The sequence below is a fragment of the Streptomyces sp. NPDC085932 genome (assembly GCF_044540525.1).
Lineage (GTDB): Bacteria > Actinomycetota > Actinomycetes > Streptomycetales > Streptomycetaceae > Streptomyces > Streptomyces levis.
This window is the reverse complement of the sequence record NZ_JBITSJ010000009.1, coordinates 115,106-171,710: the sequence shown is the minus strand read 5'-3', so window position 1 is coordinate 171,710 and position 56,605 is coordinate 115,106. Positions and strand designations below refer to the sequence as shown.

50 protein-coding genes, 5 tRNA genes and 1 pseudogene (2 of these 56 cut by a window edge) are annotated in these 56,605 nt (G+C 71.8%); 20 read left to right on the top strand and 36 right to left on the bottom strand.

Translation table 11 applies throughout. The annotated features are described in order from the left end of the window. Both ACIGAQ_RS35605 and ACIGAQ_RS35600 read left to right on the top strand, forming a co-directional pair. Nucleotides 1-267, top strand: partial view of an LLM class flavin-dependent oxidoreductase gene (locus ACIGAQ_RS35605; protein WP_399790377.1) — the 3' end only. 705 nt of this gene lie to the left of the window's left edge; 267 of the gene's 972 nt are visible here — the last part of the coding sequence; the start codon falls outside the window, past its left edge; its stop codon occupies nucleotides 265-267. A gap of 54 nt (nucleotides 268-321) precedes the next feature. Continuing rightward, nucleotides 322-699, top strand: a complete 378-nt coding sequence (locus ACIGAQ_RS35600) for a hypothetical protein (protein ID WP_362281832.1) — start codon at nucleotides 322-324, stop codon at nucleotides 697-699. A 111-nt stretch (nucleotides 700-810) separates the two neighbouring features. Here the strand turns inward: ACIGAQ_RS35600 and ACIGAQ_RS35595 are convergent, their stop codons facing one another. The 4 genes from ACIGAQ_RS35595 to ACIGAQ_RS35580 all read right to left on the bottom strand — a co-directional run bounded on the left by ACIGAQ_RS35595 (nucleotide 811) and on the right by ACIGAQ_RS35580 (nucleotide 7,106). Next, on the bottom strand, nucleotides 811-2,229 hold the full coding sequence (locus ACIGAQ_RS35595; RefSeq protein ID WP_311685397.1) for a sugar porter family MFS transporter: 1,419 nt from the start codon (nucleotides 2,227-2,229) through the stop codon (nucleotides 811-813). 222 nt (nucleotides 2,230-2,451) lie between these two features. Continuing rightward, on the bottom strand, nucleotides 2,452-6,030 hold the full coding sequence (smc, locus tag ACIGAQ_RS35590; RefSeq protein ID WP_399790373.1) for a chromosome segregation protein SMC: 3,579 nt from the start codon (nucleotides 6,028-6,030) through the stop codon (nucleotides 2,452-2,454). A gap of 212 nt (nucleotides 6,031-6,242) precedes the next feature. Beyond that, entirely contained in the window at nucleotides 6,243-6,446 is a 204-nt protein-coding gene (locus ACIGAQ_RS35585) for a hypothetical protein (RefSeq protein ID WP_003993245.1), read from the bottom strand. Nucleotides 6,447-6,824: 378 nt separating this feature from the next. Further along, a complete protein-coding gene (locus ACIGAQ_RS35580; RefSeq protein ID WP_311685402.1) occupies nucleotides 6,825-7,106 on the bottom strand; it encodes an acylphosphatase in 282 nt (93 codons plus the stop codon). A gap of 161 nt (nucleotides 7,107-7,267) precedes the next feature. Between ACIGAQ_RS35580 and ACIGAQ_RS35575 the strand changes: the two genes are divergently transcribed. Beyond that, entirely contained in the window at nucleotides 7,268-8,407 is a 1,140-nt protein-coding gene (locus ACIGAQ_RS35575; RefSeq protein WP_399790368.1) for a CAP domain-containing protein, read from the top strand. A gap of 354 nt (nucleotides 8,408-8,761) precedes the next feature. Here the strand turns inward: ACIGAQ_RS35575 and ACIGAQ_RS35570 are convergent, their stop codons facing one another. Continuing rightward, complete coding sequence (locus tag ACIGAQ_RS35570) at nucleotides 8,762-9,346, bottom strand: flavodoxin family protein (protein WP_311685411.1); 585 nt, start codon at nucleotides 9,344-9,346, stop codon at nucleotides 8,762-8,764. 107 nt (nucleotides 9,347-9,453) lie between these two features. Here ACIGAQ_RS35570 and ACIGAQ_RS35565 point away from each other — a divergent pair, with 107 nt between their 5' ends. Then, complete coding sequence (locus tag ACIGAQ_RS35565; protein WP_362281842.1) at nucleotides 9,454-9,858, top strand: helix-turn-helix domain-containing protein; 405 nt, start codon at nucleotides 9,454-9,456, stop codon at nucleotides 9,856-9,858. Here the strand turns inward: ACIGAQ_RS35565 and mutM are convergent. The 8 genes from mutM to recG form a co-directional block, all read right to left on the bottom strand. Further along, nucleotides 9,831-10,691, bottom strand: coding sequence for a bifunctional DNA-formamidopyrimidine glycosylase/DNA-(apurinic or apyrimidinic site) lyase (mutM, locus tag ACIGAQ_RS35560; protein WP_399790364.1), 861 nt, complete (start codon nucleotides 10,689-10,691; stop codon nucleotides 9,831-9,833). The two genes, ACIGAQ_RS35565 and mutM, sit on opposite strands and share 28 nt — an antisense overlap. Nucleotides 10,692-10,802: 111 nt before the next feature. Next, nucleotides 10,803-11,642, bottom strand: coding sequence for a ribonuclease III (rnc, locus tag ACIGAQ_RS35555; protein ID WP_373453382.1), 840 nt, complete (start codon nucleotides 11,640-11,642; stop codon nucleotides 10,803-10,805). A gap of 19 nt (nucleotides 11,643-11,661) precedes the next feature. Beyond that, nucleotides 11,662-11,835 carry a 50S ribosomal protein L32 gene (gene rpmF, locus ACIGAQ_RS35550; protein ID WP_006139588.1) on the bottom strand — a complete coding sequence of 58 codons (174 nt, stop codon included), beginning with the start codon at nucleotides 11,833-11,835 and terminating at the stop codon, nucleotides 11,662-11,664. A 2-nt stretch (nucleotides 11,836-11,837) separates the two neighbouring features. Further along, a complete protein-coding gene (locus ACIGAQ_RS35545; protein WP_399790359.1) occupies nucleotides 11,838-12,491 on the bottom strand; it encodes a YceD family protein in 654 nt (217 codons plus the stop codon). Nucleotides 12,492-12,619: 128 nt separating this feature from the next. Then, nucleotides 12,620-13,687, bottom strand: a complete 1,068-nt coding sequence (locus tag ACIGAQ_RS35540) for a cell division initiation protein (RefSeq protein WP_362281848.1) — start codon at nucleotides 13,685-13,687, stop codon at nucleotides 12,620-12,622. A 122-nt stretch (nucleotides 13,688-13,809) separates the two neighbouring features. Continuing rightward, nucleotides 13,810-14,289: a pantetheine-phosphate adenylyltransferase gene (gene coaD / locus ACIGAQ_RS35535; RefSeq protein WP_094055748.1), complete on the bottom strand. Its 480-nt coding sequence runs from the start codon at nucleotides 14,287-14,289 to the stop codon at nucleotides 13,810-13,812. 26 nt (nucleotides 14,290-14,315) lie between these two features. Then, nucleotides 14,316-14,903: a 16S rRNA (guanine(966)-N(2))-methyltransferase RsmD gene (rsmD, locus tag ACIGAQ_RS35530; protein ID WP_311685425.1), complete on the bottom strand. Its 588-nt coding sequence runs from the start codon at nucleotides 14,901-14,903 to the stop codon at nucleotides 14,316-14,318. Between the two features lie 86 nt (nucleotides 14,904-14,989). Next, complete coding sequence (recG, locus tag ACIGAQ_RS35525) at nucleotides 14,990-17,218, bottom strand: ATP-dependent DNA helicase RecG (RefSeq protein ID WP_399790355.1); 2,229 nt, start codon at nucleotides 17,216-17,218, stop codon at nucleotides 14,990-14,992. 187 nt (nucleotides 17,219-17,405) lie between these two features. Here recG and ACIGAQ_RS35520 point away from each other — a divergent pair, with 187 nt between their 5' ends. Further along, nucleotides 17,406-19,244, top strand: a complete 1,839-nt coding sequence (locus tag ACIGAQ_RS35520) for an HSP90 family protein (RefSeq protein ID WP_399790352.1) — start codon at nucleotides 17,406-17,408, stop codon at nucleotides 19,242-19,244. Then, nucleotides 19,241-22,201 (top strand): tetratricopeptide repeat protein, encoded by a 2,961-nt coding sequence (locus ACIGAQ_RS35515; protein ID WP_399790349.1) that lies wholly within the window; start codon nucleotides 19,241-19,243, stop codon nucleotides 22,199-22,201. The genes ACIGAQ_RS35520 and ACIGAQ_RS35515 overlap by 4 nt, the downstream gene beginning before the upstream one ends. Nucleotides 22,202-22,256: 55 nt before the next feature. Here ACIGAQ_RS35515 and ACIGAQ_RS35510 read toward each other — a convergent pair whose 3' ends face one another. Next, a complete protein-coding gene (locus ACIGAQ_RS35510; RefSeq protein WP_399790347.1) occupies nucleotides 22,257-24,125 on the bottom strand; it encodes a DAK2 domain-containing protein in 1,869 nt (622 codons plus the stop codon). Nucleotides 24,126-24,394: 269 nt separating this feature from the next. Between ACIGAQ_RS35510 and rpmB the strand changes: the two genes are divergently transcribed. Next, nucleotides 24,395-24,580 carry a 50S ribosomal protein L28 gene (gene rpmB / locus ACIGAQ_RS35505; RefSeq protein ID WP_003993230.1) on the top strand — a complete coding sequence of 62 codons (186 nt, stop codon included), beginning with the start codon at nucleotides 24,395-24,397 and terminating at the stop codon, nucleotides 24,578-24,580. 120 nt (nucleotides 24,581-24,700) lie between these two features. Here the strand turns inward: rpmB and thiD are convergent, their stop codons facing one another. After that, complete coding sequence (gene thiD, locus ACIGAQ_RS35500; protein WP_399790344.1) at nucleotides 24,701-25,492, bottom strand: bifunctional hydroxymethylpyrimidine kinase/phosphomethylpyrimidine kinase; 792 nt, start codon at nucleotides 25,490-25,492, stop codon at nucleotides 24,701-24,703. Further along, a complete protein-coding gene (locus ACIGAQ_RS35495) occupies nucleotides 25,489-26,454 on the bottom strand; it encodes a thiamine-phosphate kinase (protein WP_309095148.1) in 966 nt (321 codons plus the stop codon). The genes thiD and ACIGAQ_RS35495 overlap by 4 nt, the downstream gene beginning before the upstream one ends. Before the next feature lie 206 nt (nucleotides 26,455-26,660). Between ACIGAQ_RS35495 and ACIGAQ_RS35490 the strand changes: the two genes are divergently transcribed. Next, nucleotides 26,661-26,894 carry an Lrp/AsnC family transcriptional regulator gene (locus ACIGAQ_RS35490; RefSeq protein ID WP_003997603.1) on the top strand — a complete coding sequence of 78 codons (234 nt, stop codon included), beginning with the start codon at nucleotides 26,661-26,663 and terminating at the stop codon, nucleotides 26,892-26,894. 19 nt (nucleotides 26,895-26,913) lie between these two features. Then, nucleotides 26,914-27,345 (top strand): annotated as a pseudogene (locus ACIGAQ_RS35485) (DUF3515 family protein). Between the two features lie 28 nt (nucleotides 27,346-27,373). Here the strand turns inward: ACIGAQ_RS35485 and ACIGAQ_RS35480 are convergent. From ACIGAQ_RS35480 to ACIGAQ_RS35470, 3 genes are read right to left on the bottom strand one after another with little or no spacing between them, the layout of a single operon-like run. After that, complete coding sequence (locus ACIGAQ_RS35480; RefSeq protein WP_399790340.1) at nucleotides 27,374-28,531, bottom strand: D-alanine--D-alanine ligase family protein; 1,158 nt, start codon at nucleotides 28,529-28,531, stop codon at nucleotides 27,374-27,376. Between the two features lie 59 nt (nucleotides 28,532-28,590). After that, nucleotides 28,591-29,601 (bottom strand): NAD(P)H-dependent glycerol-3-phosphate dehydrogenase, encoded by a 1,011-nt coding sequence (locus ACIGAQ_RS35475; RefSeq protein WP_399790337.1) that lies wholly within the window; start codon nucleotides 29,599-29,601, stop codon nucleotides 28,591-28,593. After that, nucleotides 29,598-30,419: a lysophospholipid acyltransferase family protein gene (locus ACIGAQ_RS35470; protein ID WP_362281865.1), complete on the bottom strand. Its 822-nt coding sequence runs from the start codon at nucleotides 30,417-30,419 to the stop codon at nucleotides 29,598-29,600. The genes ACIGAQ_RS35475 and ACIGAQ_RS35470 overlap by 4 nt, the downstream gene beginning before the upstream one ends. Before the next feature lie 158 nt (nucleotides 30,420-30,577). Here ACIGAQ_RS35470 and cofC point away from each other — a divergent pair, with 158 nt between their 5' ends. Then, complete coding sequence (gene cofC / locus ACIGAQ_RS35465) at nucleotides 30,578-31,216, top strand: 2-phospho-L-lactate guanylyltransferase (RefSeq protein WP_399790334.1); 639 nt, start codon at nucleotides 30,578-30,580, stop codon at nucleotides 31,214-31,216. A gap of 9 nt (nucleotides 31,217-31,225) precedes the next feature. Beyond that, nucleotides 31,226-31,429, top strand: coding sequence for a hypothetical protein (locus tag ACIGAQ_RS35460; protein ID WP_094055736.1), 204 nt, complete (start codon nucleotides 31,226-31,228; stop codon nucleotides 31,427-31,429). Nucleotides 31,430-31,511: 82 nt separating this feature from the next. Here the strand turns inward: ACIGAQ_RS35460 and ACIGAQ_RS35455 are convergent, their stop codons facing one another. The 4 genes from ACIGAQ_RS35455 to leuC form a co-directional block, all read right to left on the bottom strand. Continuing rightward, nucleotides 31,512-32,159 carry an HU family DNA-binding protein gene (locus tag ACIGAQ_RS35455; protein WP_311685448.1) on the bottom strand — a complete coding sequence of 216 codons (648 nt, stop codon included), beginning with the start codon at nucleotides 32,157-32,159 and terminating at the stop codon, nucleotides 31,512-31,514. A gap of 136 nt (nucleotides 32,160-32,295) precedes the next feature. Further along, a complete protein-coding gene (locus ACIGAQ_RS35450) occupies nucleotides 32,296-32,526 on the bottom strand; it encodes a hypothetical protein (protein ID WP_311685450.1) in 231 nt (76 codons plus the stop codon). Between the two features lie 277 nt (nucleotides 32,527-32,803). Further along, nucleotides 32,804-33,397 carry a 3-isopropylmalate dehydratase small subunit gene (gene leuD, locus ACIGAQ_RS35445; protein ID WP_309095157.1) on the bottom strand — a complete coding sequence of 198 codons (594 nt, stop codon included), beginning with the start codon at nucleotides 33,395-33,397 and terminating at the stop codon, nucleotides 32,804-32,806. A gap of 6 nt (nucleotides 33,398-33,403) precedes the next feature. Next, nucleotides 33,404-34,834, bottom strand: coding sequence for a 3-isopropylmalate dehydratase large subunit (gene leuC / locus ACIGAQ_RS35440; protein WP_311685452.1), 1,431 nt, complete (start codon nucleotides 34,832-34,834; stop codon nucleotides 33,404-33,406). A gap of 194 nt (nucleotides 34,835-35,028) precedes the next feature. On the opposite strand from leuC, the gene ndgR reads away from it, so the two are divergent. Then, nucleotides 35,029-35,742, top strand: coding sequence for an IclR family transcriptional regulator NdgR (gene ndgR / locus ACIGAQ_RS35435; protein WP_094055732.1), 714 nt, complete (start codon nucleotides 35,029-35,031; stop codon nucleotides 35,740-35,742). A gap of 177 nt (nucleotides 35,743-35,919) precedes the next feature. Here ndgR and ACIGAQ_RS35430 read toward each other — a convergent pair. From ACIGAQ_RS35430 to ACIGAQ_RS35385, 10 genes are all read right to left on the bottom strand, one after another. Continuing rightward, nucleotides 35,920-35,992: transfer RNA gene (locus ACIGAQ_RS35430), tRNA-Glu, on the bottom strand. Nucleotides 35,993-36,020: 28 nt separating this feature from the next. Continuing rightward, a tRNA-Gln gene (locus tag ACIGAQ_RS35425) sits at nucleotides 36,021-36,092 on the bottom strand. Nucleotides 36,093-36,112: 20 nt separating this feature from the next. After that, nucleotides 36,113-36,185 (bottom strand) — tRNA-Glu (locus ACIGAQ_RS35420). A gap of 39 nt (nucleotides 36,186-36,224) precedes the next feature. Further along, a tRNA-Glu gene (locus ACIGAQ_RS35415) sits at nucleotides 36,225-36,297 on the bottom strand. Between the two features lie 40 nt (nucleotides 36,298-36,337). Then, nucleotides 36,338-36,409 (bottom strand) — tRNA-Gln (locus ACIGAQ_RS35410). A gap of 90 nt (nucleotides 36,410-36,499) precedes the next feature. Next, on the bottom strand, nucleotides 36,500-37,231 hold the full coding sequence (locus ACIGAQ_RS35405; RefSeq protein ID WP_311685453.1) for an HAD family hydrolase: 732 nt from the start codon (nucleotides 37,229-37,231) through the stop codon (nucleotides 36,500-36,502). Nucleotides 37,232-37,260: 29 nt separating this feature from the next. Next, the gene (locus tag ACIGAQ_RS35400; protein WP_399790326.1) at nucleotides 37,261-39,474 is read right to left on the bottom strand and encodes a hypothetical protein; all 2,214 of its coding nucleotides are present in this window, start codon (nucleotides 39,472-39,474) and stop codon (nucleotides 37,261-37,263) included. Between the two features lie 170 nt (nucleotides 39,475-39,644). Beyond that, entirely contained in the window at nucleotides 39,645-41,168 is a 1,524-nt protein-coding gene (gene gltX, locus ACIGAQ_RS35395; protein ID WP_399790324.1) for a glutamate--tRNA ligase, read from the bottom strand. Next, the gene (locus ACIGAQ_RS35390; protein WP_362281880.1) at nucleotides 41,161-41,937 is read right to left on the bottom strand and encodes a fumarylacetoacetate hydrolase family protein; all 777 of its coding nucleotides are present in this window, start codon (nucleotides 41,935-41,937) and stop codon (nucleotides 41,161-41,163) included. Before ACIGAQ_RS35390 ends, gltX begins: the two co-directional genes overlap by 8 nt. 173 nt (nucleotides 41,938-42,110) lie before the next feature. Then, nucleotides 42,111-42,302, bottom strand: coding sequence for a hypothetical protein (locus ACIGAQ_RS35385; protein ID WP_311685668.1), 192 nt, complete (start codon nucleotides 42,300-42,302; stop codon nucleotides 42,111-42,113). Nucleotides 42,303-42,902: 600 nt separating this feature from the next. On the opposite strand from ACIGAQ_RS35385, the gene ACIGAQ_RS35380 reads away from it, so the two are divergent. From ACIGAQ_RS35380 to ACIGAQ_RS35345, 8 genes are all read left to right on the top strand, one after another. Beyond that, nucleotides 42,903-46,682: a nitrate- and nitrite sensing domain-containing protein gene (locus ACIGAQ_RS35380; protein WP_399790320.1), complete on the top strand. Its 3,780-nt coding sequence runs from the start codon at nucleotides 42,903-42,905 to the stop codon at nucleotides 46,680-46,682. Between the two features lie 9 nt (nucleotides 46,683-46,691). Further along, nucleotides 46,692-47,105, top strand: coding sequence for a roadblock/LC7 domain-containing protein (locus ACIGAQ_RS35375; protein ID WP_005479910.1), 414 nt, complete (start codon nucleotides 46,692-46,694; stop codon nucleotides 47,103-47,105). A 112-nt stretch (nucleotides 47,106-47,217) separates the two neighbouring features. After that, a complete protein-coding gene (locus tag ACIGAQ_RS35370) occupies nucleotides 47,218-47,613 on the top strand; it encodes a DUF742 domain-containing protein (RefSeq protein ID WP_031121441.1) in 396 nt (131 codons plus the stop codon). Then, nucleotides 47,594-48,169, top strand: coding sequence for an ATP/GTP-binding protein (locus ACIGAQ_RS35365; protein WP_020271455.1), 576 nt, complete (start codon nucleotides 47,594-47,596; stop codon nucleotides 48,167-48,169). The genes ACIGAQ_RS35370 and ACIGAQ_RS35365 overlap by 20 nt, the downstream gene beginning before the upstream one ends. Nucleotides 48,170-48,547: 378 nt before the next feature. After that, entirely contained in the window at nucleotides 48,548-51,853 is a 3,306-nt protein-coding gene (locus tag ACIGAQ_RS35360) for a nitrate- and nitrite sensing domain-containing protein (RefSeq protein WP_399790316.1), read from the top strand. A 10-nt stretch (nucleotides 51,854-51,863) separates the two neighbouring features. Continuing rightward, on the top strand, nucleotides 51,864-52,277 hold the full coding sequence (locus ACIGAQ_RS35355; protein ID WP_004983065.1) for a roadblock/LC7 domain-containing protein: 414 nt from the start codon (nucleotides 51,864-51,866) through the stop codon (nucleotides 52,275-52,277). A gap of 94 nt (nucleotides 52,278-52,371) precedes the next feature. Continuing rightward, entirely contained in the window at nucleotides 52,372-52,953 is a 582-nt protein-coding gene (locus tag ACIGAQ_RS35350) for a DUF742 domain-containing protein (RefSeq protein WP_311685468.1), read from the top strand. Next, on the top strand, nucleotides 52,934-53,515 hold the full coding sequence (locus ACIGAQ_RS35345; RefSeq protein ID WP_014675207.1) for an ATP/GTP-binding protein: 582 nt from the start codon (nucleotides 52,934-52,936) through the stop codon (nucleotides 53,513-53,515). The genes ACIGAQ_RS35350 and ACIGAQ_RS35345 overlap by 20 nt, the downstream gene beginning before the upstream one ends. Nucleotides 53,516-53,666: 151 nt before the next feature. On the opposite strand, the gene ACIGAQ_RS35340 is transcribed toward ACIGAQ_RS35345, so the two are convergent. The 3 genes from ACIGAQ_RS35340 to ACIGAQ_RS35330 all read right to left on the bottom strand — a co-directional run. After that, a complete protein-coding gene (locus tag ACIGAQ_RS35340) occupies nucleotides 53,667-53,861 on the bottom strand; it encodes an acyl-CoA carboxylase epsilon subunit (protein ID WP_311685471.1) in 195 nt (64 codons plus the stop codon). Nucleotides 53,862-53,896: 35 nt separating this feature from the next. After that, complete coding sequence (locus ACIGAQ_RS35335) at nucleotides 53,897-55,480, bottom strand: acyl-CoA carboxylase subunit beta (protein WP_311685474.1); 1,584 nt, start codon at nucleotides 55,478-55,480, stop codon at nucleotides 53,897-53,899. Nucleotides 55,481-55,634: 154 nt separating this feature from the next. Next, nucleotides 55,635-56,605, bottom strand: partial view of a polysaccharide lyase 8 family protein gene (locus ACIGAQ_RS35330; RefSeq protein ID WP_399790310.1) — the end only. Its footprint extends 1,393 nt past the window's final position; the window shows 971 of its 2,364 coding nt (coding positions 1,394-2,364); its start codon lies beyond the right edge, outside the window; it ends in the stop codon at nucleotides 55,635-55,637.

Below are 56,605 nucleotides of genomic sequence, written 5' to 3'. Positions count from 1 at the left end.
CGGTACGGCCGGCACTTCCTGCACGAGGCGCGGACGTACGCCTCCTGGCAGTCGGGCGCGGTGCGCTCGGCGGTGGGGTCGGCGGCGACGAGCGTGGCGGAGCTGCGTGCGGAGGGCGTGTACCGGATCCTCACGCCGGAGCAGTGCGCGGGGCTGGGCCTCGGCTCGTACGTCCTGCATCCGCTGGCGGGCGGGATGCCGGTGGAGGAGGGGTGGCGCAGCCTGCAGCTGTTCTGCGAGCGCGTGCTGCCGGAGCTGCAGGGCTGAGACCGGGCTCATAAAGGGTGGCCCGTCCTGCACGCCCGGTGATCCACTGGGGGCATGAGTTTGTCGGTGGACGTGTTCGTGCGCGAGCCGGACGGACGGCTGCGGATCCTCGACGTGCCCGACGGGCGCGACGACTCGGCCGGGTTCGAGTCCTGGCGGACCGTGGTGTGGGGGTCGGAGGCGGTGCGTGCGGCGGGCGCCCGCTTCCTGCCGGTGCTGGCCGGCGACGACCTGGAGATCGAGGTCGAGGACGTCGCGGACTTCCTGCGCGAGGTGGCCCTGCTGCGCGACCGGCTCGACGCGATCGCCGAGAGCACGCGCGGGCCGCGGGAGTTCGGGGAACACCGGCGGGGGCTGGTGAGACGGCTGCGGAACCTGGAGGTGGCCGCGCTGCACGCCCGGCTGGTCGACGGCGGCGTCATCGTCTGGTGAGACGACGGACCACCGCCCCGGCTCGGGCAGTGGCCGAACCGGGGCGGCGGCGGGTGACGGGGAGAGGGGCAGCGGGGACTTGGCCCTCCTCCCCGAGTGGGCGGGACGGGCTCAGCCCATCTCCTCCAGGGACTTGCCCTTCGTCTCGGTGACGAACTTCAGGACGAACGGGATGGAGAGCGCGGCGAACGCCGTGTAGATCACGTACGTCACGGACAGGTTCCAGTCGGCCAGCGACGGGAAGCTCGCGGTGATGGCCCAGTTGGCGATCCACTGCGCGGCGGCGGCCACACCGAGGGCGGCGGCGCGGATCCGGTTGGGGAACATCTCGCCGAGCATGACCCAGACGACCACACCCCAGGACAGGGCGAAGAAGAGGACGAAGACGTGCGCGGCGATCAGGGCGATCCAGCCCTGCGCGGCGGGCAGCTTGCCGTCGACCAGGTGGTACGAGAAGGCCCAGGCCTCCAGCGCCAGGCCGACGACCATGCCGACCGAGCCGATGATCGCGAGCGGCTTGCGGCCGACGCGGTCCACGAAGATCATCGCGATGACGGTGCCGACGATGTTGATGATCGACGTGGTGAAGGAGTAGAAGAACGAGTCCGTCGGGTCGACGCCGACCGACTGCCACAGCGTCGAGGAGTAGTAGAACGCGACGTTGATGCCGACGAACTGCTGGAAGACCGACAGGCCGATGCCGACCCAGACGATCGGCTTGAAGAAGAAGCTGCCGCCGAGCAGGTCCTTGAAGCTCGACCTGTGCTCGCTCTTCATGGCGCCCTCGATCTCCGCGACACGGGCGTCGAGGTCGACGTCCTTGCCCTCGACCTCGGTGAGGATCTGCCGGGCGCGCTCGTGCTTGCCGACGGAGATGAGGAAGCGCGGGGACTCGGGGATCGCGAAGGAGAGCAGGCCGTACAGCACGGCCGGGACGACCATGACGCCGAGCATGACCTGCCAGGCCTCCAGGCCCATCAGCTTGCCGCGCTGGTCACCGTCGGCGGCGTTGAGCAGACCCCAGTTGACCAGCTGCGACACGGCGATGCCGATGACGATCGCGGCCTGCTGGAAGGAGCCGAGCCGGCCGCGGTAGGCGGGCGGGGCGACCTCGGCGATGTAGGCCGGGCCGATCACGGAGGCCATGCCGATGGCGAAGCCGCCGACGACCCGCCAGAAGGCGAGGTCCCACAGCGCGAAGGGGAGCGCGGAGCCGACGGCGCTGATGGTGAACAGCACCGCGGCGATCTGCATGCATCGGATGCGGCCGATGCGGTCGGCTATCCGGCCGGCGGTCGCGGCGCCGATGGCGCAGCCGATCAGGGCGATGGCGATGACCTGGGCGAGGGCCGCGGAGCCGACGTCGTAGCGGTCACGGATGGCCTCGACCGCGCCGTTGATCACGGAGCTGTCGTAGCCGAAGAGGAAACCGCCCATCGCGGCCGCCGCCGCGATGAAGATGACGTGCCCGAGATGATCGGGGTGAGCCGTCCCGGCTCCTGACTTGGGTGCCTGCGCTGTGCTGGTCACGTGTACTCCTCGGGCCACCGGCAACGCTGCCGGAGGGGGTCAGCCCTTCGAGGTCCACCTGAAGGTACCTGAAGGTAAAAGGAACGTTGCCGAGACTATGCCTTCAAGTTTCGAAGTCAATAGGCGAGCTGCTGTGAATCCGAGGCGGAAGTGTGGCAACGATGTGTTCAAGTGTTGAATTCATGAAGGAGCGCAGGTGGGAACGGTGTACTACACACCCATCTAGCGGAGGCGCTGCGAGATGACCTTCGACACACCGTCGCCCTGCATGGAGACGCCGTACAGCGCGTCGGCGACCTCCATCGTCCGCTTCTGGTGCGTGATCACGATCAGCTGCGAGGCCTCCTGCAGCTCCTGCATGATCCGGATGAGCCGCTGGAGGTTGGTGTCGTCGAGGGCGGCCTCGACCTCGTCCATGACGTAGAACGGGCTGGGGCGCGCCTTGAAGATCGACACGAGCAGCGCGACCGCCGTCAGCGACCGCTCCCCGCCGGAGAGCAGCGACAGCCGCTTGACCTTCTTGCCCGGCGGGCGGGCCTCGACGTCCACGCCCGTGGTGAGCATGTTGTCGGGGTCGGTCAGCACCAGTCGTCCCTCGCCCCCGGGGAAGAGCCGGCTGAAGACGCCCTCGAACTCCCGGGCGGTGTCCCGGTAGGCCTCGGTGAAGACCTGCTCGACGCGCTCGTCGACCTCCTTGACGACCTGGAGCAGGTCGGCACGGGTCTTCTTCAGGTCCTCCAGCTGCTCGCTGAGGAACTGGTGGCGTTCCTCCAGCGCCGCGAACTCCTCCAGCGCGAGCGGGTTCACCTTGCCGAGCTGCTGGTAGGCACGCTCGGCCGCCTTGAGACGCTTCTCCTGCTCGGACCGGAGATACGGCTTCGGCCGGTTGCGCGGGTGCTCGGGGTCCTCCGGCAGCTCCTCGCCCTCGGCGGGGGGCGAGGGCGGCACGAGCTGGTGCGGACCGTACTCCGCGACGAGCCCGGCCGGTTCGACACCCAGCTCCTCCAGTGCCTTGGTCTCCAGCTGCTCGATCCGCAGCCGCTTCTCCGCGCCGAGTACCTCGCCGCGGTGGACCGAATCCGTCAACTTGTCGAGTTCCGCCTTGAGATCGCGTCCCTGGGTGCGGGCGCGGGCGAGTTCCTGCTCGCGGCGGGCCTTGGCGGCCTCGGCGGCGGTGCGCTCGGCCTCGGCCCGGGCGACGGACACCTCGACGTGGGCGAGCAGCTGCCGGGCGCCGGCGGCGACGGCTTCCGCGACGGCCGCCTCGTGCCGCAGCCGGGCCCGCCGCTGCTCCGCACGCGCGCGTGCCTCGCGTTCCGCGCGGGCGGCCCGGTCGAGGGAGTCGGCCCGGCCGGCGAGGCCCTTGACCCGTTCCTCGTGCGTACGGACCTGGAGACGGGCCTCCATCTCGGTCTGGCGGGCGTTGGCACCGTCGGCGGCCAGCCGGTCCCGCACGGCGGTGTCGGGCTCCTCCTCGATCGGCATCTCCTCGGCGACGGCCAGCCGCTCGGCGAGCTCCTCGACCTCCTGGAGCGCCTTGTCCAGGGCCTCCTGGGCACGGGCCGCGGCGGCGGTGGCGCGTTCGGCCTCCCCGGTGGCGCCGCGCGCCTGGCCCGCGAGCCGCCCGAGCTGCTGGGCCACGGCCGACTTCTCCCGGTCGGCGGCCCGGCGCCGCTCCCCCAGCTCCTCGACCAGCGCTGCGCACTCCGTGCGGCGCTCCGCGGCCGCGTGCTGGGCCTCGGTCAGCTCCTCGCAGCGGACAGCCAGCTCCTCCAGTTCGGCGGCGGCCTCGTCGACGGAGGCCTGCACTTCGAGGAGGCTGGGGACGCCGGCGGAGCCACCGTGGGCGAAGTGGGTGCCGAGGAGGTCGCCCTCGGCCGTCACGGCGGTGAGGTGGGGGTGGGCGTAGACCAGGTCTTCGGCGTCTTCCAGGGTGCCGACCACGACGATGCCGTGGAGCAGCCGTCGGACGGCCGGCATCAGGTCGGCGGGGCCGCGGACCAGGTCGGCGGCGAAGGTGTGTCGTGCGACTGCGGGGCCGTCGTGGCCGGTCGCGCAGTTCCCCGCGTTCCCAGGGGGTGCATCTCCTGCCAGGAGCAGAGTGGCACGGCCTCCGTCCTGTTTGCGGAGGAGTCTGATCGCATCTGCGGCCGAGGACGGGCTCGTCACCGCGATCGCGTCCGCCGCCGCTCCGAAGGCAGCCGCCAGGGCGACCTCGTGGCCCGGCGTCACCGTCAGCAGCTCCGCCGCCGGGCCGAGCAGGCCGGAGAGGCGGTCCTTGGCCGCGACCAGTATGCCGGTGCCGTCCTTGCGGCGCAGGCCGAGCGCCAGGGCCTCGTGGCGGGCCTGGGTGGCGGCGCGCCGGCGTTCCGCCGCCGTGGTGGCCTCGCGGGCCGCGGTGAGAGCGGACTCGGCCTCCGCGAGCCGCCGCTTGGCCTCCTCGTGCCGCTCGGCGAGTTCGGCGTCTCCGGCGTCGAGGCCGTCGACCTCGGCCTTGAGGGCCTCGTACTCCTCCTGCGCGGCGACGGCACGTTCCTGCGCCTCGTCACGGGCGGCGGCCAGGCGTTCGATCTCGGCCTGGGCGGAGGCCGCGCGGGAGCGGGCCGCGTTGACCTGCCCGCTGAGCCGGGCCAGACCTTCGCGCCGGTCGGCGATGGCCCGGGCGGCGTCCTTCAGGCGCCGTTCCTCCTGCGCCAGCTCGCGCTCCAGCTCGGCCCGGTGGGCGACCGTGTCCTCCAGGGCACGTTCGGCGGCTTCCAGGGCCGCCTCCAGTTCGGCCTCCTGCTCGCGGATGCGGGCGGCCTCGCGCTCCATGTCCTCGGGGTCGCGGCCGCGCCGCTCCTCGGGGGGCGCGGAGGTGGCGCTCTTCACGCGGGCGTCGGCGAGGGAGATCGTGCCGCGCACCCGCTCGGCGAGCTGGGAGAGCTCGTACCAGGTCTGCTGGGCGCGCTGGAGGCGCGGCGTCAGCTGCCGCACCTCGTCCTCCAGCAGTGCCTCGCGCTGGAGCGCCCTGCGCAGCTCCTGCTCGGCGGCCTCCTTGCGCTCCTTGAGCGCGGCCTCGTCGGCGACCTCGGCCTGGAGGGCCTCGCGGAGCCGGACGAGGTCGTCGGCGAGCAGCCGCAGCCGGGCGTCGCGCAGGTCGGCCTGGATGACGGCGGCCCGGCGCGCGACGGCGGCCTGGCGGCCGAGCGGCTTGAGCTGCCGGCGGAGCTCGTCCGTGAGGTCCTGCACGCGCGCGAGGTTGGCCTGCATCGCGTCCAGCTTGCGCAGCGCCTTCTCCTTGCGCTTGCGGTGCTTGAGGACGCCGGCGGCCTCCTCGATGAAGGCGCGGCGGCCCATGGGGTCGGCGTGCAGCACGGAGTCGAGCTGGCCCTGCCCGACGATGACGTGCATCTCGCGGCCGATGCCGGAGTCGGAGAGCAGCTCCTGAATGTCGAGGAGACGGCAGGTGTCGCCGTTGATCTGGTACTCGCTGCCGCCGTTGCGGAACATGATCCGCGTGATGGTGACCTCGGCGTACTCGATGGGCAGCGCCCCGTCGGAGTTGTCGATGGTCAGGGACACCTCGGCGCGGCCCAGGGGAGGGCGGCCGGTGGTGCCGGCGAAGATGACGTCCTCCATCTTGCCGCCGCGCAGCGACTTGGCGCCCTGCTCGCCCATGACCCAGCTGAGCGCGTCGACGACGTTGGACTTGCCCGAGCCGTTCGGTCCGACGACGCACGTGATCCCCGGCTCGAACCGGAGGGTGGTCGCCGAGGCGAACGACTTGAACCCGCGGAGGGTCAGGGCCTTGAGGTGCACGCCGCCGGACTCTACCGCCCGGGTTCGTCTCACTCCATGAACCCACGGTTTCGCCGCTGAACGCGCAGGGCACACCAGACGTTATAGACGGTGAAAGGATGCGCGGGGGAAAGAAAGAAGGGACGCCGGTGGCGTCCCTTGCACTTCTGACAACTCAGCGGTTGTTACGGGCTTCCCCACCACTGCTGTGCCGATGTGGAGCGATGCAGTGATCAGGTGAGCGCAGGCTCCGCCTGGTGTGCGTCAACGCTCTCCATGATCCTGTCGTGAGAAGCGGCAGCCGTCAGCGCCTCGTTCTCCGCCTGGATCCGTACGAGCTCGGATTCCAGGTCCTGGACGCGCTGCTGGAGCCGTCGCATCTCGGCGAGGAGTCGAGGGTCGGAGCCGCCGACGTAACCGAGAAGCGCCTTTGCCATGATGGATGGTCCTCCACAATGAGTGACCGACCGATGCGGTTGGGTCGTGAGGGATTCGCACCCGCGGCTTGGCAGGGCCTTCAGTTGTGCTGCCGTTCAGCCATGCCAAACAGCTAAGGTGCGCGGGGTGCTTTCAGCGTCTCACCAAAAAGTTTGACGGTCAACACGATCACGCCCCGTATTGGCGGGCGACCCTGGCGCACACGGCCTGGTACGGCGACGCGGCGGCTTCAGCGGGCCCTCGGGGCGTGGCGATCATCCTTGCGTCTGGAGCCCGCCAAGGCAAGCGGTTCTCGGCAATCACCAGCGACTTTCCGTCCGGGGCGGCTGTCCCGGACCCCGGCGCGGACGGCCGGGGAGCCCTCACCCGGTGCGGGATCAGCGGATGGCGAAGCCCTCGTAGCCGCCGCGCGGTGTGTCCCAGATCTCGGTGACGCCGTCCACGCGGCCGGGCGTGTCGTCACTGCGGAGCCACTCCAGCAGGCCTTGACAGCCCTCGCGCGCGCCCTCCGCGACGACTTGGACCCGCCCGTCGCCCAAATTGAGAGCAAAACCACTCAGGCCGCCGATCTCCAGGGCCTTGGCCCGCGTGAACCAGCGGAAACCCACACCTTGGACGCGTCCCCGCACCCAGGCGACCAGTCGCACATCCTCACTCATGACGGCAACCTAACCGCCCAATCTCCCTCCGGGCACTTCCTCCCCTTGCGCCATGCGGTACCGTCCCCCCTCAACGAATCTCATATGAAACTCACACGATCGAGTGAGTTTGGTGTTGATCTCGAGGACGAGTCGACCGCCAGGACGAGGAAGGCCAGGACATGGGACGCCACCGACGCTCCGACGCCGGCCGCGCCGCCACGGGCCGCGCCGACGACTTCGCGGAGGGCCACGACCCGCTGTACTCCACCGCGGACGACGCCCCGACGATGGGGATCGCGCCCTATCTGAACCCGGAGGCGTACGCCGAGACCTACGCCAGGAGCGAGGCCTACCTGTACGGAGCCGGGACCTCCGCGGCCGGTGACCGCTTCACGGAGACGGCCGTCTTCGCGAGTGACGGATTCCCCTCCGACGGCTTCTCCTCCGACGGCTTCACCCCCGACGGCGGCGCCCGCCGCGCGGGCGCGCACCGCCGTCGGAAGAAGACCGCCCGCCCGATGCGCACCGGGCTGCTCGGCGTGTCCGCCGCGGTCGCCCTCGGCACGGTCGCCGTCGCCACGGGCGCGGTGCCGGGCCTGGAGAACTACAAGCTCGGCGGCGGCAGCGGTCCCGACAACGTCCAGGCCGGCGACACCTCGACGAGCTTCCCGACCGAGCAGGGCGGCACGTCCGGCAGCGCCGAGAGCCGGGACGACTCGCCCACCAGCCGGGACGCCGAGCGCTCCGTCTCGCCCTCGCCCTCCGCCTCGAAGTCGTCGACCTCCCCGACGAAGACGCCGGAGAAGGCCGACAAGACGCAGGAGAAGACGCCGGAGAAGAAGAAGCCGGCGGCCACGCCCAGCGAGAAGCCGTCCGACACGCCCTCCCGTACGGCCACGAAGGCACCGCGGAACCCCGGCGCCTCCGCGGCCCTCTCCGGGGAGTCCGCCGCGGCGGCGCAGGTGCTGTCGCTGGTCAACCAGGAGCGGGCGAAGGTGGGCTGCAGCCCGGTCGCCGCCAACAGTGCGCTCACCGACCTCGCCCAGAGCTACAGCGAGGACATGGCCGCGCGGGGCTTCTTCGACCACACCGACCCGGACGGCCGGACGCCGTGGGACCGGGCCGAGAAGGCCGGCATATCCAACCTGGGCGGCGAGAACATAGCCCGCGGCCAGGCCGACGCCGAGGCCGTGATGGACGCCTGGATGAACAGCCCCGGCCACCGCGCCAACATCCTGAACTGCGACTTCAAGACCCTGGGCGTCGGCGTCGAACTCGGCTCCGGCGGCCCTTGGTGGACGCAGAACTTCGGTTACTGAGGATCCCCGGTTCGAGGAACGTCCCGAGCCGTCGCCCCCTAGGCCGTGTCCGCACAGCCCCTCCGTCCGCCCGGAGGGCGGGCCCTGCGGCGTCTTGGGGCGACGGCTGCCCGGGCCCGTCCGCCATACCGCCCGGATTCCGCCGCCACTGCTTCATGGACGGCCGACCCGCTCGCCGCGGGCACCGAGCCGTTCCGCAGGTACCGCACGGGGTCCCGCTCGTAAGGCTCGCCCGCCGCGCGTACCGAGGCGTGCAGGGGCGGCCCTGCCGGGTGGCCGTGCGCCGGCTCCCGGAATGCCCCCGGGAACCGGCCGGTGTGTCCGTGGTCGCTGCTCACCGCGTCAGCGCAGGGCTCACGCCGCGGCCAGGCCCCTGAGGAAGGTCCTCGCCGTCTCCGTCACGCGGCGGCCCAGCTGTTCGGCCGTGGCGATGTCGGCCTTGTGGACGGCCTCCGGGCCCTCGTCGGCGTTGGTCTGCGCCGCCGCGCCCGCGAAGACGCCGAGGCGGTTCAGGTCGTGCTCGGAGCCGGTGCTGCTGTTCCAGCCCGGGAGCAGCCCCAGGTTGACCCAGTGCATGCCGAGCTGGGCGGCGAGGATCTGGAAGTACTGCAGGGTGTGCAGCTTGTCGCCGCTCTTGGAGGCGGAGTTGGTGAAGCCGGCGGCCAGCTTGTCCTTCCAGGCCTGGGTGGCCCAGCGCTGCGAGGTGGCCTCCGCGAAGACGTGGAAGGCGCCGGACGCGGTGCCCATGTAGGTCGGCGATCCGAACACGATGGCGTCCGAACGGTCGAGGACCGCCCACTGCTCCTCGGTGATCTCGTCGACGCTGATCAGGTGCACCTCGGCACCCGCCTCGACGGCACCGGCACGGACGGCCTCGGCAAGGACGGCGGTGTGGCCGTAGCCGGAATGGTAGGCAAGGGAGACGACAGGGGTGGTCACGGAGGAACTCCTTGAATGGGCAGGTCGCTGAAGATGACCAAAGGAAAGCACTAACTTCTAGTTAGTGCAACCTGCCGGTTAGCGCTGTGCTGACGTACGCTGGATCCATGACCACCACCCAGGAGCCCACGGAGAGGCTGGACGACCTCCCGTACAACGTGTTCGCCAAGGCCTGTCCCTCGCGCGGCACGCTCGAACACGTCACGGGACGCTGGGGCGGACTGACGCTCGGCGCCCTGTACGAGGGCTCGCTCCGCTTCAACGAACTGCGCCGCCGCGTCGACGGCGTGAGCGAGAAGATGCTCTCCCAGACCCTGCACGCCCTGGAGCGCGACGGCCTGGTGCACCGCGAGGCGCAGCCCACCAACCCACCCCGGGTGGACTACGAGCTGACGCCGCTCGGGCGCGGGGTCGCCGAGCGGCTGCTGAGCCTCATCCACTACGTGGAAGGGCGGATGGACGACGTGCTCGCCGCGCGCGAGCGCTACGACGAGACGCGCGGCGCCCGCTGACACTGCGGGCAGAAGTAGCTCGACCGGTTCATCCAGGCCCGGCGGCGCATGGGCGTGCCGCAGCGCCGGCAGGGCAGTCCCTCACGGCCGTACGCGTCGAGGGACCGGTCGAAGTAGCCCGACTCGCCGTTGACGTTGACGTACAGGCTGTCGAAGCTGGTGCCGCCCACGGCGAGGGCCGCGTTCATCACGTCCCGTACGTGCCCCAGGAGCAGCTGGGTGCGCGGGCGGGTGAAGGTCGCGGTGGGGCGCTCGTAGTGGATGCGGGAGCGCCACAGCGCCTCGTCCGCGTAGATGTTGCCGACACCGCTGATCAGTGACTGGTCGAGCAGGGCCCGCTTGATCGTGGTCCGCTTGCGGCGCAGCGCCTGGTGGAACGCCTCGTCGTCGAAGAGCGGGTCGAGCGGGTCCCGGGCGATGTGCGCGATGACGTCGGGCAGCCCGGCCGGGGTGTTCTCGTGCAGCGACAGTCCGCCGAAGGTGCGCTGGTCGACGAAGCGCAGTTCGGTGTCCAGGGCGTCGGTGAAGCGGACGCGGATGCGCAGGTGCTTCTCGTCGGGGGCCGTGTGCGGCTGGACCAGCAGCTGACCGCTCATCCCGAGGTGGGCCAGGATCGACTGGTCCGTGTCCTCCAGGGGCAGCCACAGGTACTTGCCGCGGCGGCCCGGGACGCCGATGCGGTGGCCCTTGAGGCGGTGCGCGAAGTCGTCGGCGCCCGCGAGGTGGCGGCGCACCGCGCGCGGGTGCAGCACCTCGGTCTCGGCGACGGTCCGGTGGGCGACCCACCGCTCAAGACCGCGCCGTACGACCTCGACCTCCGGCAACTCGGGCATGGGGATCCCCCGTCACGAACCTGCGGACGACCCGAGCGCCCGCCCCGGGCAGGGGCGGGCGCTCGGGTGCGCTGTGCTGTGGCCGGACGCCCGGTGCGGGCGGCCGGCTCGTCAGCCGTCGACGGTGCTGCCGTCGACGGCCGTGTGGGCGGCCTGTGCCGCCGCCGTCTGCGTCTCCTCGGCGGCCTTGGCCGCCTTGGCACGCTCGTCCGCGGCGGCCCGGATGGACCGCCAGGCGGACTCGGCGGCCTGCTGCTCCGCCTCCTTCTTGCTGCGGCCGGTGCCGGTGCCGTACGAGACGCCTCCGACGCGGGCGGCAGCAGTGAAGGTCTTCTCGTGGTCGGGTCCGGTCTCCGTGACCAGGTACTCGGGGACGCCGAGCCCCTCGGTCGCGGTGAGCTCCTGGAGACTGGTCTTCCAGTCCAGGCCGGCTCCGAGGTTCGAGGACTTCTCGATCAGGGGGTCGAACAGGCGGTGCACCAGCTCCGCCGCCGAGTCCAGGCCCTGGTCGAGGTAGACCGCGCCGATCACCGCTTCCAGGGTGTCGGCCAGGATGGACGCCTTGTCCCGCCCGCCCGTGCCCTCTTCACCGCGGCCGAGCCGGATGAAGGAGCCCAGGTCGAGCCCGCGGCCCACCTCGGCGAGCGCACGCGAGTTGACCACCGCGGCCCGGAGTTTGGCCAGCTGGCCTTCCGGCAGGTCGGGGTGGGTGCGGTACAGCGTGTCCGTGACCACGAGGCCGAGGACGGAGTCCCCGAGGAACTCCAGGCGCTCGTTGGTCGGCAGACCGCCGTTCTCGTATGCGTACGACCGGTGGGTCAGTGCGCGCACCAGAAGGGCGGACTCGACCTTGTAGCCGAGCCGCCCTTCCAGAAGCGTGTGGGACGAGGCCTGGTTGTCCGCCGGAGCACTCCCGCTCACGCGGGAAGACTTGTTCTTAGGCGTGGACACAGTGCCTCTCACCGACCGCTCAGACCTCGAGGACCTGGCGCTTGTTGTAGGTGCCGCACGCCGGGCACGCGATGTGCTGCAGCTTGGGCTCGTGGCAGCGCTCGCACGCAACCAGGGTGGGGACCGCAGCCTTCCACTGCGACCGGCGGTGGCGCGTGTTGCTGCGCGACATCTTCCGCTTCGGAACAGCCACGGCTACTTCTCCTGCTTCTCGTCGGCGCGTGCTGACTGAGGCGCGCCGCCGCTCATCTCGTCCTTCTCGCCGTCCGACATGGTGCCGGCGAGTCCCTGCAATGCCGCCCAACGGATGTCGACGGCGTCATGGTGGTGGTCCGGGTCGTCCGCCAGCCGCGCGCCGCAGTCGGCGCACAGACCAGGGCAGTCTTCCTGGCACACCGGCTGCATCGGCAGTGCGAGCACCACCGCATCACGCAGCACGGGCTCGAGGTCGAACAAGCCGTCCTCGAGGAAGAGCCTGTCCTCGTCGTCCTCGGCGTCGTCGCCCGGTTCCGCGATCACGCGGCCCCGGTCGTCGGCGTCAGGGTACGAGAACATCTCCTGGAAGTCCGCTTCGAGCTCCTGCTCCAGCGGCTCCAGACACCTTACGCACTCCCCCTCGGCCGTGGCACGGGCGGTGCCTGTGACGAGCACCCCTTCCATGACCGACTCCAGACGGAGTTCGAGCTCCACCGGGGCGCCTTCCGGCACTCCGATGACTCCCTTGATACCGAGGTCCTGGGGAGCGTCGACCGTGCGGGTCAGGCGCTGCAGCGCACCAGGACGCCGTCCCAGCTCGTGCGTGTCGAACACGAGGGGGTTGCGGTGGTCGAGGCGGGCGTTCAGAGCCATTCCTGCTTTCGATCTTCGAACTCAGAGGGACACTGCCCCGCGGTGTTCCCGGGCAGCGTGGATCGCGGACGTACGCGCGACCGAAGAGCCAGGATACTGGACCTTTCGCTGTCGGCCCAATCCGGTGCTCAGCCCTGCCCGCGGCCCTGCTCGTAGGCCCGGAGCTGCTCGGCACTGATCATGCTGGTGTCGAACAGGCTGGTCTCGTCGAGGGCGTACCCCTGCCGGCTCTGGTGTCCCTGGTGGCCCTGTTGCGGCTGCTGCTGGTTCGGGTCGTAGGCGGCCTGCTGCGGGTCGTAGCCCTGGTAGGCGTAGGGATCGGCCTGCTGGTAGCCGTACGGGTCCTGCTGCGCCGCGTAGGCCTGCTGCGGGTAGCCGCCGTAGGGGTCGGGCTGCTGCTGGTAGCCGTACGCCGGCTGGGGCTGGGCGTAGTCCTGCTGCCGGGCGGCGGGGCGCTCGGCGGGCGCGGACGGCTGCTCGGCGAGGGCGGCCAGGTCGGCGAGGTAGTCGGCGTCGCTGGAGTGCTGGACCGTGCTGGTGTCGTCGGCCAGGGCGCCGAGGTCGTCGGTGGCGATCCGGCCGTGCAGCTTCTGCCGGCCGCGCCCGACGGCCTCCAGGGTCTTGGCGAGGACGGCCTCGAAGGCGCCGAGCTTGGCGTCGACGTAGTCGTCGGCGGTGCGGCGCTGGGTCTCGGGGTCGTGGCTGCGCTCGGGGGCGTCCTCGTCCTGGTAGCCCTGCTCGTCGGTGCCGGGGCCGGTGCCGAGGAGCTTCTCGCGGCCGCGGCCGACGGAGCCGAGGGTCTTGGTGAGGACGACCTCGAAGTTGGCGAGCTTGGAGTCGACGTACTCGTCGGCCTCGGCGCGGACCTCCTCGGCCTCCTTGCGGGCCTCGGCGAGGATCCGGTCGGCCTCGGCCTGGGAACGGCGGGCGATCTCGGTGTCGGAGATCAGCGAGCCGCGCTCGGCGTGGGCGCTCTCGATGATCCGCTGGGCCTCCTGGCGGGCCTGCTCGACCATCTGCTCGCGGCCGCCGATCAGCTCCTGGGCCTGGGCGAGGGAGTCGGGCAGCGCCGCGCGCACCTCTTCCAGCATCGCGAGCAGCTCGGCGCGGTTGACCACGCACGAGGCCGACATGGGCATGGACCGGGCGCCGGAGATCGTGGTGACGATCTCGTCGAGCTTCTTCTGCACGTCCACCGTGTGCTCGCCACTCTCTACAGATGCGTTGGAGACGGACGGGACGACTGTACGGCCACGGGGCACCCGCCGGACACCGGGTGACGGGTGGTCAGGTCCGCGCGGGACGCGGCGGGACGCGGTCAGTCCTTGCGCAGCCGCTCCGTGAGCGCCTGGAGGACCTCGGCGGGCACCAGGTGGGAGACGTCGCCGCCCCAGGTCGCGACCTCCTTGACCAGGGAGGACGACAGGAAGCTGTAGGTGGGGTTGGTGGGGATGAAGAGGGTCTCCACGCCCGAGAGGCCGTTGTTCATCTGGGCCATCTGCAGCTCGTAGTCGAAGTCGCTGACCGCGCGCAGGCCCTTGACGATGGCGGGGATGTCGCGCTGCTTGCAGAAGTCGACGAGGAGGCCGTGGAAGGCCTCGACGCGGACGTTGCCGTACTCGGCGGTGACCCGGCGGATCAGGTCGATCCGCTCCTCGATCTCGAACAGGCCCCGCTTGGCCTGGTTGATCATCACCGCGACGTAGACCTCGTCGTACAGCCTGGAGGCGCGGGAGATGATGTCGAGGTGTCCGTTGGTGATCGGGTCGAACGACCCGGGACAGACGGCACGGCGCACTTGTGATCCCTCGCTCTCCGGTCCGGTCATCGTGCGTCTTCGCACGTAGAGGCGGCGCGACCGTACCAAAACGTTCCCTCGCCGTAGCGACGGGCCCGGAGGGGTTCGAAACCCTCGGGCCACCGGAATTCACCGCCTCTGGTGCTGCGCTCCACGGTGACGAGGGCTTCCTCGGCGAGCCAGCCCTCCGAGCGGAGTGTGAGGAGGATCTCCCGAAGATCGTCGTCCGTGACGGCGTACGGCGGGTCGAGGAAGACGAGGTCGTACGGGTCGCCGGGGGGTGCGGTACGGATGATCTGTTCCGCTTTGCCCGCTCTGACCTCGGCGCCGGGGAGGCCGAGGTTCTTGACGTTCTCGCGGACGACGCGGGCGGCTCTGGCATCGGCTTCGACGAGGAGCGTGTGGCCCGCGCCCCGGGAGAGGGCCTCCAGGCCGACCGCGCCGGAGCCCGCGTAGAGGTCCAGCACGCGCTCGCCGTCCAGGGGGCCGCCGAGGAGGGACTGCCAGGTCGAGAAGAGGCCTTCGCGTGCGCGGTCGGAGGTGGGGCGGGTGCCGGTGCCTGGGGGTACGGCCAGGCGACGTCCGCCGGCGGCGCCGGCGATCACGCGGGTCATCTTCGGTCCTTGGTCGGGGGCGGTTTTCGGTATCAGTGTGGCTGGTCGCGCAGTTCCTCGCGCCCCTGGAGGAGGGTCGGTCACCCTCACCCCTTCTCCAGGTACTGCTCCCTCTCCTCGTCCAGGAGGGCGTCCAGGGCCGTCCGCAGGGCCGGCAGGCCGGTCAGCTCCGGGTCCGCGGCCACGACGGCCGTCGCCTCCTCCCGGGCCTCCGCGATGATCTCCTCGTCCTCGATGACGGCGAGCATCCTGAGGCTCGTGCGGGCGCCCGACTGGGCCTGGCCGAGGACGTCGCCCTCGCGGCGCTGTTCGAGGTCGATGCGGGAGAGCTCGAAGCCGTCCAGCGTGGACGCCACGGCGTTCAGGCGCTGACGGGCGGCGCTCGCCTCGGGCATCTCGGTCACCAGCAGGCACAGGCCGGGGGCCGAGCCGCGCCCCACGCGGCCGCGCAGCTGGTGGAGCTGGGAGACGCCGAAGCGGTCGGCGTCCATGATCACCATCGCGGTGGCGTTGGGGACGTTGACGCCGACCTCGATGACCGTCGTGGCGACCAGGACGTCGGTGTCACCGGCGGCGAAGCGGCGCATGACGGCGTCCTTGTCGTCCGGGTGCATCCGGCCGTGCAGGACCTCGACGCGCAGGCCCTTCAGGGGGCCCTTGGCGAGCTGGTCGGCCACGTCCAGGACGGCCAGGGGCGGGCGCTTCTCGGCGGCGTCCTCCGGGGACTCCGGGGGCTTCTTGCGGCCGGCCTTCTTCGGGTCGTCCTCCTCGTCGCCGATGCGGGGGCAGACGACGTAGGCCTGGTGGCCGTTGGACACCTCCTCGCGGACGCGCTCCCAGGCCCGGGCCAGGAAGTGCGGCTTGTCGGCGGCCGGGACGACATGGCTGGCGATCGGGGAACGGCCGGCCGGGAGCTGGTCGAGGACGGAGGTCTCCAGGTCCCCGAAGACCGTCATGGCGACCGTGCGCGGGATGGGCGTGGCCGTCATGACGAGCAGATGCGGGGGCTGCCTGCCCTTGCCGCGCAGGGCGTCGCGCTGCTCGACGCCGAAGCGGTGCTGTTCGTCGACGACGACCAGGCCCAGGTCGTGGAACTGCACCTTGTCCTCGATCAGCGCGTGCGTGCCGATGACGATGCCGGCCTCGCCGGTGGTCAGGTCGAGCAGGGCCTGACGGCGGGCGGCCGTGCCCATGGAGCCGGTGAGCAGCACGACCTTGGTGCCCTGCTCGGCCCCGCCCAGCATGCCGCCCTCGGCCAGCTCGCCCATCATCTCGACGACCGACCGGTGGTGCTGCTGGGCGAGCACCTCGGTGGGCGCGAGCATCGCGGCCTGCCCGCCGGAGTCGACGACGGCGAGCATGGCGCGCAGCGCCACCATGGTCTTTCCGCTGCCGACCTCCCCTTGCAGCAGCCGGTGCATCGGATGGTCCGTGGCCAGGTCGGCGAAGATCTCGCGGGAGACGCGCTGCTGGCCCTCGGTGAGGGTGAAGGGGAGGCGGGCGTCGAAGGCGGTGAGGAGGCCGTCCGGGGCGGGCCGGCGGGGCACGGCGGGGAGTTGGGCATCCGCGTGGCGGCGGCGGGCCAGGGCGACCTGGAGGACGAACGCCTCGTCCCACTTCAGGCGGGAGCGGGCGTCCTCGATGTCGGCCTTGGTGTGCGGGCGGTGGATCTTGAGGAGGGCCTCGGGGAGCGGGACGAGGCCGCGGCCCCGGCGCAGGCTCTCCGGGAGCGGGTCGACGGCCTCCTGGGCCGTGGGCAGGACCGTCTGGAGCGCCTTGCCGATCTTCCAGGACTCCAGCTTGGCGGTGGCGGGATAGATCGGGATCAGGGCGCCCGCCCAGGTCTCGACGGACTCCTCCGGGTCGCCGCGCAGCAACTCGTAGGCAGGGTGGGCGAGTTGGAGGCGGCGGTTGAAGACGGAGACCTTGCCCGCGAACATCGCGCGCGTGCCCGGCAGGAGTTCCTTGTGGGGCTTGTGGACGCCCGCCCCGAAGAAGACCAGTTGGAGCCGGCCGCTGCCGTCCGTGATCGTGACCTCCAGGCGCTGGCCCTTGCCGCGCGGGGCCTTGGCGGAGGCGAAGGTGTGCAGCCGCGCGTCGGCGACCTGGGCGACCACCGTGACGTGCTCGTCCATGGGGAGGTCGGCGAGGTGGGTGAGCTGGCCGCGCTCCTCGTATCTGCGCGGGTAGTGGTGGAGCAGGTCGCCGACGGTGTGCAGGCCGAGGTGCTCGGCCATCACCTTCGCGGTGGCGGGGCCGAGCACCGACTTCAGGGGTTGTTGCAGCGGTTCTTCCAGTGCGGGCACGAGATCCATTGCACACCACGTCACTGACAATGGCCTCCAGGCGGTGGCCGGATCGTCGTAAAGATCCCGGAAACCCCTGGTCAGGCGGCTCGCCAGGGCCATAGGATGACGCGCTCCCGGCCCTCTTTCGCGGTCACCGCTCCACCGGGACCGCCCGACCCCGCGCCGTCGCGAGTCCCCCACCGGCGCCGTGAAGATGGACTCCCAGACCTCACCGGCATCCCAGCCCTCTCCTCCGCCTCCCTCACCTCACACGTTCCAGGTCGACCTGCGTGGTCTGGTGGACCTGCTCTCCCACCACCTCTACTCCAGTCCGAAGGTGTATCTGCGCGAGCTGCTGCAGAACGCCGTGGACGCGATCACCGCCAGACGCGCGACGGAACCCGATGCTCCGGCCCGGGTCCGGCTGTACGCGGAGGGCGGCGCGCTGCGCGTCGAGGACACCGGCGTGGGGCTCACCGAGGCGGACGTGCACAGCCTGCTCGCCACCATCGGGCGCAGTTCCAAGCGCGCCGAGGGGCTGCAGGAGGCCCGGTCGGACTTCCTCGGGCAGTTCGGCATCGGCCTGCTGGCGTGTTTCGTCGTCGCCGAGCGGATCCGCGTGGTCAGCCGCAGCGCCCGTACGCCCGGGGCGCCGCCGGTGGAGTGGACGGCGTCCGACGACGGTTCGTACACCGTGCGGACCGTGCCGGACGCCGAGCGGCCCGAACCGGGCACCACCGTGCACCTGGTGGCCCGGCCCGGGGCCGCGGAGTGGCTGGCGCCCGGACGGGTCGAGGCGCTGGCCCGGGACTTCGGGTCGCTGCTGCCGTACGACGTCCGGGTGGGCGACGAGGCGGTCACCGACCTGCCCGCGCCGTGGGACCGCCCGTACCCGGGCCCGGCCGCCCGGCGGGTCGCCCTCGCGCGGCACTGCCACGAGCTGTTCGGGTTCACGCCGCTGGACACCGTCGACCTGTCCGTGCCGGTGGCGGGCATCCGCGGGGTGGCGTACGTGCTGCCGGCGGCGGTGAGCCCGGCGCAGCGCGCGGGGCACCGCGTGCACCTCAAGGGCATGCTGCTGACCGAGCGGGCCGAACAGCTGCTGCCCGACTGGGCGTTCTTCGTGCGCTGCGTGCTCGACACGGACAGCCTGCGGCCGACGGCCTCGCGCGAGGCGCTGTACGAGGACGAGACGCTGGCCGCCGTGCGCGAAGCGCTGGGCGAACGGATCCGCGCGTGGCTGACGGGTCTCGCGGCCGGTGATCCGGAACGGCTGGCCGCGTTCCTGGCGGTGCACCACCTGGGCGTGAAGTCCCTGGCGCGGCACGACCGGGAGATGCTGCGCACGATGCTGCCGTGGCTGCCCTTCGAGACGACCGACGGGCGGCTGTCCCTGGAGGAGTTCGCGCAGCGGCACCCGGTGGTGCACTTCACGCGGACGGTGGAGGAGTACCGGCAGGTCGCGCCGATCGCCTCCGCGCAGGGCATCGGCGTGATCAACGGCGGCTACACGTACGACAGCGAGCTGGTGGAGGCGCTGCCGTCGGTGCGGCCGGGGACCGTGGTCGCCGAGCTGGACGCCGAGACGGTGACCGCGCACCTGGACGCGGTCGACCCGGCCGAGGAGCTGGCCCTGTCCGGCTTCCTGGCCGCCGCGCGGGCCCGGCTCGACCCGCTGGGCTGCGATGTCGTGCTGCGGGCGTTCCATCCGCTGTCCGTGCCCGCGCTGCACCTCGACGACCGCGACGCCCGGCACGAACAGGCCCGGGCGGACGCCGAGGAGCGCGCCGACGACCTGTGGGCGGGCATCCTCGGCTCCCTGCGCGGCAGCGCGCCCCGCGCGCGTCTGGTGCTGAACCATCTCAACCCGCTCGTGCGGCGGATCAGCGCCCTGCCCGACGCGGAGCTCATCGGCACGGCCACGGAGTCGCTGTACGGGCAGGCGCTGCTGATGGCGCAGCGGCCGCTCAGGCCCGCCGACTCGGCGCTGCTCAACCGCGCGTTCATCGGCCTGCTGGAGTGGGCCACGCACAGCGAGGACGGTCAGGCATGAGCGGGATCACGGACCTCGACGCGCTGCGCGAGGCGATGGCGGAGAATGCCGAGCGGCCGGAGGGACCGGCCCGCAACGCGCGCGCGGAGGAGCTGCTGGCGGCGGCCGAGAAGCTGCACGTCCCGCTCGCCGTGATCGAGGCGCTCGGGCACCAGCTGAAGGTCTACAACTACAGCTCCGAGAAGGGAAAGATGTTCGTCCCCTTCGCGCGGCTGCTGCGGATGTGGGACGAACGGCCCGAGGACTTCGACGAGTTCGAGGCGCACTCCCTGCACTGGGTCTTCAAGTGGGTGTCGTCCGGCATGCTCGACCAGCCGCACATCCCGCTCGCCTCGATCGAGAAGTGGCTCGGCGAGATGGAGCGCCGCTACCGGCTCGCCGGGTACGCGGAAGGGGCCGTGCGCAGCGCCGAGCACAGTGTCGCCGCGCATGTCGGGGACGTGCCGCGCGCGGAGCGGGCGTACGCCGCGTGGCTGGCCGCCGACCGGGACGCCATGTCCGACTGCCACGCCTGCGAGCTGCACGGGCAGGGCTGGTGGCAGGCCGAGCTGGGCCGCGACGAGGAGGCCCTGGAGCTGTGGCGGCCGGTACTGGAGGGCCGGTACACCTGTGCCCACGAGCCGCACACGACCCTGGCCTCCTCCCTGGTGCCGCTGTTGCGGCTGGGCCGCATGGACGAGGCCCGGGCCAACCATCTGCGGGGGTTCCGCCTCGTCCGGACCATGGAGAGCATGCGCGGCGCCTACGCGGAGCACGTGGAGTTCTGCGCGCTGACCGGCAACGAGGCGCGGGGGCTCGAACTGCTCGCGGAGCGGCCGGCGTACTTCACGGACGACGGGCAGCCGCAGAGCAGGCTGGACTTCCTGAGCGTGGTGGCCCTGCTCATGGACCGCCTCACCGCGCTCGGTCTCGGCGACCGGCAGGTGCCGGGCCCGGCCGGCCGGGAGTGGACCGCACGGGAACTCGCGGCACGCGCGCGTGCGGACGCCCTCGCGCTGGCGGCCCGCTTCGACGAACGCAACGGCACGACCCGCGTGGGCGAGCGGGCCCGGGCGCGCATGGCACAGAAGCCGCTCGCCGAGCGGCTGCCACTGGGGGTGCGCTCGGTCGGTCCGGCCCCCGTACCCGCTCCCCCGGCGGCCGTGGCCACCGCCGACGGGCAGCCGGATCTGCCCTCCCTGTTGGCCGAGGCGCGGCGGCTGTCGGACCACCTGCGACCGCACGCCGTGGAGGCGTGGGCGGCGGTCGCCCGGGCCGCGGAGGGCGTCGAGCTGGACCCGCGCGACCGGGCCGAGATCGCCGACCACGAGGCGATGGGCCTCGGCCCGGCGGGCGCCGCGCTGTTCGAACGAGCCGCGGAGCTGTACACGGAGGCCGGCGACCCGGGCGAGGCGCTGGCGGCACGCGCGCGTGCGGCGTACGTGCGGGCGCTGGGCGGTGACATCGCCGCGGCGGTCGCGGCCGTGGCGGGGCCGTACGAGGAGGTCCTCGCGCTGTACGCCGCCGGTGGCACCGGGACACGGCAGACGGCGGCCGTCCTGATGGGCCGGGCCCGGGTCCTGCTGCGCCGGGCGCACGCGGCGGAGGGACCCGGCGCGGAGGCCGCGTACGGCACGGCCGAGGCCGCCGTGCGCGAGGTCCTGGCCCTCGTCGACGGGCGCACCGGCGAGGACGTACGGCTGGCCGCGCGGGCCGCCGAGGCCCAGGCGATGCTCGCCGAGCTGGCGGGACTGCGGGGAGACCTGGCGGCGGCCGTGGAGCTGTTCGCGCGGGGCGCGGCCGCGTTCGTCGGGGCGGGGCTGCCCTGGTTCGCCGTGGAGTACGAGGCCCGGCTGGCGTCCCTCGCGCACCACCTCGGCGACACGGCCGAGGCGGAGCGGGCGCTGCGGGCCGCCCTGGAGCACGGCGGAGCGCATCTGGAGGCGCCCGGGCGGGCCCAGCTGCACCTCCAGCTCGCCGAGCTGCTGGGCAACCGGGACGAGGTCGCCGAGGCCGCGCAGCACGCGCTGGAGGCCGCGCACTGGGCCGACGCGGCCGGCGAGAGCGCCACCCTGGGCGCCTGGGCGCGGCAGCAGCTCGGCGGGTTCCTATTGCGGCAGGGGCGATGGGCGGAGGCGGCGGAGGTGCTGGAGTCGGCGCTGCCCGACCTGAGCGCAGAGACGCACGGCGACGGGGCGATCGTGCAGACGCAGTGGTGGCTCGGCGACTGCCTGAGCGAACTCGGCGAGCACCGCGCGGCCGCCGAACGGCGCCTGCAGGCGGCCGAGATCGCCCGCACCTGGCCCGAGCAGTACGACCACGCGACCCTCGCGCACCTGGCCGGGGAATCCCTCGGGCAGGCGGGACTGGCCGCCGAGGCCGAGCGGGCCTACGCGCGCGCGGGCGAGCTGTGGCGGGACCTCGGCAACCCGCAGGGCCTGGTCCGTTCCCTGCGCGCCCGCGCCTGGCTGGCGTTGCGCACGCCGGACGGCCTCACGGCGGCCCGGGCGCTGATGGCGGACGCGCTCCGGGAGTGCGGGAGGGCACGGGACGCGGCGGCCGACGAGGAGTCCCGGCAGTCGTTCGTCGCCGAACTGGGCCACACCCATCGCCAGTTCGGCGACCTGCTGGCCCGGGCCGCCTCCGGCGGCGACGCCGGGACCCCGCTCCCGGCCCTGTTCGAGGAGGCACTGTCCCAACTGCGGGCGTCTGCCGAGGTGTTCGCCGCCCTCGGGGACGGCGCCCTGCACAGCCGCACCGACGCCGAGCTCACCGCGGGCCGGCTGGAGGTCGAGCTGGGCCGCCTCACCGAGGCGAGGGCACGCGCACGTGCGGTGCTGGCGGCGTACGCCGGTGCCGACGGCACGGACGGCGGGAAGTCGCCCGAGGACGCCGACGACACCGGCGAGGCGGTACGGACCCGGCGGGCGGAGGCCGAACACCTGCTCCGCGTCGCGACGGAGCAGAACCAGGACTGAGACGCCCGTCGCCCACAGCGAGCCCGGCGCGAGGCACCCACCGTGCCGGCCCGTCCTATTCGACGCCGATGAGGAGCAGGGATCCCTGTCGTCCGCCTCGGTAGACGACCGTGTCGACGGCCAGGTAGCCCTCGCGGACCCGGTCCTGGAGGTGCTCGGCGACGGTGTCGGGGACCTCGTCGCCGAGGACCAGGGTGACCATCTCGCCCCCGGCCGCGAGCATCCGGTCCAGCACGGCCGCCGCCGTGGCGGTGACGTCCGAGCCGATCACGGCCACGTCGCCGTCGATCAGGCCGAGGACGTCGCCGGCCTGGCAGATGCCCGCCATGGTCCAGGACTCGGCCTCGGCGACGGTGACCTCGGCGTGGCGGGTGGCTCCCGCCGCCGAGGTCATCGACACGACGTCCTCGTCGAAGCGGCGCCCGGGCTCGTGCACGGCCAGCGCCGCGATGCCCTGGATCGCCGAGCGGGTCGGGATGAGCGCGACGCGGACGCCCTCCGTGCGGACCTGCTCGGCGGCCGCCGCCGCGGTGTGGCGCAGCTCGTCGTCGTTCGGCAGCAGCACGACCTCGCGCGCGTGGGCCCGCCGTACGGCCTGGACGAGCTCGCCGCTCGCGGGCGGCTCCCCGGGGCGGGCGAGCACGGTGGTCGCGCCGGCCTCGGCGTACAGCCCGGCCAGGCCCTCGCCGGGCACGACGGCGACGACGGCGCGTTGCGCGCGCTCCCGGGGCGCGCGCTCGGCGCCCGTGGTGTGGACGTCATGGGCGCCGAAGTGCGTGATCCTGATCCGGTGGGGGCGCCCGGCCTCGATCCCGGCCTCGACGGCGGCGCCCGCGTCGTCGACGTGGACGTGCACGTTCCACAGCCCGTCGCCGCCGACCACGACCAGGGAGTCCCCGAGGGCGTCGAGCCGCCGCCGCAGCCGCGCGACGGCCGCGTCCTCGGCCTCCAGGAGGTAGATCACCTCGAAGGCGGGCCCGTCCTGGTGGGGCGGGTCGGTGCCGTCGCCCGGGTCGGCACAGGTCGTCAGGGGGTCGTCGAAGGGCTCCACGGCCGCGTGCGCCGCGGCCCCGGCCGGTTCCTCGCCCACCGGTTCCGGCCCCACGCGCGCGTGCGCCACGGCCGGTTCCCCGGACCCCGGCGCGGACACCCCGCTCGCCGGCCCCGAGGCCCTCGCCTCCGGCACCCGCCCCGCGCTCGCTCCCGGCACCCGCCCCGCGCTCGCCACCGGTCCGCGCGGCCGCTCCCCCGTGAACGTCTCCACCAACGCCCCGAGCACCGCCACCAGCCCTCGCCCGCCCGCGTCGACCACGCCCGCGCGGTCCAGCACCGGCAGCTGCTCCGGGGTCGCGGCGAGGGCCTCGCGGGCGCCTTCGTAGGCGGCGCGGGCCACGCTCCCGCAGTCCCCCTCGGCACCGCCCGCGGCGTCGGCGGCGTCGGCGGCGGCCGAGGCGACCGTGAGGACGGTGCCCTCGACGGGATGGGCCACGGCCTGGCGTGCGGAGTCGGCCGCCTGCCGCAGGGCGAGGCGCAGGCCCCGGCCGTCGGCGTGCGCCTGCGCGTCGTCGGCCAGCACCTGGGCCATGCCGCGCAGCAGCTGCGCGAGGATCGTCCCGGAGTTCCCCCGGGCACCGATCAGCGCCCCGTGTGCCATCGCCCGCACCGCGTCGGCCAGGGTCGGCCCTGCCGGAGCGGGGTCCGCGGCGCCCGCCGGGCCCGCCGCGTGGCCGGCGAACACCGCCTCGACGGCCGCGACCGCGGATTCCACGGTCAGATACAGGTTCGTGCCGGTGTCGCCGTCGGCCACCGGGTAGACGTTGATCGCGTCGATCTCCTCGCGCGCCCGCCCCAGCGTCTCCAGCGCGAGGCCGCACCAGGTGCGCACCGCGAGAGCATCGAAGAATGTCTGCGGCACCTGCGCCACCGCGCCTCCCTGAGCTGCTGGACGTGGCTCGCAGCGTAGACCCCGGGGCGGTCCCCGCCGGAAGAGGGCCGGGGGCGGGCCCCTGAGCTGCCGTGCTAGTTTTCTTGTACGGGTGCAGCCGTTGTATGCTGCTCCGGTTGCCCGATCCTGATCGGGCTTTCCCACCTGGCAGCGCCACTCAGATCTCGCCGGCTCCCCGGAGCCACAGGATCTCGATCCCGGCATGCCGGGATCAACCGTAAGTGCATCTGAAGTCTTTGGAGTGACCCGTGGCTGCCAACTGCGACGTCTGCGGCAAGGGGCCGGGCTTCGGCAACAACATCTCGCACTCGCACCGCCGTACGTCCCGCCGCTGGAACCCGAACATCCAGCGTGTGCGTACCGTGGTGGGCGGGACGCCGAAGCGCGTGAACGCTTGCACCTCGTGCATCAAGGCCGGCAAGGTCTCGCGCTGACGCTCAGCTAGCGCGCGGCCACTGCTGGTTCGCTGAAGGAGCCGGTCCACCCAGGTGGACCGGCTCTTTGGCGTGCCCCGGCCATGCCCGGCGGTTCGTCCCGCAGTCCGTCCCAGCCGGTCACGAGCCGTCGCGGAAGCGCCAGCCGTGATCCACCGGTCCGATGCCCCCGCCGAGCGCGAACCCGGCCGCGACGGCCCCGGTGACGTACTCCTTGGCCGCCGCCGCCGCCTCCGGTACGGAGTCGCCCTTGGCGAGCTGCGCGGCGATCGCGGAGGCGAGCGTGCAGCCGGTGCCGTGGGTGTGGCGGTTGTCATGCCGGGGTGCCCGCAGCCAGTGCTCCTCGGAGCCGTCCGTGAGCAGGTCCACGGCGTCCCCCGCGAGATGGCCACCCTTGATCAGCGCCCAGCGCGGCCCGTGTCCGAGCACGGCCGCCGCGGCCCGCCGCATGTCACCCTCCGACTCGACGCGCACACCCGTCAGCTGGGCCACCTCGTCGAGGTTGGGCGTGGCGACCGTCGCCACCGGCAGCAGCTTCGTACGGACCGAGTCCAGCGCCGAGGCGGCGAGCAGGGAGTCGCCGTGCTTGGAGACGCCGACCGGGTCGACGACCGCCGGGGCGTCCGTTCCGGCGATCAACCCGGCGACCGCCTCGACGAGTTCCGCCGAGGCGAGCATGCCGGTCTTGACCGCCCGGACTCCTATGTCGTCGACGACGCTGCGGTACTGGGCGCGCACGGCCGCCACGGGCAGTTCCCAGGCACCCTGCACCCCGAGCGAGTTCTGCGCGGTCACGGCGGTGATCACGCTCATGCCGTGGACGCCGAGCGCCAGCATCGTCTTCAGGTCGGCCTGGATGCCGGCGCCGCCGCCGGAGTCGGAGCCGGCGACCGTGAGGACGGTGGGGATCACGGCTCCACGTCCCCGAAGTGGTCCCAGCCGCCCTTGCTCGTCCACGGCGCCCCGTCGACCGTCACCTGGGGCAGCGCCGAGGGGTTGAGGACCTCGCCGATGACCTTCCAGCGGGCGGGCAGCTTCACGTCCGGCGGGAAGGTCGCCACGATCGCGTGGTCCTCTCCCCCGGTCAGCACCCACTGCATCGGGTCGACCCCGACGGCCTGCCCGATGTCGTTCATCTGGGAGGGGATGTCGATCGCCTGGGAGCGGATGTCGATGCGCACCTTGCTGGCCTCGGCGATGTGCCCCAGGTCGGCGATCAGCCCGTCGCTCACGTCGCACATGGCGGTCGCCCCGAGCCCGGCGGCGGCCGGCCCGGCGTGGTACGGCGGCTCGGGCCGCCGGTGGGCCTCCACGAACGCCCGCGGCGAGCGGAACCCCCGGGACAGCACCGCGTACCCGGCCGCCGACCAGCCCAGCCAGCCCGTCACGGCGACGAGGTCGCCGGGCTGCGCGCCCGCCCGCGTCACCGGCTCCTGGTTGCGCAGGTCGCCCAGCGCGGTGATCGACACCATGATCGAGTCGCCGCGTACGACGTCCCCGCCGACCACGGCCGCGCCCGCCACCTGGCACTCGTCGCGCAGGCCGTCCATCAGCTCGCTCGGCCACGTCACCGGCAGCTCGGCCGGGACGACCAGGCCGAGCAGCAGCGCGGTCGGCACGGCGCCCATGGCGGCGATGTCGGCCAGGTTCTGCGCGGCGGCCTTGCGCCCCACGTCGTAGGCCGTCGACCAGTCCCGGCGGAAGTGCCGGCCCTCCACCAGGATGTCCGTGCTCGCCACGACCCTGCGGTCGGGGGCGGCCACCACGGCGGCGTCGTCGCCGGGGCCGACCCGGACCGCCGGGGTGGTGGTCAGACGGGAGGTGAGCTCCCTGATGAGCCCGAACTCACCGAGCTCACCAACAGTGCCCTTCATTGCCCTTTCTCCCCTTCTGTCCCTGTCCGTGCCCGATCGCGGGGCCTCTGAGCCCCCGCTACGGTCGAGGTGACCCTCACGTTCTGCCGGACCTGCCCCCCGGCGCGCAAGACCCGGTATCCGCAGGTCTCCCCGCGGCGAGCGGCAACGCGATACCGTGGCGTTCCTTTTCCCCACATGATCCTCGTGGCCGCCGTGGAGGTTCCGTGGTACAGGCGTACATCCTGATCCAGACGGAGGTCGGCAAGGCGTCGACCGTCGCCGAGACGATCAGCAAGATTCCTGGGGTCATCCAGGCCGAGGACGTCACAGGACCGTACGACGTGATCGTGCGGGCCCAGGCCGACACCGTCGACGACCTCGGTCGCATGGTGGTGGCCAAGGTCCAGCAGGTGGACGGCATCACCCGCACCCTGACCTGCCCGGTGGTCCATCTGTAGCCCCCGTCTGCCCGTGCCGGTGAACTCTTTCCGTCACCGGCACCGTCGTGTCTTCCGCGTGTTCCGCCTGCCCGCTCTCGCACTGTTGATCACTACCGCGGGCTGCTCCTCGGCAGACGACAGCGCGTCGGCGGCGGTTCCCGGTCCGGACGCGGGTCACGAAATCGTGCCGGAACCCGGACAAGGTACTGCCCGCGGAGGTGGCCGGTGAGCGTCGCGAGGACCCCGAGCACGCGTCGGCGCTGACGGCGGCCCGGGGCGGCCCGGCGATCATACTTCGCTGCGGTGCGCCGCGACCGCCGAAGTCGGTCGATCCCGAGGTGGCCGCGGGGCGGGACGCGGACGCCGTTCCGCGCAGGTGCAGGTGCCGGCGGGTGTGGACCGCTCCGGTGTCCCGGTCGGTCCGGCCGCGGCCGTGAAAAAGGCGATCCCCGAGGGGATCGCCTCCTGATCGTCGGCCGGCCGCCGGCGAAGCGCCGTCAGCGCAGGCCCGTCCGGCGCCGCAGCGCCGCCTCCACCAGCCGGTCGATCAGCTCCGGGTAGCTCACCCCGCTCGCCTGCCACATCTGCGGGTACATCGAGATGGGCGTGAAGCCGGGCATCGTGTTGATCTCGTTGATCACGAAGTCGCCGTCGTCGGTGAGGAAGAAGTCCGCGCGGACCAGGCCCTCGCAGGAGGCCGCCTCGAAGGCGTCGACCGCGAGGCGCTGCACCTCGGCCGTCTCCCCGGGCGTCAGCGGCGCCGGCACGATCCCCGGCGTGGAGTCGATGTACTTGGCCTCGAAGTCGTAGTACGCCTGGGCCTGCGGCGGCGGGATCTCCGCGGGCACGGAGGCGCGGGGGCCGTCCTCGAACTCCAGGACGCCGCACTCGATCTCGCGGCCGCGCAGGGCCGCCTCCACCAGGATCTTGGGGTCGTGGCGCTGCGCCTCGGCGATCGCCTCGTCCAGGCCGGAGAGGTCGTCGACCTTGGTGATGCCGATCGACGAACCAGCGCGGGAGGGCTTCACGAACAGCGGCCAGCCGTGCTCACCGGCGAAGTCGACGATCTTCTTGCGGGCCGCGGCCTCGTCGCGCTCCCACTCGCGCGGCCGGATCACCACGTACGGGCCCACCTTCAGCCCGAAGGAGGTGAACACCCGCTTCATGTACTCCTTGTCCTGGCCGACGGCCGAGGCGAGCACACCCGAACCCACGTACGGGACGCCGGAGAGCTCCAGCAGGCCCTGGAGCGTGCCGTCCTCGCCGTACGGGCCGTGCAGCACCGGGAAGACCACGTCGACCTCGCCGAGCGCCTTGGGCACCGATCCCGGCTCGCTGTAGACGACTTCGCGGTTGGCGGGGTCGACCGGGAGGACCACTCCGCCCTCGGCCGACTCGGCGAGCGCGTCGACGCTCGGGGGGCGCCGGTCGACGATCGCCATCCGCTCCGGTTCGTCCGCCGTGAGCGCCCAACGGCCGTCCTGGGTGATGCCGATCGGCAGGACGTCGTACTTCGTCCGGTCGATGGCCTTGAGGACGGCGCCGGCGGTGACCACGGAGATCCCGTGTTCGGAGCTGCGCCCGCCGAACACGACGGCCACACGCGGCTTGCGAGGCGGCTGCTCGGGGCTCTGGGGGAGGTTCTCGGTGCTCATATCGCGTTGAGAGTACCCGGTGGTAGGGCCCGGAGACAGCGCCCGCCGTCTCGCGTCGCTCAGCGTCGTTCGGGCTTCGCGCTGCGCGACATGAGCTCCTTGAGAGCGACCACCGGGGGCTTGCCCTCGTGCACGATCCCGACGACCGTCTCGGTGATCGGCATGTCGACGCCGTGCCTGCGGGCGAGATCCAGCACCGACTCGCAGGACTTGACGCCCTCGGCGGTCTGCTTGGTGACCGCGATGGTCTCCTGGAGGGTCATGCCCTTGCCGAGGTTGGTGCCGAAGGTGTGGTTGCGCGACAGCGGCGAGGAGCAGGTGGCCACCAGGTCGCCCAGGCCGGCGAGTCCGGAGAAGGTCAGCGGGTCGGCGCCGAGCGCCATGCCCAGCCGGGTGGTCTCGGCGAGGCCGCGGGTGATGAGCGAGCCCTTGGCGTTGTCGCCGAGCCCCATGCCGTCGGCGATGCCGACGGCGAGACCGATGACGTTCTTCACGGCTCCGCCCAGTTCGCAACCCACCACGTCCGTATTGGTGTACGGGCGGAAGTAGGGCGTGTGGCAGGCGGCCTGCAGCCGCCGTGCGACGGTCTCGTCGGTGCAGGCCACGACGGCCGCGGCCGGCATGCGCGCGGCGATCTCCCGGGCCAGGTTCGGTCCGGTGACCACGGCGATCCGGTCCTGGCCGACCTTGGCGACGTCGTCGATGACCTCGCTCATGCGCATCGCGGAGCCGAGTTCGACGCCCTTCATCAGCGACACGAGGACGGTGTCCGGGGCGAGCAGCGGGGACCACTCGGCGAGGTTGCCGCGCAGGGTCTGCGAGGGGACCGACAGGACGGTGAAGTCGGCGTCCGCGGCGGCCTCGGCGGGGTCGGTGGTGGCCCGCACGCGCTCCGGGAGCTCGACGCCCGGGAAGTAGTCGGGATTGGTCCGCGTGGAGTTGATCGCCTCCACGAGCTCCGGGCGGCGCCCCCAGAGGGTGACCTCGCATCCCGCGTCCGCGAGCACCATGCCGAAGGCCGTGCCCCACGAACCGGCGCTCAGAACCGCCGCCTTGACCGGCTTGCTCACGTGCCCAGCCCCTCTTCCTGCACCGACTTCGGCAACTGTGCCGACCGTACCGGCCGCCCCGGCTCCTGCCCGCCCCGCTCGGTCTGCGCCTGCGTGCGCCGACGCTGCTCGATCCGCTCCCGGCGCGGGTCGTAGGGCGTCTCGGGCGCCTTCTCGCCGCGGATCTCCTCCAGCTGCGCGGTGATGGCGGCCATGATCACTTCCGTGGCCTCCTTGAGCAGGTCCGCGGTCATCTCCCGGTCGTAGAACCGCGAGAGGTCGACCGGCGGCCCGGCGAGGACGCGATGCGTCTTGCGCGGCAGCAGATGCGGCTTCTTCGCGTACGGCGGCAGCAGCTCGTTGCAGCCCCACTGGGCCACGGGGATCACCGGGCACTTGGTCTGCAGGGCGACGCGGGCGGCACCGGTCTTGGCCGTCATGGGCCAGCCGTCCGGGTCCCGGGTGAGGGTGCCCTCGGGATAGAAGGCGACGCATTCCCCGCGGTTCACGGCGTCGATCGCGGCCCGGAAGGCGCTGAGCGCGTCCGTGCTCTCGCGATAGACGGGGATCTGCCCGGTGCCGCGCATCGCGGCGCCGACGAATCCCTTCTTGAAAAGCCCGCTCTTCGCGAGGAATCGCGGGACGCGCCCGGTGTTGTACTGAAAGTGCGCGTAAGCGAAGGGGTCGATGTGCGAATTGTGGTTCACCGCGGTGATAAATCCGCCCTCAGCCGGAATGTGCTCCATTCCGCGCCAGTCCCGCCTGAGCAGTACCACCAGCGGCGGTTTGCAGATCACCGCGGCGAAGCGGTACCAGAAGCCGATTCTGCGGCGGGGCACGCGGACACCTTCCTCTAGGGCCTGAAGCGGCGGCCACGGGGGGCCGCACAAGTGTCGCCCCAGGCCGCCGGTCTGTCGAGAACACCGTACGCCCCGACACGCCGGTCGCCTCAGGCCCCGGGTGACAATGACCGCGACAAGAGGAGGCCGGAACACCCGTGCAGTGGACGTTGGTCGTACCCCTGAAGCCGCTGGCCCAGGCCAAGAGCAGGCTGGCGGACACCGCCGACGACGGGCTGCGGCCGGACCTGGCGCTCGCCTTCGCCCAGGACACGGTGGCGGCCGTGCTGGCCTGCCCGGCGGTGCGGGATGTGGCAGTCGTCACGGACGACACCCGGGCGGGCCGCGCGCTGGCCGCGCTCGGCGCCGCGATCGTCGCCGACGAGCCCGGCGGCGGCCTCAACGCCGCACTCGCACACGCGGCGGCCGCCGTGCGCTCCGCCCGTCCCGGGGGCCCGGTGGCCGCGCTCAACGCCGATCTGCCGGCGCTGCGCCCGCGGGAATTGTCCCGGGTACTCGACGCCGCCGCGGAATTCCCGCGCGCATTTCTTCCCGACGCGGCCGCAATCGGCACGACTCTCCTGGCCGCCACCCCGGGCCGCGCATTGCACCCGGCCTTCGGCGCCGATTCCCGCGCCCGGCACCGCGCGTCCGGGGCCGTGGAACTGTCCCTGACCGCCGTGGATTCCGTACGCCAGGACGTGGACACCGGCGACGACCTGCGCAGCGCGCTCGCCCTCGGAGTGGGCCCTCATACGGCCGCGGCCGCCGCGCGGTTGCTGATCCCCGGGCAGTAGGCTGCGGGCATGCAGGCGACCGCGTACACCTACGACCCCGACAGCCGCAGCGGGCAGGTCCTGCTGGACGACGGCACTCCGGTGCCCTTCGACGCGGCGGCGTTCGACGCGGGCGGTCTGCTGCTGCTGCGCCCCGGGCAGCGGGTGCGCATCGAGGTGGAGGGCCCGAAGGACGCCCCGCGCATCACCCTGGTGACCCTGCAGACCCTCTGAGCACGCCGGATCACTTCCGGAACACGCCGCGGGCCGGACTCCGTCATGGAGTCCGGCCCGTCGCGTGAGTACCCAGGCGGCCCTACTTCTTGCGGGCGGTGGTCTTCTTGGCGGTGGTCTTGCGCGCCGTCGACTTCTTGGCGGGCGCCTTCTTGGCGGTCGCCTTCTTCGCCGGGGACGACTTCTTGGCGGTGGTCTTCTTGGCCGCGGTGGTCTTGGACGCCGCCGTGGTCTTCTTGGCGGGCGCCTTCTTCGCCGTGGTCTTCTTCGCGGCCGCCGTCTTCGTGGTGGTGGCCTTCTTCGTGGCCGTCTTGCGGGCCGTGGTGGTCTTCGCCGCGCCCGCCGTCTTCTTCGCCGCGGCCTTCTTGCCCGCCGACTTGGCGATGGTGGGGGGCGGGCCGGACAGGCTGCCCTTGGGGGCCTTCTTGACGGCGATGTCACCCTTCGGGAGCTTCTTCGAGCCGCTGACCAGGTCCTTGAAGCCCTGACCCGCACGGAAACGCGGAACGGAGGTCTTCTTGACCCGAACCCGCTCGCCCGTCTGAGGGTTACGGGCGTAGCGGGCCGGACGGTCGACCTTCTCGAAGGAACCGAAGCCGGTGACCGAGACCCGGTCACCCGCGACCACCGCGCGGACGATGGCGTCCAGTACATGGTCGACAGCATCGGCGGCCTGCTGGCGGCCGCCCATCTTGTCGGCAATCGCTTCTACGAGCTGCGCCTTGTTCACGTCTTCCCCTTCGGAGACATCGCCAGAACGAAAGTGTTCAAGCTTTTTCGCACGTTAGGCAGATATATACCGCAAATCAAACACGAAACGGGCTTATCACCCTTGTGCCGCAACGAGCCCGGCGGTATCGGCGGGTTCAGCGTTCCTCGCCGGGGATACGCCCCTCGTCGAGGTCCGCGGTGAACCGCTCCAGCCGCCTTGCCGCGTCGGCGAGATCGTGCTTGGCCGCGGCCGTAATGACCAGCAGCTTCCGGGTCAGCGCCATCCGTACGCCCTCCGGGACTTGCAGTGCGCGCACCCTTGCGTGCGCTTCCTTGAGTTGGTCCGCGACTGCCGTATAGAGCTCGAGTTGGCCGTCGTGTTCCATGCACAGATTGTGCCATCTGGGGCGAGTTGTCGCCTGCGCAGGGGACAACTGCCGCCTCAAACGGCCTTCCGGGCACACTCGGAAGTCACGGCCGTACCACTCGCCTACCCAGGCAACCACCGTCATAACGTGGCCAGTTGGCTGCCGACCGGGGGGCGGACAGGGCCGTTCGGGTGCAGAAACGGCTGTACCCCCGATCGGGCTGATCGGGGGTACGGCGGGGGTGTTGCGGTGGCCGAAAGTCGCCTTGTTCAGGGGCGGCGGATCGTGTTCCGGATCAGACCGGGAGCGTCCGCGGCTTGAACGACGGGCGCTTGGCCTCGTACGCGGCGATGTCCGCCTCGTTCTGCAGGGTGATCGAGATGTCGTCGAGGCCGTTCAGCAGCCGCCAGCGGGAGTTCTCGTCCAGCTCGAAGGAGGCGGTGATGCCCTCGGCGCGCACCTCGCGGGCGACCAGGTCGACGGTGATCTCGGCCTGCGGGTCCTTCTCGGTGAGCTCCCACAGCGCGTCCACGATCTTCTGTTCCAGCACGACCGTGAGCAGGCCGTTCTTGAGCGAGTTGCCCCGGAAGATGTCGGCGAAGCGGGAGGAGATCACGGCTTTGAAGCCGTAGTTCTGCAGCGCCCAGACGGCGTGCTCACGGGAGGAGCCGGTGCCGAAGTCGGGGCCCGCGACCAGCACGGTCGCGCCCTGCCGCTCGGGCTGGTTGAGCACGAAGGACGCGTCCTTGCGCCAGGCCTCGAACAGCCCGTCCTCGAACCCGTCGCGCGTGACCTTCTTGAGCCAGTGGGCGGGGATGATCTGGTCGGTGTCGACGTTGCTGCGGCGCAGCGGGACGGCCCGGCCGGTGTGGGTGGTGAATGCTTCCATGACTGATCAGACTCCAGCGGGCGTGGGGACGTCGGCGTCGGCCAGGTCGGCCGGGGAGGCCAGGTGGCCCAGGACGGCGGTGGCCGCGGCGACCTGCGGCGACACCAGGTGCGTACGGCCGCCCTTGCCCTGCCGGCCCTCGAAGTTGCGGTTGGAGGTGGACGCGGAGCGCTCACCCGGGGCCAGCTGGTCGGGGTTCATGCCCAGACACATCGAGCAGCCCGCGTGCCGCCACTCGGCGCCGGCCTCCTTGAAGACGACGTCCAGCCCCTCGGAGACGGCCTGCAGACCGACCCGCGCCGAGCCCGGGACGACCAGCATCCGTACGCCGTCGGCGACTTTGCGGCCCTTGAGCAGCTCGGCGGCGGCGCGCAGGTCCTCGATGCGGCCGTTGGTGCAGGAGCCTACGAAGACGGTGTCCACCTCGATGGAACGCAGCGGCTGCCCGGCCTCCAACCCCATGTACTCCAGGGCCTTTTCCGCGGCGTGGCGCTCCGATGCGTCTTCGTACGAAGCGGGATCGGGGACGGACGCCGAAAGCGGTGCGCCCTGCCCGGGGTTGGTGCCCCAGGTGACGAACGGCGACAGCGCGGCGGCGTCGATGACGACCTCGGCGTCGAACTCGGCGTCCTCGTCCGTCTTCAGCGTCTTCCAGTACGCCACGGCGGCGTCCCAGTCCTCGCCCTCGGGGGCGTGCGGACGGCCCTTGAGGTACGCGAACGTCGTCTCGTCCGGGGCGATCATGCCCGCGCGGGCGCCGGCCTCGATCGACATGTTGCAGATGGTCATCCGGGCCTCCATCGAGAGCTTCTCGATGGCCTCGCCGCGGTACTCCAGGACGTAGCCCTGGCCGCCGCCGGTGCCGATCTTCGCGATGATCGCGAGGATCAGGTCCTTGGCGGTGACGCCCTCGGGCAGCTCGCCGTCGACCGTGATGGCCATGGTCTTCGGGCGGGCCATCGGCAGCGTCTGGGTGGCCAGCACGTGCTCCACCTGGGAGGTGCCGATACCGAAGGCCAGCGCGCCGAAGGCACCGTGCGTGGAGGTGTGGGAGTCGCCGCAGACGACGGTGGTGCCGGGCTGGGTCAGGCCCAGCTGCGGGCCGACGACGTGCACGACGCCCTGCTCGACGTCGCCCAGCGGGTGCAGACGCACCCCGAACTCGGCGGCGTTCTTGCGCAGCGTCTCCAGCTGGACCCGGGAGACCGGGTCGGCGATGGGCTTGTCGATGTCGAGGGTGGGGGTGTTGTGGTCCTCGGTGGCGATGGTGAGGTCGAGGCGCCGCACGGGGCGGCCGCTCTTGCGGAGACCGTCGAAGGCCTGCGGGCTGGTCACCTCGTGCAGCAGGTGCAGATCGATGAAGAGAAGGTCGGGCTCGCCCTCCGCGCGGCGGACGACATGGTCGTCCCAGACTTTCTCCGCGAGTGTCCTACCCATCGCTGTTCCCTCCGGCCGACGGCGATCCGCCGACCCAACTAGAGATCTTGAGAGGCGGTGCCCGTTCCCCTGATTCCGGGCACACACCACCAGGCCCTTACGTCACGGGCCGTTGTGACTTCGTGATTCCAGGGTGGCGGGTTCCGGAGAAATTTGAACTTGCGTTTCACAGAGTGAGACGCGAGTATCGTTGCATGGACAACAGTAGCGGCGTCGGCGTTCTGGACAAGGCGGCCCTCGTCCTGAGCGCTCTGGAGTCCGGTCCGGCCACCCTCGCGGGCCTGGTCGGTGCCACCGGACTGGCACGACCCACGGCTCACCGCCTGGCCGTGGCCCTGGAGCACCACCGCATGGTGGCGCGGGACATGCAGGGCCGTTTCATTCTCGGCCCTCGCCTGGCCGAGCTGGCCGCGGCCGCGGGTGAGGACCGTCTCCTCGCCACCGCGGGGCCGGTGCTCACACATCTGCGGGACGTCACGGGCGAGAGCGCGCAGCTCTACCGCCGCCAGGGCGACATGCGCATCTGCGTCGCCGCGGCGGAGCGGCTGTCCGGACTGCGGGACACGGTCCCGGTCGGTTCGACGCTCACGATGAAGGCCGGCTCCTCGGCGCAGATCCTGCTGGCCTGGGAGGAGCCGGAGCGGCTGCACCGGGGGCTGCAGGGGGCGCGCTTCACGGCGACGGCCCTGTCGGGCGTACGGCGGCGCGGCTGGGCCCAGTCGATCGGCGAACGGGAGCCTGGCGTCGCGTCGGTGTCCGCGCCGGTGCGGGGGCCGTCGAACCGGGTGGTGGCGGCGGTGTCCGTCTCCGGGCCCATCGAGCGGCTGACGCGGCACCCGGGGCGGATGCACGCGCAGGCCGTGATCGACGCGGCGGGGCGGCTCTCCGAGGCGCTGCGGCGCGGCTGAGCGATGCGGGGGAGGCCGGCCTCGACGCCGCGGCAGGTCTTCCCCGAGTCGGCGCCGTGACAGTGGCGGGTTCGTCGTCGGCCGCGGCCCGTCCGTGGCTGAGCGCGCAGTTCCCCCGCCCCTCTGAGGGGCGCACACGAAAAGGCCCTCCACCGAAGTGGAGGGCCTTTCACCATGTACCCCCGACCGGATTCGAACCGGCGCTACCGCCTTGAGAGGGCGGCGTGCTAGGCCGCTACACAACGGGGGCGTGGATCCTGCGTTTCCGCAGGTCCGAGCTGGTCTACCTGGACTCGAACCAAGACTAACTGAACCAGAATCAGTCGTGCTGCCAATTACACCATAGACCAATGTGGTTTAGACCAGTCAGTACCCCCGACCGGATTCGAACCGGCGCTACCGCCTTGAGAGGGCGGCGTGCTAGGCCGCTACACAACGGGGGCCCTAGCAGCTCCGGATGATCGTCGATCTTCCGGAACCAGTACCCCCGACCGGATTCGAACCGGCGCTACTGCCTTGAGAGGGCAGCGTGCTAGGCCGCTACACAACGGGGGCTTGCGGATCGGGATCCGCTGGCGCAGATGAGCTCTGCGAGCTGGCCTACCTGGACTCGAACCAAGACTAACTGAACCAGAATCAGTCGTGCTGCCAATTACACCATAGGCCACTGGAACGCAAGCCCCTGAGGGGTTCTTGTTCTAGTAGTGCGCCTGGGGTTCCTGCCTTCCGGCCCGCTCCCCGCGGCGCAGGAAGAACATTACCCGAAGGTGGACGGGGCTCCAAAACGAGTATCGGCGCCCAGCAGAGACGGCAGTTCGGCGAGGGAGGCGATGCGGTGGGGGCCGACGGGCGGTTCGATCGTGGCGTACAGGCCGCCGCGGTCGATCCACACCGACAGCAGCCCGGCGTCGGCGGCACCGCGTCCGTCGATCTCCGGGTGGTCTCCGACGTAGGCGACCTGGTGGGGTGGCAGGCCGAGGGCCTCGCAGGCTGCGAGGAACGCGCCGGCCTCCGGTTTGGAGATGCCCAGTTCCGCCGCGCACAGGATCGCCTCGAAGCGGTCGTGGACACCGAGGGTGCGCAGCTTGCGGTCCTGGACCAGGAGGCTGGAGTTGGAGAGCACGGCGTGCCGGTGGCTGGCGGCGAGGGCGTCGAGGACGGGCAGGACGTCCGGGAAGAGGGACCAGGACGCCTCGTAGTGGGTGATGTACCGGCGGTACCAGGCGTCGGCCTCGGCGTCGGTGAGGTCGCGGTCCAGGAACGTCCGTACGCGGTCGCGGCACTGGTCCTGCCAGGTGACCTCTCCGGCCGCGAAGCGGGACCAGTGCCGGTCGGTGACCTCCCGCCAGCGGGCGAGGGCCTGCTCGACGGTCTCGCGGTCGTCGAGCAGGCCCTCGGCCGTCAGGTGGGCGCGCATGCCGAGGCGGTCGGCGGTGGTGTAGTCGAACAGGGTGTCGTCGACGTCCCAGACCACGGCGTGGATGCTCATGGTCCGACCGTACCCACGGCGGCCCGCTCTCAGCCCAGGGTCATGGTGCCGGAGAGGGTGAGGCCCGGGCCCTGGCCGTCGCGGGGGTGGGCGGTGAGCTTCCAGGTGTGGGTGCCGCTGGTGGGGCCGCCGGTGTCGGTGGTGCCGTCCCAGACGGGGCGCACGGCGGCTGCGGTGGAGGAGCCGGTCAGGGTGCGCACGACCGTACCGAAGGCGTTGGTGAGGGTCAGGGTCCAGGTGGACGGCTTGTTCAGCTGCCACACCGGCGACCAGGGGAACGACCTGCCGATCACGGACGGCGAGTACACCTGGGCCTCCATCTGCGCGAGGGGCGAGGTGGGGACGCCGCCGCCGACGATCGACACCTCGCCGTACGTGCCGTTGAGGTAGGCGACGTGGCCGCCGAAGCGGTCGACGGCCCAGCGGCCGTTGCTGCCGCCGGTGTTCTGGTCCGCGGCGGGCAGCTCGACCAGGGTGCGGGTGGTGGCCGTCCCGCTGTGGAAGTCGGTGAGCAGCAGCTCGTGGGTGGTGCGGTTCTCGCGGAGCAGGAAGCCGTCGGCGAGGCGGGCCGGGCCCAGGTCGGCCGGGACCGTGATCCTGCGGTTCGTGGCACGGTCGAGGACCCCGGCGGTGCCGCCGCAGGTCCAGTAGAGCCAGGTGTTGACGGCTTGCAGGTCCGTGGGGGTGCAGGGCGCGCCGGTGGTGACGGTGGTGGTCGTGCCGGTCTTGAGGTTGCGGCCGGTGGCCGTGCCCTGGGTGCTGCCCGGGGTCCACAGGGTCTGTCCCCAGACCGCGGCGGCGGTGCGGTCGCGGGTGAGGACGGTCGTGCCGCTCGTGGCGCCGCGCGGGAAGTCGACGACCCGCTGCTTGCCGGAGGCGCCGTTGTAGAGCACGTAGCGGCCGGTGCTGCCGGCGATGCGGCCGCCTGAGTCGCCGCCGGTGGGCGCGCTGAGGAGGGTGGTGGTGTCGAGGCCGACGGTCACCACGGACTCCTCCCCGTTCGCGTCGGTGTGCAGGTGGCCGACGCGGCCGTCGCCCAGGGCCTCCAGCTGGGGGCAGGCGGCGTCCCCGCCGAGGCAGGTGGGGGCGGCCAGCCCCGGGCTGCGGGGGGTCTGGGGGCCGGTGGGCCGGCCGGTGGCGTCCAGCTGGAAGCCGCTGTGGCGGAGCGAGCCGCCCGGGGTGGCGCCGTGCAGGAGCAACTCGCCGCCGGCGGCGGCCAGTCCCTGGACGGCGGTCGCGGCGGCCGGGACGCGGGCCACCTCGGTGGTGAGGAGGCCGCCGTTGTCGTCGAGGCGGATGCGGTGGATGTTCCAGTCGAGGCTGGAGGGACCGGCGGTGGCGAGGGCGCCGCCGTCCGGCGTCGGGCCGATCCCGCCGAACGACGAGGGCAGCACGGTGTCCGTGGCTCCGGTGACGAGGGAGCGGGCGGTCAGGGCCGCCTCCGTGCCGCCGAGGACGAAGTCCGGGTTGCCGAGCAGGAGCCGGTCGCCCACGACCGCTTCGAGCCGCTCGCCGGTCCGGGTGAGGGCGGTGGGCTGGGTGCCGGGCTCGGAGACCACCCGGACCGCCTGCCAGTCGGCGACGAGCCAGCGGTCGTTGAAGGCGACCTCCGGGACGGGCTCGTCGCCGGTGACGTACGTGCGGAAGGTGCCGTCGGCGAGGTCGACCAGGCCCACGGACGTCCTGCCGTCCAGCACGTAGACGACGGCGAGGCGGGTGACCGAGCCGCCCGTGCGGTAGACGACGGGCCGCGCGCCCTCGGGGAAACCGGTGACGGGGGTGTCGGCGGTGACCGCGCCGTCGGGGGCGCGCAGGACGTGCAGGGCCCCGGTGGAGTCCAGGGTCAGCACGCTCCAGCCGACGGCGGCCCGGAAGGCCTGGCCGGACGGGAGGGTGACGGTGGCGCTGACCCCGGTGGAGCGGTGCCGCTGCACGACCTTCCGGCCGTCGCGCGTGGCCATGACGTCGGTGCCGCTCGCCAGGTCGTCGGGGCCGGCGTGGGCGGGCGGGACCGCCTCGGGGAAGTCCACCGTGGTGACGGAGGTGGTGCCCGGCCGGTACTGGAAGCCGGACGCCCCGGCCCACGGGTAGTCGACGGTCACGCGCTTCTCCGTGACGAGCCGGACCGTGCCGACCGGTTCGGCCGCCGCCGCGGCGGCCCGGGCGGGTGCGGTCAGCGCGGTGCAGGACAGGGCCAGCACCCCGCCGACGGCCGCGTGGACGAGTCTTCGTGAACGGCTCATGTTCCTCTCCCCCTGCACCAGGGCGCACACGCGCACCGTGCGCACAGGGGGAATCCAACGTCCCCGTCCGGGACGGGAGTTGGCCGGAACGGTGAACTCCGGGTGACGACTGGGCGGACACGGCGAGGGCGGCGTCCGAACCGGACGCCGCCCTCGGGACAACCGTGTCGTTACGCGGCCAGCTTCGCCAGCGCCGCGTCGATCCGGGCCAGGGTCTTCTCCTTGCCCAGGACCTCCAGGGACTCGAACAGCGGCAGGCCGACCGTGCGGCCGGTGACGGCCACGCGGACCGGGGCCTGGGCCTTGCCGAGCTTGAGGCCGTGGGCCTCACCGGCGGCCAGGACGGCCTCCTTCAGCGACTCGGCGGAGGTCCAGTCGGCGGCCTCCAGCTTCTCGCGGGCCGTGCGCAGCAGGGCGTCCGAGCCCTCCTTCATGGCCTTGTTCCAGGAGGCCTCGTCCTCGGCCGGCTCCGGCAGGAACAGGAAGTCGACGTTGTCGGTGATCTCCGACAGGACCTTCAGCCGGGTCTGCGCGTGCGGCGCGATGGCCTGCCACTGCGCCTCGTCGAAGGCCTCCGGGGCCCAGGGGGCGAACGGCGCCTGCAGCCACGGCCGGCAGCGCTCGGTGAAGTCCTTCACGTCCAGCATGCGGATGTGGTCGCCGTTGATCGCCTCGCACTTCTTGAGGTCGAAGCGCGCCGGGTTGGGGTTGACGTCGGAGACGTCGAACGCGGCGATCATCTCGTCGACGGTGAAGACGTCCTGGTCGGCCGAGAGGGACCAGCCGAGCAGGGAGAGGTAGTTGAGCAGGCCCTCGGGGAGGAAGCCGCGCTCCCGGTAGAGGTTCAGGCTGGACTGCGGGTCGCGCTTGGAGAGCTTCTTGTTGCCCTCGCCCATCACGTACGGCAGGTGGCCGAACCGCGGGATGTCCTGGGCGATGCCCAGCTCGATCAGCGCCTTGTACAGGGCGATCTGGCGGGGGGTGGAGGAGAGCAGGTCCTCGCCGCGCAGGACGTGGGTGATCTCCATCAGGGCGTCGTCGACCGGGTTGACCAGCGTGTACAGCGGGGCGCCGTTGGCGCGGACGATGCCGTAGTCCGGGACGTTCTCCGGGGTGAAGGTCAGCTCGCCGCGGACGAGGTCGGTGAAGGTGATCGTCTCGTCGGGCATCCGGAAGCGGACGATCGGCTCGCGGCCCTGGGCCCGGTACTCCTCGACCTGCGCGTCGGTCAGCTCGCGGCAGTGGCCGTCGTAGCCGGAGGGCCTGCCGGCGGCGCGGGCGGCCTCGCGGCGGGTGTCCAGCTCCTCCTGGGAGCAGTAGCAGTGGTAGGCGTGGCCGGCGTCGAGCAGCTTGGCCGCGACGTCCTTGTACAGGTCCATGCGCTGCGACTGGCGGTACGGCGCGTGCGGGCCGCCGACCTCGGGGCCCTCGTCCCAGTCGAAGCCCAGCCAGCGCATCGCGTCGAGCAGCTGGGTGTACGACTCCTCGGAGTCGCGGGCCGCGTCGGTGTCCTCGATGCGGAAGACCAGGGTGCCGCCGTGGTGCTTGGCGAACGCCCAGTTGAACAGGGCGGTGCGCACCAGGCCCACGTGAGGGTTACCGGTGGGCGAGGGGCAGAAACGGACGCGTGGGGGTACCCCCTGTCCGAGCGGGTTCGAGGACTTGGGGGAGGGAGTGCCGGGTGCGCTAGCCACGCTTGACAACCTTGTTGGTGAGAGTGCCGATGCCTTCGATGGTGACGGCGACCTCGTCGCCGACGTTCAGGGGGCCGACCCCAGCCGGGGTGCCCGTGAGGATCACGTCGCCGGGGAGCAGCGTCATGGCCTCGGAGATGTTGACGATCAGGTCCTCGACCGAGTGGATCATCTCGCTGGTGCGGCCGAGCTGGCGCTGCTGCCCGTTGACCGTGAGCTGGATGGTCAGGTCGGAGGGGTCGAGGTCGGTCTCCACCCAGGGGCCGAGCGGGCAGGAGCTGTCGAAGCCCTTGGCCCGGGCCCACTGCTTCTCGCGCTTCTGGACGTCGCGGGCGGTGATGTCGTTGGCGCAGGTGTAGCCGAAGATCACGTCCTTGACGCGCTCGCGCGGGACCTCGCGGCACATCCGGCCGATGACCACGGCCAGCTCGGCCTCGTGGTGCACCTCCTCGGAGAAGGAGGGGTACTGGATCTCGTCGCCGGGGCCGATCACGGACGTGGACGGCTTGAAGAAGGCGAAGGGGGCCTCGGGCACCTCGTTGCCCAGCTCGCGCGCGTGCTCCGCGTAGTTGCGGCCGAAGGCGACGACCTTGTTGGGCAGCACCGGCGGCAGCAGCCTCACCTTGCCGACCGGCACCTTCGTGCCGGACAGCTCGTAGTCCGCGAACGGGATGCCCTTGATGATGTCCAGGACGAGCTCGTCCTGCTTCTCGCCCTCGATGGCGCCGAAGGCGACGTTCCCGTCGATGGAGAATCTGGCGATGCGCACGGGATGCTTGGCCCCTTGACTGAAGCGGCTGGAGTCTGACGCTCCAGGCTAACGCGGGGAGGTGTCCCCGCCGCGCGCACGGCTGAGGGGCGTCACCATGTCCGGGGACGCCCCTCGAAGTCCGTGTGCCGCCGCGGTGAGCATCCCGCGGCCGGCGCGCGTATGTCCTGGTGTCACTCCGCGGCCGCGGCGGCCGCGACGGGGATCTCCATGAGGACGGTGCGCTTGGGGTTGGCGGTCTGGGTCGGCAGTTCGACGCGGTGCTCCGGCTGTTCCGGCGTCTGCAGTTCGTCGGCGTCGTCGAGGTGCGCCAGCGTCGTGCGTCGCGGGTTGGCGATCTTGTGGAACATCGTCGTCGTCTTCACTGTTTACTTGACCCTGTCCTGTGACGGGCGCCGCGAGGGTGCGAGACCCCCGCTGGGGCGCGGGTTGTCGGTTTTGCCATCTCTGTAAAGCGTCAGGCTAAACATGGGATTCCCGGCCGATCGGCGGAGGGGTCACGTTCGGCGTGTGAGTTTCCTCACGAATCAAGGGTCGAATCGGGCAATACGGACCCACATCTCACTGCGACGAAGCGGACATTGACCCCCTGAAGCCATCATTCCGCTCCTGATCATGGCGACTGGGACACCTGTCACCACTCGGCGACTCGCGGGCATATGCCCGGATTGGGCGAACTCCCTTTCTACGTCCGGTGATCCGCCCCTCACGTGGTGTCACCTATGTCACGGCCTGGCCTACGAGCCTTGTTGGAGATCCTGTGCTGTGCTGGAATGCCACGGACCGCCGCGGGATCGAGCCGGCGCACAGGGGGCGCACAGACGCGCCGAGTGGCGGCCAGAAGGGGGAACCAGCGCCGGTCACTCACGACCACCACGGGGGCGAACTCAGGGCGTCCCCAGAACGCCGACACCGTGCCCCGCCGTTCATCCGACGGGGTGCCTGGTCCAGAGGTTGCGACGCTAGTGCAGGGACGTTTCAAGAGGGATGGCAACGCTTCGGCGGAGCCGGAGCCGCACGGCGGGACTGGCCCCATGAATGGCGGCCCCTCGCCCCAGCACGCCCAGAACCCGGGCCCGGCCGGTGACGGCGGTGAGCGCCCGGGGCGCCCCGGTGCGTCGGCCCCCTCGGGCCCCGCGAGTCCGGCCCCGGCCCTGAAGCCGCCGACCGGCCCGACCGGCCCCGGCCCGCGAATAGCCCTGCGCAACTGGCGCATCTCCACCCGACTGGTGTCGCTGCTCGCGCTCCCGGTGGTCGCGGCCACCTCGCTGGGCGCCCTGCGTATCAACCAGTCCATGGACGACATCCAGCAGCTCGACAACATGAAGCTGCTGACGGACATGACCAAGCAGGCCACCGAGCTGTCGGCCGCGCTCCAGGAGGAGCGCGACCAGTCGGCGGGCCCGCTCGCGCACGGCGGCAAGGCCACCGACTTCACGGTCAAGGGACTGCGCGAGAAGACCGACCGCGCGATGAACAACTTCCTCGACTCGTCCGAGGAGATCGACAGCGCGAGCAAGGACGGCAACCTCAAGGGCGTCCGCGAGTACCTCATCCAGATCGCAGGTGAGCTCGGCGACCTGGCGCAGATCCGCAAGGGCGCCTACGCGTCCGAGGGCAACTCCACGCAGACGATCGAGGCGTACCACCGTCTGATCGAGAACCTGATCGACCTCTCCCAGGACATGGCCGAGGCGACCAGCAACCCGGACATGATCCAGCGCACGCGTGCGCTCGCGGCGTTCTCCTCCGCCAAGGAGTACTCCTCGATCCAGCGCGCGGCCCTCGCCGCGGCCCTGCCGGCCAGCAACACCACCACCGGCAAGCTCTCCCCCAACGACCGGCTCTACGCCCAGTCGGCCCTGGAGAGCCAGAACTCCGAGATCCGCAGCTTCAAGAGCATCTACGGCGAGGACGCCGCCGCCGAGCTGCTCAAGCCGATCGAGGACGGCGGCAACTCCACGATCAAGGCCACCGACACCTACGCGGGCCGCGCCCTGATCTCCGCGAGCGGTCTGGCCCAGCAGGACAAGCGGTCCTACCGCGACTGGCTGGACGACAGCTCCACCAAGATCCAGCAGATGAAGAACATCGAGCACACCCTGCTCGAGGAGATGGAACAGAAGGCCCGTGAGCTGCGCAGCGCCACCGAGCGCGACGCGATCATCTCCGGTGCGCTGATCCTGATCGTGCTCGGTGTCTCGCTGGTCGGCGCCTTCGTCGTGGCCCGGTCCATGATCCGCTCGCTGCGCCGGCTGGAGGAGACCGCGACCAAGGTCGCCTCCGACCGTCTGCCCGAGCTGGTCAAGCAGCTGTCCGAGTCCGACCCGCAGGACGTCGACACGTCCGTGGAGTCGGTCGGTGTGCACTCCCGGGACGAGATCGGCCGGGTGGCCGCGGCCTTCGACGACGTGCACCGCGAGGCGGTCCGCCTCGCCGCCGAGCAGGCCCTGCTGCGGGGCAACGTCAACGCGATGTTCACCAACCTCTCGCGCCGCTCCCAGGGCCTCATCCAGCGCCAGCTGTCGCTCATCTCCGAACTGGAGTCCCGCGAGGCCGACCCGGACCAGCTGTCCTCGCTGTTCAAGCTCGACCACCTCGCCACGCGCATGCGCCGTAACGGTGAGAACCTCCTCGTCCTCGCCGGTGAGGAGCCCGGCCGCCGCTGGACCCGTCCGGTCCCGCTGGTCGACGTGCTCCGCGCCGCGGCCTCCGAGGTGGAGCAGTACGAGCGCATCGAACTGGCCTCGGTGCCGACGACCGAGGTCGCCGGCCGTGTGGTCAACGACCTCGTGCACCTGCTCGCCGAGCTGCTGGAGAACGCGACCTCGTTCTCCTCGCCGCAGACCAAGGTGAAGGTCACCGGTCACGCCCTGCCCGACGGCCGGGTGCTGATCGAGATCCACGACACCGGTATCGGCCTCTCCCCCGAGGACCTCGCGGCGATCAACGAGCGGCTCGCCTCTCCCCCGACGGTGGACGTCTCCGTCTCCCGCCGCATGGGTCTGTTCGTGGTCGGCCGGCTGTCCCAGCGGCACGGCATCCGCATCCAGCTCCGCCCGTCCGACTCCGGTGGCACGACCGCGCTGGTCATGCTGCCCGTCGACGTCGCCCAGGGCGGCAAGAAGCCCCAGCCCAAGCAGGGCGGCCAGCCGCCGGTCGGCGGCGGCGGTCCGGCCGCCGCGCAGGCCGCGGCCGGTGCGGCGGCGGCCCGGCGGGCCGCCGGTGCCGGTCAGAACGGCGGCGCCCTCGGTGCCGGCGGTTCCTTCGGCGGCGCCTCGGGCGGCGGCCGGCTCGGCGCCGGCCAGGGCCCGCGGGCCGCGCTGCCCGGACGCGACGGCGACGGTGGCCGTCCGGCCGGTCAGGGCGGAGCGCGTGGACCGCAGGGTCCGGGCACCTCGATGTTCGAGCAGGGTCCGCCCGCGCAGGGCCGTCCGGCTCCCGCCGGTGCCGGTGCCGGGTTCGGCCAGGCACCGGGTGCCCCGCAGGGTCTGCAGGCCGCGGGCACCGGCGGTGCGCAGGACGCCTTCGGCGGCGGCCGGGGCCGGCCGCAGCAGGGCGGCAACGCCGAGCAGGGCAAGGGCCGTCGGCCGCAGCTGCCGCCGCGCGGGGGTGGCCCGCGGGCCGAGCTGCCCGGCGGCGACCCGCAGCCGCGCGTGCCGAGCTGGAGCGACGAGAACGCCCAGCCGCAGGTGCCGCGCGCCTCGATGGACACCCCCCGCGGCCACGAGGAGCCGGACGTCTCCCGTACGTCCGCCCTGCCGCGCGTCGACGACCGTCAGGGTCCCGGTGCGACGGCGGAGATGCCGGCCGTGCCGCGCGACGACCGCCAGGGCCCGGCCGACTTCGGCAGCCCGCAGCACCCGAACCAGAACCAGTACGACCAGGGCCCGGGCCAGTTCGTCCGGCCGGACGTCTTCGGCTCCGCGCCGGGCCGCCGCGACGGCTCCCCCGCTACCGGTCAGTTCCCCGCGCAGCAGGCCCCGCAGGCGTACGACAACGGCTCGACGGGTCAGTACCCGGCGCCGCAGGCTCCGCAGTCCTACGGCAACGGCGCGACCGGGCAGTACCCCGCGCCCGGCCAGGACGCGACCGGCCAGTACCCCGCGCAGCGGCAGAACAACGGCTCCGGCCGTCCGCCGCTCCCCGGTCCGGCCACTCCGGCCGACCCGGCGGGCACGGGCCAGTTCGAGCGTCCGCAGGTCAACGGCGGCCGGGGCGGCTCCGACTACGGTGCTCCGCGTCCGCCGGCCCCGCAGCCGCGGCCCGCCCGGCAGGAGCCCGAGGCGCTGCCGCCGGCGACCGGTCCGGGCGACGGGCGTACGCCGCTGTACGACACGCTCGAGACCAACTGGTTCCACGGGCAGCAGGAGCAGCAGCAGGCCAACGGGTCGGCTCCGGCCGCTCCGCAGCAGCCGCAGAGCCCCACCGGGCCGCAGCGGTCCGCCCCCGCCGGCTGGCGCACCTCGCCCAACGACGACCTCGTCCGTCAGGCCGAGCGCGTCCGCCAGCCCGCCGCGGGCGGGATCACCACCTCCGGCCTGCCTCGCCGGGTGCCCCGGGCGAACCTCGTCCCGGGCACGGCTCAGCAGCAACCGCACCAGAGCGGTCCGCAGGTCTCGCGCGCCCCCGATGACGTGCGCGGCCGGCTGACCAACCTCCGTCGAGGTATCGCACAGGGTCGTCAGGCCGGTTCCACCCAGACCGGCAGCTTCCCACGGCCCACTCACCAGCAGGAGCGTTAGTTGAGTCCGATGAGCCAGGCGGCACAGAACCTGAACTGGTTGATCACCAACTTCGTGGACAACACCCCCGGGGTGTCCCACACCGTCGTCGTGTCCGCCGACGGCCTCCTCCTGGCGATGTCGGAGGGCTTCCCGCGCGACCGCGCGGACCAGCTCGCGGCCGTCGCCTCGGGGCTGACGTCCCTGACGGCAGGCGCCTCGCGCATCTTCGAGGGCGGCGACGTGGCGCAGACGGTCGTCGAGATGGAGCGGGGATTCCTCTTCCTCATGTCCGTCTCGGACGGCTCGTCCCTGGCCGTCCTCGCGCACCCGGAGTGCGACATCGGCCTCGTCGGCTACGAGATGGCGCTCCTGGTCGACCGCGCGGGCGCGGTCCTCACCCCCGACCTGCGAGCCGAGCTCCAAGGCAGTCTGCTCCACTGATCGGCCCCGGCACCACCCGTCTCACCACATCACCGTCCGGCCGCCACACACCCCACACAGGCCTCGTCAGACGGCTTGATCTGACCGACTTGCTGTCCCGCCCGGAGGACCCATGACCCCGCCCACCGCCTCTCATGATCCGTACGCGGAGCCGTACGAGGACGAGGGCGACCAGCCGCTGGTACGGCCGTACGCCATGACCGGCGGCCGGACCCGGCCGCGCTATCAGCTCGCCATCGAGGCACTGATCAGTACGACCGCGGACCCCGCCGCGCTCATGGGTCTGCTCCCGGAGCACCAGCGGATCTGCCACCTGTGCCGTGAGGTCAAGTCGGTGGCCGAGGTCTCCGCCCTGCTCAACATGCCGCTGGGTGTGGCGCGCATCCTGGTCGCCGACCTCGCGGAGGCCGGTCTCGTCGCGATCCACCAGCCGGGCGGCGACGAGGCCACCGGTGCGCCGGACGTGACACTGCTCGAAAGGGTGCTCAGTGGACTTCGCAAGCTCTGACGCGGGTCGTTCCACCACCTCCGCGAAGATCGTGGTGGCGGGCGGCTTCGGCGTGGGCAAGACCACGTTCGTGGGCGCCGTCTCGGAGATCAACCCGCTGCGCACCGAGGCCGTGATGACCTCGGCCAGCGCGGGGATCGACGACCTGACCCACACCGGGGACAAGACCACCACCACGGTGGCCATGGACTTCGGCCGTATCACCCTGGACCAGGACCTGATCCTGTACCTGTTCGGTACGCCCGGTCAGGACCGCTTCTGGTTCATGTGGGACGACCTGGTGCGCGGCGCCATCGGCGCGGTGGTGCTCGTGGACACCCGGCGCCTGGCGGACTGCTTCCCGGCGGTGGACTACTTCGAGAACAGCGGCCTGCCGTTCGTCATCGCCCTCAACGGCTTCGACGGCCAGCAGCCGTACACGCCCGACGAGGTCCGTGAGGCGCTGCAGATCGGTCCGGACACGCCGATCATCACGACGGACGCCCGGCACCGGGCCGATGCGAAGAGTGCCCTGATCACGCTGGTCGAGCACGCGTTGATGGCCCGGCTGAGGTAGCACCCAATTCTGAGGCTTCATACGGCAGTTGTCGTAGATACACCGGAGCCGACTGTGTCCTTTGACACGGTCGGCCAAGGTGTTCATAACGTTTCGGCAGAGAACTGGGGTGGTACGGCCACGCGTCGCGCACATCCGGTCTCGCTGTGCGCACAATCGCCCCGCCTTTTGGCGGGGCTCGCTCTTTATGACCGTTTTATCTGGGGCTTACACCCCCACGAATCCCTGCCCTCGACTGTTTGGAAGAGCGCAGGTCGTCGTGCTGGAATGCCTGAACTGCCCAATAGTCAATGACGTACTCGTCCGTCGAGGACGTGGTTGGGCTCTGAGACACTGCGGCACATGGTTGGTGCCGACCGCCGAGAGGTTGTTGGTCGAGTGAGGCGAAGCAAGAACAGTCCCGAGCCGTCGGCCCGGGGCAACTTCACCCCGCCGCCGCGCACAGCGGCGCCCGCCCCCGTGCCCGGTTCGGAGCCGACGGCCTCGCCCGACCGGAGCGGCGGCCGTCTCTCCCCGCGCAACTGGCGCGTGGCGACCAGGCTGAACGCGATCCTGCTCATACCCGTGCTGGTCGGCCTCGTCATGGGCGGCTTCCAGGTCAAGAGCTCGATCGACACCTGGCAGGAGGCCGAGGACGCCGAGAACACCGCGCGTCTGGTCCGCGCCTCGCTGCTGTACGCCAACGCCCTCTACAACGAGCGTGACGCCTCGGCGGCGCCCCTGCTGAAGGGCAGCGCCCAGTCCGCCCAGGACAAGGCGACCGTCACCCAGGTCCGCAAGGCCACCGACGAGGCCGCCGACGCCTTCGACGCCGCCGCCCAGAACATGCCGGCCAAGCCGGGCCTGGAGCGCCGGCTGAAGCTGTTCCGCGAGGCCGAGCCCAAGCTGCAGACGCTGCGCCAGGTCGCCTACACCTCCAAGCTCAAGGGCGTCCAGACCGAAGAGGGCTACGTCGAGGTGGCCCACCCGCTGACCGAGTTCGCCAACGAGCTCGGCCTCGGCACCGGCAACATCACCAGCTACGGCCGGACCGTGTACGCCATCGAGCTCACCAAGGCGGCCCTGTCGCTGCAGCGCTCGATCGGCATGCACATCCTGATCAAGCCGGGCCCCGACGACGGCAACCTGGCCAGCCAGCGCGTCGCCCTGTCCTCGTACGCCTACCTCGAGCGCATCGCCGTGCAGGAGTACATCGGCGGTGGCACCGAGCAGGACGCGGCCAAGCTCAAGGAGGCCGAGGCCAAGCTCAGGGCCGACGGCGCCGCGATGGCCCGCGAGGCCAAGGCCAAGAACCCCGACTACGTCGCCCCGCCGGCCAACCCGACCACGATGATCTCGGCCGTCGCGACGCTGCAGAGCACCGACCCGAGTGCCCGCGCCGCCCTCGCCGAGAAGGGCATCACCGCCGAGAACTGGTGGGCGGTCAACACGCTCAAGTTCAACGCGTACGAGAAGATCGAGACCGACCTGGCCGACAAGGCCGTGAGCGAAGCGTCCGACATCGCCGACAGCGCCCAGCGCGACGCCTACATCACCGGTGCCGCCGTCGTGGTCGCCCTGCTCCTGGCGTTCATCCTGGCCGGCGCGGTCGCCCGCCAGATGAGCCGCTCGATGCGCCAGCTGCGCAACGCCGCCTTCGGCATCGCCGAGCAGCGCCTGCCGATGCTGGTCGACCAGCTCTCGCGCACCGACCCGGGCCGCGTCGACACCCGCGTCCAGGCCATCCCGATCAGCACCACGGACGAGATCGGCGAAGTCGCCCGCGCCTTCGACCAGGTCCACCGCGAGGCCGTCCGGCTCGCCGCCGAGCAGGCCCTGCTGCGGGGCAACATCAACGCGATCTTCACCAACCTCTCGCGCCGCAACCAATCGCTGATCGAGGGCCAGCTGACCCTCATCACCGACCTGGAGAACAACGAGGCCGACCCGGACCAGCTGGAGAACCTCTTCAAGCTGGACCACCTCGCGACCCGTATGCGCCGCAACGGCGAGAACCTCCTGGTCCTCGCGGGCGAGGAGCCCGGCCGCCGCTGGGACCAGCCGGTGCCGCTCATCGACGTGCTGCGCGCCGCCTCCTCCGAGGTGGAGCAGTACGAGCGGATCGAGCTGTCGGGCGTGCCGGAGGCCGAGATCCACGGCCGGGCCGTGACCGACCTCGTGCACCTGCTCGCCGAGCTGCTGGAGAACGCCACCACGTTCTCCTCCCCGCAGACCAAGGTCCGCGTCACCGCGACCCGTCTCCCCGACGGCCGCGTGATGATCGAGATCCACGACAAGGGCATCGGCCTGACCGCCGAGGACTTCGCGGACATCAACCACAAGCTGGCGAACCCGCCGACCGTGGACGCCGCGATCTCGCAGCGCATGGGCCTGTTCGTGGTCGGCCGGCTGTCCGACCGGCACGGCATCCGCGTCCAGCTGCGCCCCTCGGGCGAGCAGGCCGGCACCACCTCGCTGGTCATGCTGCCCGACGCGATCACCCACGGCGGTGGCGGCGAGCAGCACGTGGACCGCGACGAGTTCACCGTCTCGCAGATCATCCCGGAGCAGAACTTCGGCGGTGGCGAGAACTTCGGCCAGCCGATGCGCACGGCCGCGGAGCTCGGCTTCGACGACAGCCGCTACTCCGACGTCCCCGACGACATACGCGAGCTGGACCCCGTCGGCCGCTCCCTGATGCGCGAGGAGCGCCGCGCGGCCCTGGAGGCCCAGTCGCACGGCGGCCAGCCCGCCCTGCCCGGCCGGAACGCCCAGGAGCAGGCCGAGGCGCCCGCGTACCAGGACGAGTTCAACGGGCAGCAGGGCTACGGCCAGAACTACGACACCGGCCGGACCGGCTACCCGGAGCAGCCCTCCTCCTACGACGGCCGACAGGCCTACGAGGAGCAGCAGGCGGCGTACGAGGAGCAGCGGCAGACGGCGTACGAGGAGCCGCAGCGGCCGGCGTACGACGAGCAGTACTACGCGCCGAACGGCGGTCTGCCGCAGAACGACACCTTCTCGCCGAACGGCGGCTACCCGGACCCCGCCTATGCGGAGCCGGCCCAGGAGGAGCCCGCGGGGCAGGGCGAGGGTGTGCCCGACAGCTTCCCGGCGTTCGAGCAGCGGCGCTACCAGGATGACTGGCCGCAGCAGGACGGCTACCAGAACGGCTACCCGAACCAGTACGCTTCTGAGGCCCAGGAAACGGAATCTGCGCAGGCCGCTGACGCGAGTGAGCAGGACCGCGTAGGCTTCGACCGTCCGGGACCGGCCCCCTCCGCCGCCCACGCGCTGACCGACGCCGGGCTTCCCCGCCGCGGAGCCACCGCCGGCGGTGCGAACGGCACGGGTGGCGCACGGCACGCGAGCCAGGAGCCGCCGGCCTCCACGCAGGAGAGCAACGGCGACAGCGACTGGCGCTCGGCCAACGACGAGCGGTGGCAGCAGGCCTCGCAGCTCCGGAAGCCCAAGGCGGGCGGGGTCACCTCCTCCGGCCTGCCGAGGCGGGTCCCCAAGGCCAACCTGATCGAGGGGTCCGCCGAGAGCACTCCCCAGGGAGGCCCACAGGTCTCCCGCGCCCCGGAGGACGTCCGGGGCAGGCTGAGCAACCTGCGCCGGGGTGTCCAACGCGGACGCAGCGCAGGCAGTGAAACGAACGGCCAGGGCTTCGGTCCTGACAGCACCTACAACCAGGAGCGTTAGTGTGAGCCCGATGAGCCAGGCGGCACAGAACCTGAACTGGTTGATCACCAACTTCGTGGACAACACCCCGGGGGTGTCCCACACGGTGGTGGTCTCCGCCGACGGACTCCTTCTGGCGATGTCCGAAGGCTTCCCCCGCGACCGTGCCGACCAGCTCGCGGCCGTCGCCTCCGGTCTGACGTCTCTGACGGCAGGCGCCTCCCGGATCTTCGAGGGTGGCAGCGTCAATCAGACGGTCGTGGAGATGGAGCGGGGATTCCTCTTCATCATGTCCATCTCCGACGGATCGTCGCTCGCGGTTCTCGCCCACCCCGAGGCGGACATCGGCCTCATCGGCTACGAGATGGCCCTGCTGGTGGACCGGGCGGGGACGGTCCTGACCCCGGACCTTCGTGCGGAGCTCCAGGGGAGCCTGCTCAACTAATCGACGGACGGTGCGTTTTGGCGTCCCGTGGCCGTAAGGTTTCGGGACGCGGCTCCACAGCGATGGGTGCCAGGCACAGTCGGAGGAGGAGAAAGTGGCAACACCCCCAGGCGGTTCGTCGGGCAACTGGTCGTACGGCCCTGCCCAGGGTCAGGGCGACGGTGGTCAGAACCCGAACCGTTACAACTTCCCCTCCGCACCGAGCCACCGGCAGCCGTACGCGCCACAGGGCCCCGGCCCGTCGCCGTACGACCAGCCCCCGGCCCCGCGCATCCAGCCCGTGCAGCCACAGCGCCGCACCCCCGAGCCGGCGCCCGGTGGGGCGTCGAACCAGCACAATCCGCTGGTGCGTCCGTACGCCATGACCGGCGGCCGGACCCGCCCGCGTTACCAGCTCGCCATCGAGGCGCTGGTGCACACCACCGCGCAGCCGCACCAGATGCAGGGCCAGCTGCCCGAGCATCAGCGGATCTGCAACCTCTGCCGGGAAATCAAGTCGGTCGCCGAGATCTCGGCGCTCCTCACGATCCCTCTCGGCGTGGCCAGGATCCTCGTCGCCGACTTGGCGGAGGCGGGACTGGTCGCCATCCATCAGCCCGGCGGCGACGAGAACGCCGGCGGCCAGCCAGACGTGACACTGCTCGAAAGGGTGCTCAGTGGACTTCGCAAGCTCTAGCGGAGGGCCTTCCCGCTCCACCACGTCCGCGAAGATCGTGGTGGCTGGCGGCTTCGGCGTGGGCAAGACCACGTTCGTCGGCGCCGTCTCGGAGATCAATCCGCTGCGCACAGAGGCCGTCATGACGTCCGCTTCGGCGGGGATCGACGACCTCACCCACACCGGGGACAAGACCACCACCACGGTGGCCATGGACTTCGGCCGTATCACCCTGGACCAGGACCTGATCCTGTACCTGTTCGGTACGCCCGGTCAGGACCGCTTCTGGTTCATGTGGGACGACCTGGTGCGCGGCGCCATCGGCGCGATCGTGCTGGTCGACACGAGGAGGCTCGCCGACTGCTTCCCCGCCGTCGACTACTTCGAGAACAGCGGCCTGCCGTTCGTCATCGCCCTCAACGGCTTCGACGGCCAGCAGCCGTACACGCCCGACGAGGTCCGTGAGGCGCTGCAGATCGGTCCGGACACCCCGATCATCACGACGGACGCCCGGCACCGGGCCGATGCGAAGAGTGCCCTGATCACGCTGGTCGAGCACGCGTTGATGGCCCGGCTGCGGTAGGTCGGTTGCTGTGGGACAGCCCCCGGCGGCCTCTGGGCTGCCGGGGGCTGTCGCGTTGCCGGGTGCCGGTTCGTGGGGGCTTGTCGCGCAGTTCCCCGCGCCCCCGCATCGAAGAAGGCCCCTCTCGCGAGGGGCCTTCTTCGATGCGGGGTCAGCGCCAGCTGTGGGGGGCGCGGAAGCCGGGTTCGCGTTCCAGGCGGCGCCAGCCTGCCTTGACGCGGCCGCGGTGGGCCGGGGCCGGGTCCGTGGGGCGGGCGGCGGCGCGGGCCAGGAGGAGGGCCGTGATGGCGGCCACTTCCTCGGGCTCGGCGTGGCCCTTCTCGACGCGGATATCAGCAGATTCCATGGGTGTCAGTCTCCGTGAGGAAGATGTCCGCAGGGTTACTGCGGCGGGTTGCCGTGCTTGCGGGACGGCAGGTCCGCGTGCTTGGTCTGGAGCATGGCGAGGGACTTGATGAGGACCTCGCGGGTCTCGGCGGGGTCGATGACGTCGTCGACCAGGCCGCGCTCGGCCGCGTAGTAGGGGTGCATGAGCTCGGACTTGTACTCCTTGACCATGCGCGAGCGCATGGCCTCGGGGTCCTCGGCGTCGGCGATCTGGCGGCGGAAGATGACGTTGGCGGCGCCTTCCGCGCCCATGACCGCGATCTCGTTGGTCGGCCAGGCGTAGGTGAGGTCGGCACCGATGGACTGGCTGTCCATGACGATGTACGCACCTCCGTAGGCCTTGCGCAGGATCAGCGAGATCCTCGGCACGGTCGCGTTGCAGTAGGCGTACAGCAGCTTCGCGCCGTGGCGGATGATGCCACCGTGCTCCTGGTCGACGCCCGGGAGGAAGCCGGGGACGTCCAGAAGGGTGATGATCGGGATGTTGAAGGCGTCACACATCTGGACGAAGCGGGCCGCCTTCTCGGAGGCCTCGATGTCCAGGACGCCCGCCAGCACCTGCGGCTGGTTGGCGATGATGCCGACGACCTGGCCGTCCATCCGGCCCAGGGCGCAGATGATGTTGCGGGCCCAGCGCTCGTGGACCTCCAGGTAGTCGCCGTCGTCGACGATCTCCTCGATGACCTTGGTCATGTCGTAGGGCCGGTTGCCGTCCGCCGGGACCAGGTCCAGCAGGACGTCCGAGCGGCGGTCGACCGGGTCGGAGGCCTCGGCGCGGGGCGGGTTCTCGCGGTTGTTCTGCGGGAGCAGCGAGAGCAGGTAGCGGACCTCGGCGATGCAGGTCTCTTCGTCGTCGTAGGCGAAGTGGCACACGCCGGAGGTCTCGGCGTGGACGTCGGCGCCGCCCAGGCCATTCTGGGTGATCTCCTCGCCGGTGACCGCCTTGACCACGTCCGGGCCGGTGATGAACATCTGCGAGGTCTCGCGGACCATGAAGACGAAGTCCGTCAGGGCCGGGCTGTAGGCGGCGCCGCCCGCGCACGGGCCGAGCATGACCGAGATCTGCGGGATCACGCCCGAGGCCTTGGTGTTGCGCTGGAAGATGCCGCCGTAGCCCGCGAGGGCCGAGACGCCTTCCTGGATACGGGCGCCGGCGCCGTCGTTGAGGGAGACCAGGGGGGCACCGGCCGCGATGGCCATGTCCATGATCTTGTGGATCTTCGTGGCGTGGGCCTCGCCCAGCGCGCCGCCGAAGATGCGGAAGTCGTGGGCGTAGACGAAGACCGTGCGGCCCTCCACCGTGCCCCAGCCGGTGATCACACCGTCGGTGTACGGCTTCTTGGTCTCCAGGCCGAAGCCCGTGGCCCGGTGCCGGCGCAACTGCTCGACCTCGCGGAAGGAGTCCGGGTCGAGGAGAAGTTCGATGCGCTCGCGCGCGGTCAGCTTGCCCTTGGCGTGCTGCGCCTTGGTCGCCTTCTCGCTCGGTCCGGCCACCGCCTGCGCACGGATCTCGTGCAGTTCGGCCACGCGTCCACGCGCGTCGGTCGGCTCACCCGGCGCCTCATCCAAAACGGTCATGTAGTGACCTTACGAAGCCAACCAAGAAAAGCGGGCCGTCGACTCCTCACAGTCTCCGGCGTGTTTTCCTGGTAGCACTGAACAGAACCATGCCGGGGTGCAGCCCTTTCGACTGCTCAGGGGGCATTCGCCTTGTAGGGGTCACACAAGCGGCTCAGCCGAGGATCAGGTCACATCGGTGGCTTGCGCAGGCCGTCCCGGGGGTGACGCGCAGCCGCAGCCGACGGCCCGTGGCGAGGACTTCGACGGTCTCGTCCGCGTGGACGACCCGGCGTACGGGGTGGTCCCAGGTGATCTCCAGCGGTTCGCCCGTGCGGGGCGGCTCGCTCACGCAGAGGGTAGCGGTACGGCCCCGGCGGACGGTCAGCACGCTCGCGCCGGCGGAGGCGGTGAGGGGGCCCGCGGTGCCGGGCCGCCAGAAGTTCGCAGCCGTCAGGCCGAGGGAGGGCACGTCGACCGCCTGGCGGCCGGCGTCGTTGGCGAGGACCGACAGCCAGCTGCGGTCGGCGGCGCGGCGCGCGACCGTACGAAGGGACGCCCCGGGCATCAGGAGGTAGGCGTACCGGGCGTCGGCCGGGTCGGTGCCGTGGTCGAGCCAGAGGGTCTGCCAGTGGCGGGTGCGGCGCTCGGTGGTGGAGCCGGTGTTGATGTCGGACCAGGCGCCGGTGCGGGCCTCGCGCAGGGCCCTCGGCTCGCCGTCGAGGAGCACCCAGCCGCCGTGGTCCTCCAGGTGGGCCCAGCCGGCGCCCCGGGCGAAGCGCTGGGTCCCGTGGGCGCCGAGGTTGCGGTTGTCGACGATCGTCTCGACCGGGACCCCGTCGGTGCAGGTGATTCCGGCGCCCAGGCAGATCACCGCGTCCGCGACGCAGAACCAGGACTTGCGGGCCTCCAGGGTGGAGCCGAGGCCCTTGAGGTGCTGGCCGAGCGCCGCGTGGGTGCCGTCGGTGGTGCCGCCGACCCAGCGGGCGTCCGGGCGGGCCGTGCCCCACTCACCGCCCTCCCGGTCGGCCAGCCGCCGGGTGGAGACGGTGGTGCCGGGCAGCCGGTACCAGTCGACGGTCGGCCAGTACCAGTCGGTGTACTGGTCGCTCGCGCCGGACCACCAGCTGACCATGCCCGCGCCGG

Coding starts and splice junctions, on each gene's coding strand:
- mutM (WP_399790364.1), bottom strand. CDS start 10,691: ATGCCCGAGTTGCCGGAGGTCGAGGTCGTACGGCGCGGTCTTGAGCGG.
- ACIGAQ_RS35585 (WP_003993245.1), bottom strand. CDS start 6,446: ATGGCAAAGGCGCTTCTCGGTTACGTCGGCGGCTCCGACCCTCGACTC.
- ACIGAQ_RS35580 (WP_311685402.1), bottom strand. CDS start 7,106: ATGAGTGAGGATGTGCGACTGGTCGCCTGGGTGCGGGGACGCGTCCAA.
- ACIGAQ_RS35335 (WP_311685474.1), bottom strand. CDS start 55,480: ATGACCGTTTTGGATGAGGCGCCGGGTGAGCCGACCGACGCGCGTGGA.
- leuD (WP_309095157.1), bottom strand. CDS start 33,397: ATGGAAGCATTCACCACCCACACCGGCCGGGCCGTCCCGCTGCGCCGC.
- ACIGAQ_RS35450 (WP_311685450.1), bottom strand. CDS start 32,526: ATGGAACACGACGGCCAACTCGAGCTCTATACGGCAGTCGCGGACCAA.
- ndgR (WP_094055732.1), top strand. CDS start 35,029: ATGGACAACAGTAGCGGCGTCGGCGTTCTGGACAAGGCGGCCCTCGTC.
- ACIGAQ_RS35520 (WP_399790352.1), top strand. CDS start 17,406: ATGGACTCCCAGACCTCACCGGCATCCCAGCCCTCTCCTCCGCCTCCC.
- ACIGAQ_RS35565 (WP_362281842.1), top strand. CDS start 9,454: ATGACCACCACCCAGGAGCCCACGGAGAGGCTGGACGACCTCCCGTAC.
- ACIGAQ_RS35340 (WP_311685471.1), bottom strand. CDS start 53,861: ATGGAATCTGCTGATATCCGCGTCGAGAAGGGCCACGCCGAGCCCGAG.
- rsmD (WP_311685425.1), bottom strand. CDS start 14,903: ATGACCCGCGTGATCGCCGGCGCCGCCGGCGGACGTCGCCTGGCCGTA.
- ACIGAQ_RS35400 (WP_399790326.1), bottom strand. CDS start 39,474: ATGAGCCGTTCACGAAGACTCGTCCACGCGGCCGTCGGCGGGGTGCTG.
- ACIGAQ_RS35405 (WP_311685453.1), bottom strand. CDS start 37,231: ATGAGCATCCACGCCGTGGTCTGGGACGTCGACGACACCCTGTTCGAC.
- ACIGAQ_RS35480 (WP_399790340.1), bottom strand. CDS start 28,531: ATGAGCACCGAGAACCTCCCCCAGAGCCCCGAGCAGCCGCCTCGCAAG.
- recG (WP_399790355.1), bottom strand. CDS start 17,218: ATGGATCTCGTGCCCGCACTGGAAGAACCGCTGCAACAACCCCTGAAG.
- ACIGAQ_RS35460 (WP_094055736.1), top strand. CDS start 31,226: ATGCAGGCGACCGCGTACACCTACGACCCCGACAGCCGCAGCGGGCAG.
- ACIGAQ_RS35575 (WP_399790368.1), top strand. CDS start 7,268: ATGGGACGCCACCGACGCTCCGACGCCGGCCGCGCCGCCACGGGCCGC.
- leuC (WP_311685452.1), bottom strand. CDS start 34,834: ATGGGTAGGACACTCGCGGAGAAAGTCTGGGACGACCATGTCGTCCGC.
- ACIGAQ_RS35375 (WP_005479910.1), top strand. CDS start 46,692: ATGAGCCAGGCGGCACAGAACCTGAACTGGTTGATCACCAACTTCGTG.
- ACIGAQ_RS35495 (WP_309095148.1), bottom strand. CDS start 26,454: ATGAAGGGCACTGTTGGTGAGCTCGGTGAGTTCGGGCTCATCAGGGAG.
- ACIGAQ_RS35600 (WP_362281832.1), top strand. CDS start 322: ATGAGTTTGTCGGTGGACGTGTTCGTGCGCGAGCCGGACGGACGGCTG.
- ACIGAQ_RS35545 (WP_399790359.1), bottom strand. CDS start 12,491: ATGGCTCTGAACGCCCGCCTCGACCACCGCAACCCCCTCGTGTTCGAC.
- ACIGAQ_RS35515 (WP_399790349.1), top strand. CDS start 19,241: ATGAGCGGGATCACGGACCTCGACGCGCTGCGCGAGGCGATGGCGGAG.
- ACIGAQ_RS35370 (WP_031121441.1), top strand. CDS start 47,218: ATGACCCCGCCCACCGCCTCTCATGATCCGTACGCGGAGCCGTACGAG.
- ACIGAQ_RS35355 (WP_004983065.1), top strand. CDS start 51,864: ATGAGCCAGGCGGCACAGAACCTGAACTGGTTGATCACCAACTTCGTG.